Origin of the sequence: Aureibacillus halotolerans (assembly GCF_004363045.1) — a bacterium.
GTDB lineage: Bacteria > Bacillota > Bacilli > Bacillales > DSM-28697 > Aureibacillus > Aureibacillus halotolerans.
The window spans coordinates 108,649-166,319 of record NZ_SNYJ01000006.1 but is presented as its reverse complement, the minus strand read 5'-3'; the positions used below and the strand labels follow the sequence as shown (position 1 = coordinate 166,319).

Sequence of the window (57,671 nt, the reverse complement as noted above, 5' to 3'; positions counted from 1 at the left end):
CACTGTATCTGCTTGTTGATTATTGGCGTACCCACTCCATTCGGCATCAGTAAAGTAGACGCCAATTCTCTCTGCCTTCGGTAAATCCTTCCGCACTGCTCGTACATTCCGCTCATATTGATCCATTGCTGCCCATGCATGCCACGGAATATGAGTTAACGCCTCCATTTTATCGTACAACGCCCGTTCATCATCCACCGTCCATTCCGCGGCAGAAGTGATAGGGGTGTAAGCAAGTATTCCTAGACATAATGTGCTCACTAGCAATACGATTCTTCGTCCCATTGACCCCATCGTCGATCCCTCCTTTCTGAACGTACTCTTTTTCTTCCTTTACTTAGAAGAAGACCAATCCATTTCTCCATCCATCTCGCCATTCTCATTTTCGCTATCGCTTACTCGTTCCCCTTGAGGGTAGTTTGCGATCATCGTCTGAATCATGTTCGTCACTTCATTCCGCGTTTTTTCTTTTCTAGCAGGTAGTTCGCCAAGACGCTCAATCTCAGTTAACAAATCAGCATCATCAGCAACATACACATGAAACCAGCGTGGAATGACAGAAAGCGCAGATTTTTTCACTTGATCCGCAATGTCCTCTTTGTTCCCAGCACTACGATCATAAGCAATCAGTACCTCTTTATCCGTCACTAAAGTAGCGGACTCGTCCACACCTTTTATCGTTGTTACCAACCCACTGATGATGGCGGCCAAGTCTTTTTTGTTGATGCTTGGTATTGTCATTTTGTTATTAGGGATGTCCTGTTGGCGAACACGCACAGCGCCAAGACCATTATTGACCTTCTCCATGCCATGAGCGCTTGTATTGTATATGTTGTGCTCAACCTCTTGATTTGGTAGCGGTGCAGCATCATGAGAATCTCTTGAGTAGAGAGCATTTTCCTGACCAATGTTTTGGCATCCAGCAAGAATGATTGTGAGATAAGCAAGACCTAAAAAACGTTTCATTTTGAAAAACCTCCTTTTGCATAGCTTGCCTAAGAGTAGAAAACAATTAACAAGCAATTTATGGCTTTTCGTAATGCTTGTGTTCGGCAAAGAAGAAACGACACGTAAAAAGCACAAACGCCTAACACATACGAATTCTAGATCCTAGCCCTTCCTTATGAAGAAAATGTGGTAAAATGATGGGGAGAAAAGGATGTGAGCGATTGATCCAGATCCAAGGAAATCAATATGAAATCATAGAAAACTTCAGAGAAGCGTTTAAAGAAGACGTTTTTAAAGAAAGATATAGCGATATCTTGAACAAATACGATTACATCGTAGGCGATTGGGGATACAACCAGTTAAGACTAAGAGGCTTTTACGACGACGACCAAAACAAAGCCCCCTTCGACAAAAAAATAAGCACCCTACAAGATTACCTATACGAGTACTGCAACTTCGGCTGCCCCTATTTTGTGTTGGGGAGAAGAAAAGCGTAGGCGAGCATGCTTTGAAGCGCAGAGTAGAACATCACGGGGCGAAGAAATGGTTCTTCACATTTCTCTCGAACCGGGATTTCTACCTCGCAGCTTCAGCGAGCCGAAGCTAGCCAAAGAAAAGCGTAGCGCCGTTGTACAGAAGCGCAGGTCAGAACATCATTGGGCAGTGAAATGGTTCTCCACATTTCCCTAGCCCGAGGATTTCTGCGCCGCAGCTTCTACGGCGCGGAGCTAGCCAAGAAAAGCGTAGCGCCGTTGTACAGAAGCGCAGGTCAGAACATCATTGGGCAGTGAAATGGTTCTCCACATTTCCCTAGCCCGAGGATTTCTGCGCCGCAGCTTCTACGGCGCGGAGCTAGCCAAGAAAAGCGTAGCGCCGTTGTACAGAAGCGCAGGTCAGAACATCATTGGGCAGTGAAATACAATAAATCCACACCAGCTTCATCTTGGCTGATGTGGAACGAGTTATTTCGGCGCATCAGGATTTTGCTCTGTGCGATCGGGATCGTCATGGGGAGGATGGGCTCCAGGCATTTGGCGCATCGTATCTTGGTGCGCTTCTTTGTCGTTGTAATTAAATGCACTCAAGTAACGCTGCCCATCCTTCCATGGAGTGCTTTTGTTGATGACGGGTGTGTATTTATTGCGTGGAGACCCATAGGGGCCTTCTGGCAATTGTTCAGGCGTGAGCTGATTTCGCATGGCTTCTACATTTTTAAAGTCGCTATACTGCTCAGTCATCTCTTCACCTCCTTGCCATTAATGTACCCACGAGGCAAGGAGTCATGCGAGAAGGTTCGGGAAAACGGTTGGAATGGAGTTGAAGACATTGTATTTTGTGGATCGTACACTTATTGAGGAACAGCTAACCTATATAGAGCGACTTAACGACATTTACAGGACACAACGTTCATGGGTCTCAGACATTGATCAATTAGCCTTCGAACGTATGGTCCAAGGTTGGATTGAAGCCGTTGTCGATACGGGGAATTTGCTCATTGATGGCTATTTCATGCGGGACCCTGGCAGCTATGAAGATATTATTGCAATTATGGAGGACGAGCAGGTGGTCTCGAAGAAAGAAAGTCAGCAGCTCTTGAAGCTGTTAGAGCAGCGAGGCCATGTTGTGAGGCAATTTTACCGTATCGATAGTGTTACCCTCCAAGAGACGGTTAAAGCAAGCTGGGAGGCTCTTCAGTCGTTTCCAGAGGCGGTCCGAAGCTTTATGAAACAAGAAACCTCTGTTCATGCCTTCAAGGCAGAGAACAAACAGGATAAGGATAGAGAGGAACCTACATCATGAAAACCTACAAAGGCTACTTGATCGATCTAGATGGCACGATGTATAAAGGCTCAGAAGAAATAGCTGAAGCGACTAGATTTGTGTCTCGTCTGCGGGAAAAACAAATGGATTATTTATTTGTGACGAACAATTCAACAAAACGACCAGAAGAGGTTGCTGCCAAGCTACAATCATTTGGCGTTCCAGCAGAAGCGAAACACGTCATTACAACCAGTATGGCTACAGCTCATTTCATTAAGGAACGAGACAAAGGGCGTTCAGTGTACTTTATTGGGCAAGAAGGGTTAAAGGTCGCTCTTGAAAAAGAAGGCTTGTCCTATGAAGAGACCCACCCAGATTATGTCGTGGTCGGTCTCGATCAAGAAGTGACGTATGAGAAACTCGCAAAAGCATGTTTAGCTGTAAGGAACGGCGCCACATTTATTTCAACAAATTCCGATCGAGCGCTTGTGACAGAACGAGGCTTTTTGCCTGGCAATGGCGCGATCACATCGGTTGTCGAAATATCAACAGGTCAGGCACCTATTTTTATAGGAAAGCCGGAAGCCATTATTGTCGAACAAGCAATGGAACGTCTCGGGTTGCCTAAAGAAGACGTCGTTATGGTTGGTGACAATTATGATACCGACATTTTGGCAGGCATTCGTGCGGGGATCGATACTCTTCTTGTCCATACAGGCGTGACGAAGAAAGAGCACCTATTAAATGTGCAGCAAGCCCCAACCTGGGTGGTTGATACACTTGACGAAGTTCCCGTTTAGGCTTTAGGAGTTCACCTCTGCACTATGAGCAAGCCGACTGGATGCAGCAGCGGCAATGGCTCCAACAATATCATCTAAAAACGTATGGCATTCACCCGAGCTTTTGTCATTCAATCGTGCTAAAATCCCAGGTTTCACCTTATCGATATAGCCGTAATTTGTAAAGCCAATCGATCCATAGACGTTGACGATGGAAAGGGCAATCACTTCATCTATCCCATAAAGACTTTCATCGTTTTTTATCGTTTGCAATAAAGGCTCATTCAGCTGGTCATTTTCAGCTAATTCGTCCAATGCAATGCCTGTGACAATCGCATTTTGTACTTCACGTTTGCGAATGACTCGTTCAACATTGTGCAGGCATACCTGTCTTTTTAGTCCTGGATGATAAGGCTCTTGCAAAAAATAGACTAGATCGGCAATGTCGTCTAGCGTCACACCACGTCTTTGCAGTGCAGCAAAGGCCTCTTGATAAAGTAAACAGGATTCGTTCATTATTGTCTTCCTTTCCGAATCATTACGATGTAGCTTTCACAGGGAAGCGACCTACTATGCGTCATGCCGAAACCACTTCATGTCTATGAGTAAATCTCCAATGGCGGTCATATTCTCTTAGTAAAGGAGGGAGTGATCGTGACGTTTACTCAATGGACTGAACTATACGGCATTCAAGTGAAAGAAGAAAAAGATTTTTTGCTGACGTCTTCAGAGGGTACATTTTTCTTTGCCCCGCTAGACTCACTGCTGTTAAAGGAAAAGAAGGAATTGCTAGGCTGGTTGAATTATGATTTGTCTTTATTGCTACCAACTGCTGTGGCAGTAAAAAGGATAGATGGTGGATTTGTGACGCGGCATCTAAATGTGGAAGGGATCTTGTTTTTCATTAGAAATCCTGTCACGCCCTTTTCACAAACGGCAGAGGCGCTGGCACGGTTTCAAAATGCATCCTTGCAATTGAATTTGCCAGTAAAAGAATTGTCTTCGTATGGGCAATGGCCTGAGCTGTGGGCACAACGCTTAGACCAATGGAAGGAAACAGAAAGCTCGTACACGTGGTACGTCAAAGCGTTAGGTGAAAATGCCATTTCAATGGCAAAGGACGCATGGTTCGACCATGACCCAAGAGGTTCTGATGCGCCGGTTATTGCTAGACGTAGCCGTCATCAACAATCCTTTTATTATTCTCTTCCGGTTAATTGGATTTATGATCATCCAGCAAGAGATCTTGCGGAACAGCTTAGACCATTACTGTTCCGAAGAAACGGAGCGGCAGTGTCTTGGTTGAGGGACTTTTTAACCTATAGAAAGCTTTCTCGACTTGGATGGACCCTGTTGATTGCAAGGCTCCTTTTCCCACTTGACGCCATCGAGCTTGCGGAATCTGAAGGATCAGAAGAGCAACGCAATCTTAAACGTCAAAAGCTTGAAGATAAAATTTCTTTATATGAGAGCAATCTCAAGATGATCATACAGCTTGGAGGGCAACGTACGGCGGAGCTTGCTAAGCATTTGTCGTGGCTACATGAGGCAAGAAGGGTGAATAGGTGAAAAAAAGAGATGTCTGCCCCTTGTCAAACAGTGAACCGCAAGATTATAATGTCACATATGAAGTTGTTCTCCTGAAGAATACAATTGTTTATATATAAAAGACAGTGGGGTGGGACGTTTGAAGAATCATGTTTCTATTGGATTGTTAGGATTAGGCACAGTTGGCACAGGTGTGGCTGAAATCATTTATCGCCATCAAGATCAATTGATGCATAAGGTCGGCTGTCCAATACAAATTGAAAAAGTACTCGTGAAAGACGGCACTAAGGAACGTGGATGGCCAGCAAATGACATCGTCCTCACTGAAAATCCATACGACGTATTGGATGACCCTGAATTGGACCTCATTGTAGAGGTCATGGGGGGCGTAGATGAAACAAAAGAATATCTCATCCGAGCGCTTGAAAACAAAAAAAGCGTTATTACTGCAAATAAGGACTTAATGGCTGTACATGGACCTGAGCTGCATGAGATCGCACGGGCAAATGGCTGTGATCTTTACTATGAAGCAAGTGTTGCGGGAGGAATCCCAATTTTAAGAAGCTTGTCTGACGGGCTCGCGTCCGATCGGATTACGAAAATGATGGGCATTGTTAATGGAACGACCAATTACATTCTTACAAAAATGATTCAGGATTCTCGTTCCTTTGATGATGTTCTTTTTGAAGCACAAAAGCTCGGTTATGCAGAAGCAGACCCAACGTCAGACGTTGAAGGCATTGATGCGGCACGGAAAATGGCGATTTTGGCGACATTGGGTTTTTCAATGAACGTCGGTTTGCAGGATGTGGATATTAAAGGCATTTCTCAAGTGTCTGGTGAGGATTTGGCATTCAGCAAAAAAATGGGCTACGTGATGAAACTGATCGGCATTGCCGAGCGTGATGGTGATGAGATTGAGATCTCCGTTCAACCGACCCTTCTTCCAGCAACGCATCCATTAGCGGCCGTGAATGACGAATTTAATGCCGTATATGTATATGGGGAGTCTGTAGGTGAAACGATGTTTTATGGCCCTGGGGCAGGGAAATTGCCGACCGCCACTGCTGTTGTTTCAGATGTCATTGCTGTGATTAAAAACATGCGTCTAGGTGTAAGTGGCAAGACGGTTGTCACGCCTCAATATGAAAAGAAATTAAAAAGTGATGAGTCCATTCGATCAAAATACTTTTTCCGCCTGAGAGTAAAGGACGAAGTTGGCGTCTTCTCAAAAATGACACAGCTTTTTGCCGCGAATAATATAGGCTTTGAACGCATTATGCAACTGCCGTTAGAAGACGAACCAGGCATCGCTGAAATTGTTTTGATTACGCACTCGGCACAAAAGTCAGCGTACGAACGTATCGTTAATGAACTAAATGATTTAGATGTCGTTTTTCAAATTAATAGCAGCTATCGTGTGGAAGGGGAATAACAACGATGTGGAACGGACTAATTCATGAATTTAAAAATGATCTTCCAGTATCCGAAAAAACGCCAGCTCTTTCTTTACAAGAGGGAAATACCCCTCTTCTTCCGCTTCATACTCTTTCCAAAGAGCTTGGAATTGACCTGCATGTAAAGTATGAAGGCGCCAACCCAACTGGTTCATTTAAAGACCGCGGCATGGTGATGGCCGTTGCGAAAGCAAAGGAAGAGGGCAGTGAAGCGGTCATCTGTGCGTCAACCGGCAATACGTCTGCTGCCGCAGCTGCCTATGCTGCGCGAGCTGGGTTACGCTGCGTTGTTGTCATACCAGAAGGGAAAATCGCCCTTGGGAAGCTTGCGCAAGCTGTTATGTATGGCGCAGAAGTTGTCTCTATTGAAGGCAATTTTGACGAAGCGCTTAAAATGGTGCGTAAAATTTCAGAATCAGGTCGTTACACACTCGTAAACTCTGTAAATCCTTATCGAATTGAAGGCCAGAAAACAAGTGCCTTTGAAATTTGCAATCAGCTAGGGAGCGCGCCAGATGTTCTTGCAATTCCAGTCGGGAATGCGGGGAACATTACCGCTTACTGGAAAGGGTTTAAGGAATACAATGAAAAGCATGCCACAGGCTTGCCAATCGTGCACGGTTTCCAAGCAGAAGGTGCCGCATCCATTGTGTATGACAAAATAATTGAACAACCAGAAACCATTGCAACAGCGATTCGGATAGGAAACCCAGCAAGTCGTAAGCAGGCTGTAGCGGCGTTAAATGAATCGAATGGCTTTATTAGTGCAGTGACAGATGAAGAAATTCTTCATGCTTACAAAACGCTGACACGTAAAGAAGGGGTTTTCGCAGAGCCAGCGTCAAATGCATCGATTGCAGGTGTGTTTAAGCATGTGGAAGAAGGCAAGATCAAGCAAGGCTCTAGGGTGGTTGCTGTTCTAACGGGCAATGGCTTGAAAGATCCAGGTGTGGCCATTGATCATGCAGGGGTCGAAGTGAAAAAGCTACCAAATGATGAGAATGTGGTTGCCGATTATATTGAAGGATTGGTGTCAGCGACATGAATGACATGTGGATGATACGAGTTCCGGCGAGTACATCCAATCTTGGACCCGGGTTTGATTCGATAGGAATGGCGGTCGATCGGTTTCTAGAATTGACCGTTACTCCAGCAGATCAGTGGTTCTTTAAAGGATGTACACCGGAGTTGGAAAGCCTTCCGACGGGTAAAGATAATCTTCTTTACGAAGTTGCGGACAAGCTGGCTCGAGCTCAAGGGGTTTCCCTTGAGGAGTTTCCACATCACGTTGCTGTCGATAGCAATATTCCGCTCGCGCGCGGTCTCGGGAGCTCAGCTTCAGCGATTGTGGCAGCCATTGAACTGGTCAACCAGATCGGGCAACTTAATCTTTCCAAAGAAGAAAAGCTTCGTATTGCTAGCCTTGAAGAAGGTCATTTAGACAATGTGGCAGCTTCCGTTTATGGGGGTCTGATCATTGGGTCACATCGGGAAGAGTGCACAGATCTTATTCACATCGACAAGCTGGATGATATTGCATTTGTAGCGGTCATTCCTACCTATGAACTAAAGACATCCGAGTCTCGAAAGGTCCTGCAAGATCACTTTTCCAGACAAGAGGCGGTTGAAGCGAGTAGCGTTGCCAACACACTAGTGGCAGCCCTGTGCACGACAAACTGGGTGCTAGCGGGGAAAATGATGGAGCTTGATCTTTTTCATGAAAAGGCACGTTCTGCTCTTGTTCCTGAGCTTCAGCTTGTCAGAAAAGCAGCAAAAGCAGCAGGTGCGTACGGTACATTTTTGAGTGGTGCAGGACCAACGACATTAAGCATGGTCCCTGTAAAAGCAGCGCAAGACATTGCAGCTGCTTTACACGAAGTTGTTCCAAATGCAGAAGTGACCATTTTGAAGCCAGAGCTTCAAGGTGCAACAGTTTGCGATATGAAAGAAGCATCTCTTCTGAAGTAGGAGAGATGTTTTTGTTTATTACTCAACTTTCGCAGAGCAAACTTTTCATGTTGACTGTTCCTGAGCAGAAGCAATGTGAGATAGATCGATTGACATCTTGTGACGAGCGTTTCTCAAAAGCCTGAAAACGTAAAAAAGACCTGATGTGAATAACACCAGGCAGTACGTTCTTCTATGAATCTTGTCATAAAGACAGCTATTTAAAAGACTTGCTCGACTTCGCGCACGCCAGGAACCTCAGCAAGGAGAGCGCGCTCTATGCCTGCTTTTAACGTAATGGTAGAGCTCGGACATGTGCCACAAGCACCCATCAAACGTAATTTTACAATACCTTCGTCTACGTCAACGAGTTCGACATCGCCACCGTCGCGAAGCAAAAACGGACGAAGCTTATCAAGTACTTCTTGTACCTGTTCGTTCATCTAGCATCGACTCCTTTCATACTTTATATTATAAATCGTTCGCGCGAAAATTGCTATGATGTTAGACTAAAAATGCTTGAGAAAAGCAAAGAAAGGGCGATCCCTATGAAACAAAAAGCTTCGTTGCTTGTGATTGGCAGACATGCGCCATGTCCAAGCTGTGTGTCTTCTCCGTCCTCAGTTGAGACGCATGAATGGCTAAATGCTGCTATTTCTCGAAAGTTCCCAGATCAACCATTTGAGAGTCAATACATTGATGTGGATAATCAAATGGAGTTAGAAGAAGACATACAGGCTTATGTGCAGGCGGTTCTCAATGATGACTATTTTTATCCGCTGGTTGTCCTAAACAACACAATTGTTGCTGAAGGTGTCCCACGATTAAAGCCTATTATCAAAGCATTTGAAGATATTGGGTATGTCCCTCAAACCGATTTGAGAAGTTAACCGCTGTGGTTTTTGTACATCCATAACACACCGGATTTTAATAGACGAGGCACTCTACCAATTAACGGACGTTCACCAACAAGACCGAAGCCGTGCTTCTTCCCTAATGAACCAAGCACACCTTTTAATTTAAATGGTGGGAAGGATTCAGGCAACGCTTCTCCTCGCCAGCGTAACTGAAGGACTTGAGCAACTTGATCCCCTTGAGCTTCGGCAAGTTGTGCACTTGGGGCTTGTGGTAAACTGGCGCAATCGCCAACAATAAATACGTTGTCATAATCTGGCAGGTAATGGTGCTTCGTTAAAACGGCACGCCCAGCGTGGTCTTGCTCAATAGGAAGGCTACGAACGAGATGGTGTGCTTGAATACCAGCAGTCCAAACAATCACATCACAGGAAACAGGCTCCCCGTTATTATATAACGTATGTTCTTCTACCTTAGTAATATTTGAACGGTTGATCACTTTCACACCATGCTCAGTAAACCATTTCTGAACATAATTGCTAAGACGCTTAGGAAAATTGGAGAGAATGTACTCACCACGATCAAACAGCATAATCTTCAAATCAGGACGGCTTTCGCAAAGCTCACTCGCAAGCTCAACCCCGCTTAGCCCTGCGCCAACAATTCCAACAGAGCCTCCGTGACGTAGATTGTTTAATAGCTGGCTGCTTTGTCTGCTTTTTTCAATGGATTGAATGCTGCACGTATATTCTTTAGTTCCTGGGACATTATGAAATTTATCTTCACATCCCAAAGCGACAATCAACTCATCATAAGGTACAGCTTCTTTAGCCATCATAGTGACCGCTTTCGTTTCAAGATTAATCCCAGTAACTTCTCCATTTATAATCGAAAGCTGCTCATGTTCAGGGAATGGGACACGCACGTCCTGATCTGAAATCGTCCCAGCTGCAAGGGCATAATACTCCGTTTTCATGCAATGGTAGGGCACCCGATCAATGAGTGTAATATGAACCTCTTTTGGCAAATCACCGGTTAACAGTCGCTGTAAAATGCGAAGACCCCCGTATCCGCCTCCAAGTATGACAACCTGCTTCATAAAAAATCTCCTTCTTACTTTGTCTTATCGTATAAATATTGAAGTAACATTATCCTCATCATTGAGAAAAACGGTTCTTCAATATATCCGTCGAAATCCCAATAGTAGTATAACGAACGAGTTCAATTTACACAACATCTTTCCTAGACACGAGGACCTATAGAAGCAGAAAATGTTGACGAAAGACCTCTAAATTGATAGCATTAGGACGCATATGTTGAGGTGATAAATATGAATCCAATGGTTGAATTTTGTGTGAGCAATTTGGCCAATGGGTCCCAAAAAGCATTGGAACTTTTGGAAAAAGACCCGAATTTAGATGTGATCGAATATGGATGTTTAAGCTATTGCAGTGTGTGCGCAACTTCATTATATGCCTTAGTGAACGGTGAGGTTGTGACTGCAGATACACCAGAATCCTTAGTGGAACGCATTTATGAGCATATAGAAGAAAACCCGATGTTCTAATGTAAGCATTGGACTGATTTAACTAAAGTAGCATTTCGCCGGTGAAAGATGGCAATGCTGCTTTTTCTTAACGATTTTCTGCATCCTGTGATTATATTTCTAAAAAAGAGGTGCCTATGATGAAAAGAACGCTGCCTTTTGTGAAAATGGAAGCTCTTGGGAACAATTATATTTATTTGGACTGCATTGGAGAGGACCTTCCAACTCTCGTTTGGGAGGATGTTGCGGTGGACGTTTCTGATCGCAATACTGGCATTGGATCTGATGGCCTCATCTTAATGATGCCTTCAACAAAAGCAGATCTACGTATGCGTGTGTTTAATATGGATGGAAGCGAAGCGAAAAATTGTGGCAATGGTTTGCGCTGTGTGGCTAAACTCTTTTTTGATCGAGGGTACTCGAATGGAAAAAAACAATTCACGATCGAAACATTGTCCGGCGTAGTGATAGCGACTGTCATATCTACAGCTAGAAATGAAGCAAAGACCATTGAGATTAATATGGGTTATCCACAATTAGAGGCAGAACAAATTCCTTTTTTACATGAGCAAAAAAATGAGCCGCTTATTTCATATCCCTTGCACATGGACAATAACACATGGCATGCAACAATGGTGTCTATGGGCAATCCGCATGCGGTGATTTTCGTAGATAGTATTGCAAAAGCTCCTGTTGAAACCGTCGGTAAGAAGCTGGCGACGGATGTCAGATTTCCCGAAGGTGTGAATGTCGAGTTTGTTCAAAAGGTTTCTGAGAGCGAATACCATTTTGCAGTTTGGGAACGTGGGTCTGGCCGAACAAGAGCATGTGGAACTGGAGCGTGTGCAGCTGGCGTAGCAGCGGTTCTTCTCGGTCATGCCAATAGAGATGAAGATTTGCTCATCCACTTAGAAGGTGGAGAATTGCAAATTAGATGGAATGCAGAAGGAGAAGTCATCATGACAGGTGATGCACGTATAATTTGTGCGGGGGATTATTATATGTAAGTTCAACATTCAAATCGCAAAACCAACTTCACATGAAATTAGCTGCGATGAGTTTTGAGAGAGACATGGCTTATCCTGTAAAAAACGTCAACTAATCAAAAGCAGCCACTAGGAAGACTGCAACGGCAAAGAAATCACGACACGAACGCTTCGTCAAAATACTTCGCTTTCCACGGGCACGGCTTCAGCTTCCTCGGAAAGCAAAAGTGGCTTTCCGAGGGGATCTTCAGCTCGCGCTGTTCCCGTAGGAGTCTACGTATTTTGACTACGCTGATGTTTGTTTCTGCGTAATATTTTTATTTATATTGGTCTCGTATAATAGTGAAAATGGAAAAGTGAGTTTAGATGTGTGCTTTAGTAAACAAGAAAAGTAAATGCAGTGTTATATCACCTAATGTAGATTCAGACAACTTTCGCAGTGCAAAATCAACTTCCACACTAGCTGTTCTTGAGTGGAAGCAAGGTGAGATAGGTCAATTCACCTCTTCAAAACAATGCATGCTGCGGAGTTGCCAAAAGGACAATGAGCACAGAGCAAGGCAAAGCAGCGAAGAAAGCGAGCGATTCTCATCAGCCTGAATCGGTTCATTTGTTTTGACAAGCTTCAAGGTGTTATACTTTTTATATACCATATTCGAGGAATCCGTTTTAAATGGAGGGGATCTCATGATAGAAATTACAGAAGCAGCCGCCTATCAGGTGCGTGAAATGAAAACAGCAGAAGGTAATAATGAGTTGTTCTTACGTGTGTCGGTCAAAGGTGGGGGCTGTAGTGGCTTGTCCTACGGCATGGGCTTTGAAGAAGAAGCTCAATCTGATGATCTACAATATGAATTTCATGACGACATTAAAGTATTATTGAATAAACAAGACGCGCCTATTTTAAAAGGGACCGTTATTGATTATAAACAAAACATGATGGGTGGCGGATTTACGATCGAAAATCCAAATGCCGTTGCAACATGTGGGTGCGGTTCATCATTTAAAACGGCTGTAAACGAAGGAACACCAGAAAAGTGTTAATACAGATTTAGAACGCTCGTCTTACAGAAGGGCATTTTACAAGGAAACTAACGAAGAAAGCGAGCGTTTCTTCAAAGCCTGAAACCTATCTACGGATAGGTTTTCTTAATTTATGCGTATTATAGATTTAAAGAGCATATGCTTATATCAATGGAGACATTTCTTTTTTATTGTTATGTGTACAGCCATGTTACACATGGATAGGACAAGGCATTCAAGGCAAAATTACGTTTACGGATTGGTATGTCATACATGAGAATTTGTTGAGAAAATTGCTGATTTTTGTAGAAAAAAGACGATTCAATTGAAAACAGGGTTGAAATTTGACAAAAAAACGAATAATATAAGCTGTAGATTCTTAGGCATCATGAGAGATGTTTTTTTGCATTGGCATGGATGAGTTCGTGAAACAACTCACAATAAAATGATGAAGGTGGATGTGATAGGGTTGAATAGACCAAAAATTGTTATCTTGGGAGCAGGTTATGGGGGCATTATGACTGCGGTTCGTTTACAAAAGGATCTTAAAGTGGACGAAGCCGATGTTGTATTGGTGAACAAGCACAATTATCATTATCAAACCACGTGGCTTCACGAAAATGCGGCTGGTACGCTACACCACGACAAAACAAGAATCCCAATTGCGGATTGTATTTCTAAAAGCAAAACAACATTTGTACAAGATACCGTTGTTAAAGTCGTTCCAGACGAAAAAAGAGTCATTCTTGCAAACGGCGAGCTGACTTACGATTATCTAGTGGTAGGACTTGGGTTCGAATCAGAAACGTTCGGCATTAAAGGCTTGAAGGAGCATGCATTCAGCATCTCAAGCATTAACGCTGCACGGATGATCCGTGAGCATATTGAATACCAATTTGCTGTGTATAACAACGAGAAGGAACGCCGCGATGAGCGCCTTACCCTTATTGTTGGTGGGGCCGGATTTACAGGCATTGAATTTGTCGGTGAATTGGCGAATCGAGTTCCACAACTTTGCAAAGAGTATGATATTCCGAGAGAAAAAGTACGTATTATCAATGTTGAGGCAGCACCGACAGCACTTCCAGGCTTTGATCCAGAGCTTGTTGAATATGCGATGAATTTGCTTGAAAGCAAAGGTGTTGAATTCAAAATTGGTACAATGATTAAGGAATGTACACCTGAAGGCATCGTTGTTGAAAAAGACGAGAAGGTAGAAGAAATTAAAGCCTCTACAGTGGTATGGGCAGCTGGTGTCCGTGGTAGCGACATCGTTGATGAATCTGGATTTGAAACAATGAGAGGTCGTGTCAAGGTTCGTAAAGATATGCGTGACCCGAACCGTGATGAGGTCTTTATCGTAGGTGATTGTGCGCTTATCATCAATGAAGAAACAAATCGACCATATCCACCGACGGCACAAATTGCGATTCAACAGGCGTCTACCGTTTCGCACAACCTCACTTCCCTTATTCGTGGCAAGCAAGAGCTTGAAACATTTACACCTGACTTAAAAGGAACTGTTGCCTCTTTAGGTGAAGGGGAAGCCATTGGTGTCATCTTTGGAAACAAAAAGATCTTTGGCAGAACAGCGTCAATGATGAAGAAAGTCATCGACAATCGTTATCTAATGATGCTTGGCGGCATCCCAATGGTCTTGAAAAAAGGCAAACTAAAAATGTTTTAATGCACGCAGTTATCCTTTCTTAAAAAACCCTTCTCTAAGGGTTTTTTTTACGGAAATTTTGTGATGTTTCACATAGATTGGATTGACCTAACCATTGCATCAAGCTACACTTATACATAGCGAGGTGAACGAATTATGGCTTTACCAGTGGTCGTTATATCAGTCGTTTTATTTTTTGTGCTGTTTTTTGGCATTGGTTTCTTATTGAATATGATCTTGCGAAAAACATGGGTCATGGCTTTTGTCTATCCAGTCGTGATCGTATGGATTGTTGGTGAACTCCCGTTAACAAGCTATCTTACTGACGCATCCACGAGTTTTTCCACAGTGTACGAAAACATTCTGTTAATGAAATCTGTTGATATCATTATTTTATCAATGGGGTTTGTCGGTGCGCTTGGATCAGGGGTCGTCATTCGTATGCTGCGAAGTCGAGGGTATCAGATGTTTTAAACCGTTTTCTAAAAGGTAGACCATATCTCTAACGAATAAGAGTATGAAACAAAGACGGAGTGATCAAACGCTCTGTCTTTGTTTTGTTCTAAAAGAAGGCATATTAATTGATGATATTTTCTGTAAAGTCACTCTTTTTTCCTGGAACTTGAATAATTTCTTTTCATTATGGAAAGGAATAGGTTCAGAAAGGAGTGACGGTCTTTTTGAAAAATGTGAGACCTTTCATTCGGAGAATGGGCATCATGCTATTTTTTATCGCTGCCCTGTTGACAACGTATTCGTCTGTATCCAACGTAAAAGCAAAGGATTTAATGCAGTGGGCCTATCCGGGAGATCATGTTCAGCAAGGCAACTATGCACATCATCACTCCACAAGCCTACAGCAAAAAACAATCCCGAAAACAACTCGACATGAAGTGAGAGCTTCCAGCATTGTTGAAGCATTGCCTGTATTTGAAGAAGGTGGTGATTCCTATGAACAATTCCCATCATACAACGTAACGGCAACTGGATATACAGCTGGTGTTGAATCGACGGGAAAAGCACCTGGGCATCCTTTATACGGGATTACGTATTCAGGTGTCAAGGTTCAACGCGATCTGTATTCAACGATTGCCGCCGACCCCAATGTGTTTCCTATTGGAACCATTTTGTATATCCCCAATTACGGGTACGGTGTTGTTGCTGATACGGGGAACGCGATCAAAGGATCAAAAATAGACCTTTACTATGAAACGGTTGACGATGTATACGAGCAATGGGGAAAACAAAACGTCAATGTGTATGTAGTGAAAAAAGGCGATGGATCTTTAACACAACAACAGTTTTCGGCATTAAATGAACAGAAAGCTGTACAAGTGTTACGACAACAATTCCATCAAAAAGAAAACATCTCCTAAGCGTGGCTTATGCAGGTTTAAGTCCAAAGTAATAAAGGCAAAGGGTCAAGACGATGCCTGTTATGCCACCAAAAAAGACTTCAATCGGTTGATGTCCTAACAATTCCTTAAGCTCTTTAATTTTTTCTTTCTCTTTCTTGTCAGGCCATTGCTTTGCTTCGTGGACGAAGTGGTTAAAATCAGAAACGAGCTTATTAAGAACAGTGGCCTGCTCTCCTGCGTGACGTCGAACACCAGTGGCGTCAAACATGACAATCACAGCAAACACACAAGAAATGGCGAAATACGTCGAGCCAAAACCTTCAACGAGACCGACTCCTGTTGCTAAAGCGGTCACTGCCGCTGAGTGTGAGCTTGGCATTCCTCCCGTACTTGTCACAAGAGCGATTGATATTTTTCGTGACGTTACGAATTCAATCGGTACTTTAACAACTTGAGCAAATAAAATTGAAAACAGTGATGCCCACAACGGGAAATTCGAGAAAATATCCAAAGCTTTCATCCTTTCCACCGACAAGTGCAATATCTTAGAGTGTAGTATATCATATTTTACCCGTTACTTAATGTAAAGCCCTTGTAAACCTCGTCAGTCAGATCATAAACATCCCTTTGTCTGGTGTGCATTGCTTTTATGGAATCTTCGCACCTTGGAAGGCGCTTAAGCAAACAACCATTTGATTTCTAGTGCTAACAAATATTGAATTGATTTACTGAAGAAACCTCATTTTTGCGAGGTTTCTTCTCTTTTTGTATACTTAACTGTAGAGTAACAAGATCGTTCATTCATTACTCAATTCATTTTACAAAGAGAGAAGAGAGGGGCAAATCACTGTGAATGTTCAAATTGAAAAGAAACCATTATCGATAGACTTACAAATGGATGTCCTGGCGATTGGCACAGAGGAATCCGAAAGGTTGACTGCACAATCACCGCTTCATAAAGCGTATGCGGCTTTATTCACGGAGGAGTCTCTAGAACGCTGGAGAAAAACCAAAGCGATTGAGAAGGTCCACACGTTTGCCAACACAGGCGTAAAATCGCTGTATTTTACGATGCCTTCTTCCAAACAACAAACGAGATTGGCTTTAAAGAAAGCTTTCGGAAAACTGATAAAGCTATGGGTCACAGAGGAACGCAGCTCTGTAGGAATTGCTTTAGATACATATGCAACAACTTCCCGCTCAATAGTTGAAGTAGCTGATATTTTTGCAGAGGCGTTGGAGCTTGCTTCTTACAAGCTCCCTAGCTATAAAGCAAGCTCTAGTGTCTACAAGGGGATCGAAAATGTGATGATTATCACAGATGCTCCTAAGGAAGATGTTCAGAAAGCAATCCAAAAAGGCAAAGCCTATGGCGCAGGGACTTGTTTTGCGCGACAACTTGTCAATTTACCAGCGAATGAATTAACTGCCACTGCCCTTGCAGAACAGGCGTTAACTTTGGCAGATACCTATTCATTTGAAGCAACCATCTTAGAAAAAGCGGACATGGAGCGTTTAGGGATGGGTGCACTGTTGGCTGTGAATCAAGGGTCAGTTGAACCGCCTAAAATGATCGTCTTGTCCTATAAAGGAGATCCATCGAGCGATGACACCGTTGCGCTCATTGGCAAAGGCATTACCTTTGATACAGGTGGCTACTCCATCAAAACAAAGGACGGTCTAGTTGGAATGAAGGCTGATATGGGTGGTGCAGGGGCTGTGCTTGGAGCGATGCAAGTGATTGGTGAGCTTCAGCCTAAGAAAAACGTCCTTTGTGTGATTCCATCGACAGACAACATGATTAGTGCCAGTGCATTCAAACCAGATGATGTGGTGCGGGCAATGAATGGGATGACCATTGAGATCAAAAATACGGACGCAGAGGGACGCCTCGCCCTTGCAGACGCAGTGGCGTATAGTGTGTCAAAGGGAGCGACAGAAATTATTGATGTGGCCACACTCACTGGTGGTGTGACCGTTGCTCTTGGAGATACGACAACTGGAGCGATGACAAACAACGAAGAGCTCTACAAAGAGGTTGAACAAGCAGCAAAGACTTGTGATGAGCCAATTTGGTTATTGCCTTCCTTTGACACCTATAAGGAGCGGGTTCGTAGCAGTGATATAGCTGACTTGAATAATTCACCTGGGCGACTGGCACACCCGATTATGGGAGGATTATTTGTAGGGGAATTTACTTCAGGGAAACCGTGGGTCCATCTAGATATTGCAGGCACAGCGACAACGTCAAGTGCGCATGCTCTTGGACCAAAAGGAGCCACTGGCGTTATGGTGCGTACGTTAGCGAACTTTATTTGCAACGCATAATGTTTAAATGGTATTTACAAGCGTCCTTCTCTACTTTTTGAGAATGGACGCTTGTTTTTCGTCATAGAATGCATTTGATGCTTCTGTCTGGGAGCAACGATTCAATGCTTTCGCTATAAAATAAAGGCTCTAGCAATAGGGCATCTCTAACCTAAGGACTGTTGCCAATAGAAGTTGACTTAGGCAATAGATGTGGGATAGCTTTATACACTCTTAAAGCAATCGACGCTGCAACAATGCTTAAAATAATATCTTTAGGCAATGGGGGAAGCATCCAAAGCCAAGCCATCCAATAACTAAATTGAGGAGGAGCTTCGGCGATAGTGATCAGAGACAGATACATTAAATTCGTTCCAACGAAATAATTTATCGCACAGCCAAGTAAAGCACCGGTTACGTAATGCTTCATTTTTGGCGCATGCTTTTCACACCAATAACCTGTTACCCAAGCAGCTATGGGGAACGAAAGCAAAAAACCAAATGTTGGATCAACAACAATGCTCGGTCCACTTCTAAATTGAGAAAATACCGGCAACCCGCAAAAGCCAATCGCCAAATAAAGAAGAATGGCTGCACTGCCTTTCTTTTTCCCAAGCAGCGCCCCTGACAGTATGGCAATGAATGTTTGAAGGGTAATTGGAACCTCTCCAACCTTAAAAAAAGGAAACCATGACGTAATGTTTGAACCTATTGCCATTAATGCAGCGAATAAAGCGATGAGCGTTAGTGTGTATGTTGGACGATTCGCTTGTTGCAATGAGAACGCCTCCTATAGGATTTTCTATAGTGTAAAACCGGGATGCGTTTAATGTCAACTTATTTTTATTTAGGTTTACATTAAGGGCTCCCGATCGTGAAGAAGCTCTCTAGTGTCCGTTCAGGTAACGTAGATCTTATTACATAGAATGAAGTGTGGTTCTTGTTTTTGCACAAGTTAACAGCTGGAAAACACTCTCTATAGGCAAACGGCTATACGTTCGCTTTCACCTTAAAGGGTACAAGTGCATCATCGACTCAAAAATACTTCGTCGTGATTTCTTTGCCGCAGGAGTCTCACTAGTAGCCGTTTTTGGTTTATCAAAAGGACGAATGAAATGAGAAAGGTCTTTTGAAGTTTCAGTTTCAACTGTTATCAAACTAAATTCGTGGAAAGGGCATTAGCTGAAAAACATCCAAGAGTCTCTCTATCCACGGTCTTGTGAATTCGTTTTGTTCCTGCAATATCATTTCTTTAGCTATTAACTCCTTTCCCACCTTGAATTTTGGAGATACACAAAGATACAACTGATCTGCAATCCATAATTGTGGTTGCTTTTCATGATTCACTTGTTTTTTATAATGTGACATGAATTATAAGGGACTCATCTCGTTATTTAGACTAGAGATTCGCTTAGTTACTAAAAAGGGATCAATTAGAAAATGAGTATTTCTGAACATTGTCACTTTTATATTTTCTAAATACAGCAGGCGTTGTCTTGAAGAGGTTCATTGTTCTATGCCACCTCGCCTCCACTCAAGCATAGCCAGCGTTGATGTTGATTTTGAACTACGCAAGTTATCTAAACATAAGTCCACCGCTGCATCAATACTGCAATAGGTGATCCAACTTGCTGAAACGATACACTTACTTGTCTTGTTTGGGTGCAACACGCCTTAACACGTTTCTTACTCGTTATAAGAGACCGGGATAAAATAAAAACAATATACGCAGAAACAAACATCAGCGTAGTCAAAATACGTAGACTCCTGCGGGAACAGCGCGAGCTGAAGATCCCGGAGGAAAGCTTACTTTCCGAGGAAGTTGAAGCCGTGCCCGCGGAAAGCGAAGTATTTTGACGAAGCAGCCGGAAGTACCTCATCGTGTTTTCTTTGCACTGCGAAAGTTGAGTTTACCTATTTAATCCCTCTAGGACAAAGGGGGACACCTCAAAAACCATCCACGGCTCCTCCACAGTATACATTTCTGTCGAGAGAGGAATGCTTTCTGATAGAGGCCATTCAGCATCGAAACGGAGGACGCGAGAATGATCTTTAGCAAGCTGCATTGCCAGTGTCCATAGATCTGGATCCTGGAGAACGGAAGGGCAAGGCGTGTTCATCAGGAGAAAGGAATCATCCTTTTCATCGAAGCTGAAAAAAACGTATTTACCTGAGGGTGTATGTGTATAACACAGAGCCTCAGCAAGATAGTGATTGATGACATGTGAATCATTGTAAGGGTATGGATAATAAGCTTCCGTTGTTAATGTAGTACTAGCTTCCGTAAAGTTTAGAAAAGGGGTGCCGCTTTTTGTCCATGTCATCTGTTGTTGTAACAACGGAATACGATCTGGTCGGATAAGATGTGTTGACAACGTTACTAAAGGTTGTAAGCCGATCGAATTCAGTACAGCTTGTGAAGCGACGTTGTTTTTAGCAGTGTAGGCGCCAACCCAGCGAACATCAGGGTGAGCCAGAGCCCCTTCAAGAGCAAAACGAAGGATAGTCTTTGCGTACCCTTTGCCTCTGGCAGGGACGGCTGTTCGTAAACGGCCAATCATTGCATGATCCTTATGAAGCGTATACCCAGCTGTAGCCAAAAGTGTGTGGTTATCTTGAAAAAGACCGTAAAGCTCTCCTGTTTTCGATGAAACCAGATCACTAAAAATAGACAACATATAATCATGCGCAAGTCCATTATCCATCGCTTGATAAGCAATCTCGTCTGACGTTGTTAATGAACGGATCGTTAAGTCGGTCAAGGCTTTGCAACTCCTCAAATTTGTAGGTCTTTAACGAATGTGTCCTTCATTTGTCGAAAACAGCAGGAAAAAGCATATGTTCTGATGAAAATATTGATTTTCAGCGGTAAACGTTTTATGATGATAGGTGGCGGTAGAGTGAACTATGATGCCATAGTTGCAGAATCGTTCTGATTTAGCAAAGGTACATAGGTAAGCAAATTCTCACCTTCTGCTACTACTTGTAAAGGAGTCAATACAATGATTGAAAAAACATTTGCGATTACGAATGACACAGGTTTGCATGCACGTCCTGCAACACAGTTAGTGAACAAAGCAGGTCAATACCAAGCAGACATCAATATCTCATACAATGACAAGTCAGTAAACCTGAAGTCGATTATGGGTGTCATGTCCCTTGGTGTACCTAAAGGCGCGACAGTGAAGTTAAGTGCAGATGGCCGAGATGAGCAAGAGGCTATCGAAGGACTCACAGAAGCCATCACTGCAGAGCTTGGCGAAGAGGCGTAAGCTTTGTTTCAAGCTTGTCCTACGGCTTTGTCATGTTGAGGGTCGCCTTTTAGGCCACCCTTTACTTTTGTTTCCTCAACTTCAACTCGATTCGATGCCATAATCGCTTTTTAAACTGTTTAATGCGGTGAGCGACCGATCACGAAACAATGCATCAGTATGTTCTAACAGTTGGTTTTCCAACCTGCTTAAGGCATTCTTTAAAGATGTTTTATAATCCGGCACGTCCTCGTGAAAGGGCTGGATGGTATGTATCGCCATATTGGCTTGCTCATTTTTTGCAAGGGCTTTGCGCTCTTGAAAGAAGGGGACATTTCCTGTGTTTGGTTGATGGAGATCGCCTTGTGTAGGGTGTGTTCGCACAGCCAAAACGCGGACGACCACGGTTCCTTGTTTAACCGCAGTTATTTCCCCTACATAGCTCCCCGTTTTATATCGCCCTTTAACGATGGACCCTATTGTATACTCTGACATACTACCCACTCCCTAATAGAATAAGTTCTAGCTCATTGCAAGCGTAAGGATTGTGCCAGCGGCTGTCAAGCCTATTGAACGAATGACAAAGACAAAAAATTGGAGTGATCGCAAATGATGGATTTTCTTTATTTTCCTCAGGACAAGACAGAATACATTCCGTCCTTTATCATTCTATTTGTTTTTCTGATTGGTGCTTTTCTGACATTCAGGGCTTTCATCCGTTCGTCAAAAAAAGAAGAGCAACGCACGAATGACCGTTTTGGATTGCATGATGGAAAAGGACATACCGCAAGCAAGGAATCACAAAAAGAAAAATAAAAAGAGTAAAACAAGACCTGCTAGTAAAAGCTGAAGAAAAAGGCAGCTCGTTCGATAGTGCCTTATCTCTGGAGGCTTACGATTGAAGAAAATAACGATCGGCATTATTTGTAGTCTTGGCCTATGCGCAGCAGGGTGTGGAACCGACAATGTAACAGCGAAAGACGTCACTTTCTTCAATGCAGATGGCGATAAAATTGGTATAGCCAATGTATCAAAAGCAGCAAAAGGTGTAAAAATCCATATTGATGTGCGTGGATTAGCTACGGGTCCACACGGATTGCATATACACGAATATGGGTCTTGTGAGGGGCCGGATTTTAAATCAGCCGGGAGTCATTTTAATCCTGACGAAAAGGAGCATGGCTTGTTAAACGCCAAAGGAGCTCATGCGGGAGATTTGCCTAATATTGAAGCAGACAACGATGGGCGCATTGCCATCGATCTTGAGGCACAAAATGTGACGCTAGATAAAGAGAAAAAGAATTCATTAATTCGACCAGACGGTACGTCGTTCATCATTCAGGAAGAAGCCGACGATGGCATGACCCAGCCTGCTGGGGATGGCGGTGCCAGGGTAGCATGTGGGCTAATCAGTGAAAAAGTAAAACAAAAGTGAATAAAATGTCCTAGACGGTCGAGAACAATAGAATCCTATAGAATAACTAGTATACGACAAGGGTTCGCCGGAGGTGCTCGACGAATGATGAAGCAGTTAAAAGAGGAACCAACAGAAGACGCACGAAAACCAGTCACCAAAGAGGATGTAGACAACCTTCTCGTTCGCATTGACAAAGAACTTAGCAAATCCAAACATACGCGTGAGCTCACAGGGAAGATCGGCAACTGCTAATTAGGGCGTGTCTTAAAACTCGCTCAGCGGCATCTGTCCCCACCTTTTCGTCCCCACCTGCGTTCCTTTTTCTTGACGTACGCTTGGTACGACTGCGAAAAAGCGCCTTGCTAGGAACGAAAATTCGGCAACATCTGCTCCCTTCTGAATTCTCAGACACACCTTAAATATGAACGCCAAAAATGACGCCATTCTTATCTTGAGATAAGGGAGACGTCTTTTTTTATGCATAAAACCAGCCTACAAAGGATTTTTGCATTCGTTTGAAGAAGATGCGTAGCGAATGACCAGTGTCACGAATTTTAGCGCTTGAAAAGAGAAGCTGAATGGCACTAAGGGGACGAACCGACAGAGAATAGATGGAGGGGAGATTATATGCACTTTTCGTTGGAAAATAATACTGAAATACCTATAGAGAATAAGGTTGATCAGATCCACACTTGTATTCAAAAGATCTTTAGAAACGCAGCTGTCAAACTTGTATCAATTACTTGTGACGACATCGGTTATAAACAACCAAACTTTACGACATTTGGGATATTCCGCTTGCATGGTTATGTAAAGCTACATGACGAATGTAAACCGTGGTGCGTTGTTTTAAAAATCATTAAACCAGAGTCAGCCGAGAAAGATAACGTTGCACATCACAACTACTGGCGCAGAGAAGCACTTGTTTTTGAAACAGGGGTTTTGAAAGAACTCCCGAATTCCATTAGCGCTACTGAAAGCTATTTGGTTGAAGAACAACAAGATGGTACCATTTGGCTCTGGATGGAATATGTAAAAGGCGAATACGCAAATACAGTTGAGGAGTTTTCTTATATTGCTCGACAGCTAGGTCGTTTTAATGGGGCATATCTTAAGGGCATTAATACCGTGCCTGATCATCAATGGATATGCAAAAATTGGCTCAAGTCATGGACAACCTCATGCCGCTTGTATGCGCCTAATATAGAGGCGTATGCAAGCCGAATATCGACGGACAATGAACAAAGAATATGGACCTGGAACCAAGAACTTCTCGAAAACATTGATTCTTCATTAGAAACGCTCAAACAGCTTCCACATGTACTAGCACATCAAGATTTAAGTCAAATGAATATGCTACTCGTAAAAAAAGAGTTGAGCGAGTTACAGTTAGTGCTCATCGACTGGCAGTTCATGAGTAGTTCAGGAGTAGGAGAAGACGTAGGCAAGTTATTTGGCGTAAACATGAGTCTTGGAATTATTCCGCCTGATCAATATTCAAGGTTTCAAACCTCTCTATATATTGCATACTTAGAAGGGCTGCGAGATATGGGTTGGGCGGGAAATGAAGACTTAGTGAGATATGGCTTTTGTTTAAGCATCGCTTTGAGGAGTGTGTGGGAAGTCCCACAGTTCTTTTATCTATTAGCACAAGCAGAGGATGAACCAAACAACCATGAATTCAAAGAGAGACTTAAGCGGCTTGACACGATTATTACTGGACAAAAGCAAATGGCGTTGGAAGCTGATTCTCTTAGACTTAAATTGAAGTCATGAATAAAGACGCCGATGTGCCAGAGCGAAGCAATATTGCACTAAGTGAAATAACTTTGCATGAAACGATACGCTTACTTTTCTTAAATAAAACCAATTTACGAAGAAACAAACATCAGCGTAGTCAACATACGTAGACTCCAGCTGCAAAGAAAACACGACGAGGTCTTCTCGAGTCGATGTTGCACTTGTACCCTTAGGGTGAAAAGAAAACACGATGAGGTACTCTCGAATCGATGTTGACCTTATACCCTTTAGGGTGGAACAGCGCGAGCTGAAGATCCCGCAGGAAAGGCTTTCCGAGGAAGCTGAAGCCGTGCCCGCGGAACGCGAAGTATTTTGACGTAGCGGTCGTGTTTTCTTTTCACCATACAAAATCAAATGAATTGTTGGATGTTCATAAAAAACAAAAGCAGGACAAGGCGCCATTCCACCTTGTCCTGTTTTCTCCATACTCTTATGCTAGTGAAGTCACTGCTTTTTTAATCCGTTCCATACCTTCCCTAACAACAGCGGATGGACATGCGATGTTCAAGCGCATGAAACCACTGCCTTCAGAGCCAAAAGATGTTCCTGCGTTCATGGCAATGCCACCTTTTGAGAGTAATAGTTGATTTAGCTCGTCATCGGAAAGCTCTAAAGAAGAGAAGTCAAGCCACAGCAAATAAGTCGCTTCTGGCTTAATCAGCTTCACATTAGGAAGCTCTTCTTCAATAAATTGCTCAACGATACGCACGTTTTCTGCCAAATAGGTGAGTAATTCATCGAGCCAATCAGCCCCTTGACCATAGGCTGTAGCCATAGCAGTCATCCCTAACGTATTTAATTGGGAAAGACCAAAGCGACTGTAGTACTTGTTAAAGGCGGCCCGATGGCGTTTGTTTGGTATTGCAACGACCGACGCCTGTAGCCCAGCTAAATTAAACGTTTTGCTTGGGGAAAGACAGCAAATGATATGATCATGGTAGCGTTCATCCAATTGCAATGCCATCGTATGCTTGTTTGGTGAAAAGACGAGGTCTGCATGAATTTCATCGGAAATCAGCAGGACGTCATATGTCAAACAAAGGTCAAGAATCCTTAATAATTCTTCTTGTGACCAAACCCGTGCTACAGGATTATGAGGGCTGCATAGGATCATCAGCTTTGGTTTTTGAGCCAATTTAACCTCTAAATCCTCAAAGTCGATTCCATACCTGTCGTTTTCGAGCTTTAACGGATTGGTTATTAGCTCACGATCATTGTTTTTCACGACATCGAAAAATGGTGGATAAACGGGTGTTTGTATCAGACAAGAGTCTCCAGGTTCAGAGTATGCGTTGACTGCAATCGCAAGTGAAGCGACGACACTTGGGCTATACGTTAGCCATTCGCGTTGGAGCGTTGTCTCGTGACGTGTTTCGTACCATTGCAAAATGGCATCCACGGCTTCGGTGGATACATCGGTATACCCAAAGATGCCGTGGCTAATTCTATCTTGTATGGCATGAAGAACAGGTTCAGGCGCTTTAAAGTCCATATCGGCAATCCACATTGGCAACAGATTGTCATGACCGAACCGTTTTTTCGTGTTGTCCCATTTTAGAGAAGATGAATTGATGCGATTAATTTGATCGTCGAAGTTAAGCAATGCTGTTATGCCTCCTTGAATATTCCATTGTGAATGCTTATTATATCATAGGAATTCCGTTGGCACGAAGGATGCCCGTTGCGTGATTTTACGATACCTTCTAATATAGAGGTATGAGAAAAAAGGTAGGTGGGAAAAATGTTTCAAGAACTAGTGATTGAAAAGCTTAAACAATGGGACCCGTTCCTCCTTGGTGAGGACTTTTACGAGACAGAACCTGTCGACGTATTACAGGAACTAATGAGTTCAGCAAACGAAAAAATGCTCGCCAATAAGATTCAATTTATTTATGCCCAATCGTTCGATGAGGATATCCCCCTCGAGAAATGCCAAATGATCGCATCTGAACTGATCGTTTTAAAAGAAGCATCAAGCTGTGAAAGGATGTAGAAGGTGACAGCAGTCATTTTCTTAGCCTTTCTTGCTCTGGTCGTTCCATTAACGATTGTCATTCATGAAATGGCCCATGCCATTAGTGCACGAATTATGGGAGCTTCAGAAGCAACCATCGTCATAGGTGGGGGTAAAATACTGCTTCAATTACAATGCTTTCAGGTCCTCTTTCAGCTACGACTGTTTTGGTTTTTAGGGGCCTATTCAAAGACCAATGCTGATCAGTTATCGAGCGTCGCAAAAATCACGATCTCCTTTGCTGGACCTGCCGTCAACTTGCTTATTGCGCTCCTTCTTTTTGACGGCGAGCATAGTGATACCTTCCTTAATCTCACGGCGGCGTTTAATCTGTGGATAGGAATTGTCAACTTGGTTCCGTTTAAAGTGGGCTCACGTTCAAGTGATGGGTGGCAAATGGTATCTCAGGTAATTCAATTGATGAGAAGAGGGGCGTAGTCGTATGTATTCTAAAAAAATGCCAGCGAATGATGTGCACATTTCAGCCTCCGATCGGGTCCATCTAAGATTGACACGCATGTCTGATGTGCCTGCGCTCTACAAGCTCATTACCGCCCACAGAAGTCAATTGCGTGAGTGGTTAGGGTGGGTGGATTATGCCACAGGACCTGATTATGTGACAAAGTTTGTTCAACGCTCGATCGATCAGTTCCGTCGAAATGATGGGTTTCAAGCCTGCATTCTCTACGATGACATCATTGTAGGCAGTATTGGCTTTCACTCAATTGATTGGTTTAATCGCAATGCCAGTCTAGGGTATTGGCTTGCAGGTTCTTACACGGGCAATGGGATTATGACAACGGCAACGAAAGCGATGATAGATTATGCATTTTCTGCGTACGGACTTCATCGTGTGGAAATACGCTGTGCAACTAAAAATGAGAAAAGTATCCGCATCCCAGAACGTTTTGGGTTCCAACAAGAAGGTCTCCTTCATGAAGTTGAGTGGCTGCCATCGGGATATGTGGATCATATTGTCTATGGACTATTAAAAAAGAATTGGAAGAACGCACGCACAACGTTCTGAATAAAAACCTCACGCATAAAGTGTATCGTTGGAAAACGTATGCGGAGGGATAACGAATGAAGCGAATTGAGAAAAGCATTCTTGTGGAGCGACAATTTGACCAAAAAACAACCGTGGATTTTTGTCAATTGACGAGCGGCTTTTCCGCCGATATCAAGTTGTTGAAAGGAACTTTTGTAATCGATGCAAAAAGCATGATGGGCCTTTTAGCGCTTCCAATTCGCAAAGGTGCAGAGTTCAACGTCCAAGTAGAAGGCGCCGATGCAGAGGATGCAGCAAAAGCTGTTGAAGGGTATTTAACGGGAACCGACAAGTAACCGCTGGTGCTTTGAACTCCAAAATGTCGATTCGCTTCATACAAGTGAACAATGTTGTCATTGAAACTGCATTGCGCTGATTGCAAAGCAGTTTTTTCTATGAAGGAGAAAGGGGTATCGTTTATGTACTACCGTTATGTTCTTTTTGATTTTGACGGAACTCTTGTTGATTCTGTGCCTTTAGCGGTTCGCATTTTTAACGAACTGGCTTCCACCCATGGGTTTAAACATATTCACGCAAAGGATATGCGTCCCTTGAAAGAGGCATCAATCAAACAGAAATGTGAGCTCCTTGGTGTTCCAATCTATAAAATTCCACAGCTTCTTCATGTGTTTAGATCGAGGTACCGAGAGCAGCTGGATTCTTTAGACTTTATTGATGGCATCGAAGGGGTGATCCGAACAGCTGCTGAGAAAAGCTATCAGATGGGGGTCCTGTCTTCCAATGATGAGAGAGTAATTCAATCATTTTTACATAAAAACAACGCTGAAATGTTCCATGAAATTATTGGAAGAAGCTCGCTTTATGGGAAGGCTTCTTTCCTGAGAAAATTCCTGCGACAGAAGCAGCTCTCCCCTAAAGAAGTGCTTTATATTGGAGATGAGGAGAGAGATATTTTTGCATGCAAGGAAACAGGCATTGATATTGCAGCCGTCACATGGGGTTTTGAAGGCTATGAGCAACTTTATCAACATAAGCCAAGATACCTCTTTACTTCCCCATCGGAGCTTGGTAGACTTTTGAATACTATAGACTACTCGACATGAGCTTAAAGATGCTCCGCCATCATACAAGCATTCTTAAATCAACTCACATACTGTAAAGAAAAAGGAGGGGCAAAACATGAGCTTTGTTAAAGAAACGGTGAGCAGAGTCACCATGACACAGCCGAATATCCAAAGTTTTATCTGGATGGTTCACCAATATGAGGCTGACGTATTTATCCATAAAAATGAGCGGAAAATAAATGGCAAGAGCCTACTTGGTTTGGTTGCAGCGTTCATAAATTCAGGGGATCCAATTACGATCATTACGACAGGCACGGATGAAAGAGAGCTGCTAGAAGCTGTATCCGCATTTTTTATGGGGAAAACGCCTTCTGTGTGAATGTCCTTAGCAGCATTACGATAGGACAAGTGATAAAATCGAATACCAGTCATTAATGACAAGCGGCTATAGCTCGCTTTGTTATGAAATTTACTCATTCCAGCTAATTCAAATCTCCGTTTTTTGAAACCGGGTCAAAATAAAAAAACTACGCAGAAACAAACGTCAGCGTAGTCAAAATACGTAGACTCCTGCGAGAACAGCGCGAGCTGAAGATCCCCTCGGAAAGCTTTTGCTTTCCGAGGAAGCTGAAGCCGTGCCCGCGGAATGCGAAGTATTTTGACGAAGCGGTCGTGTTTTTTTACACCATAGTGCAACATCGACTCGAGAAGACCTCGTCGTGTTTTCTTTGTCGCTGCAGTCTCGTTGGTGGATGCTTTTAATGGTGCACTCATCTTTTATGATGTGACGAAAGAGATCCATCTAGTAATTTAGAGCGTAGAGATCCACTTAGTTTTTAAAAGCGATGTTTTAGAAAATACAGGATTATGAGATTGGCAACTTTAAATTTCACGAATACAGAAGATGTCATTTAATTTATCTGACCTTGCTTTCACTAAGGCACAGCCAACGTTGAAGGTGATTTTTGCACTGCGAAAGTTGGGTGATGTAGAAGTACTTTTCACACCAAATGACTTCTACACTGTTTAATTGTCAGCTTTTTCTGTACAATAATAGAAAAGCAGAAAAGGCGGAAAAAGATGAGATTTGAAATGTACCAGGATTCGCTTCCCGGCTTTGTGCTTAATCAGCTCTTGCAATTATACAGTCATGTCTTTGGAAGCAATCCAAATGTGTTGTATCGAAAAATGAAGCAAAACTCGCCGCTCCTCATCTTTGCAGCGTTTGAAAATGACACATTGGCAGGCTTTAAAATGGGGTATGACCGCGAACCAGGTCACCATTATAGCTGGATGGGATGTGTCGACCCCGCTTTTCGAAGAAAGAAAGTCGCAAGCACATTAATGAGGCTTCAGCATTCTTGGCTTCGAAATCAACAGTATAAAGTCGTTGAAACGCATACGTACAACAAATGGAGAGAAATGCTGCTCCTTAATGTGCAATCAGGCTTTTCGGTCGCTAGTGTCGATATGGATCAAAGTGGACAAGCCAAAATTATTATGACGAAAAGTCTTCTCCCGCCACATAAGGATCGGAAGCAATTGGCTCCTCGGTTGTTAAACGTCATACATTTAGCAACAGACGATATGATTGAAGGGGAGTTGCTTACTTCATCAGACTTCTTGAAGGCAAGCTTTACTTGTCTAGAAGAGGATAAATGGCTCATGGGTTTAGTTATGCCATATGGACCGTTTGACAAAGAAGCGTCTACAGGGACAGCGATGACGTTTTCCTACGGATCTGTCCATTTTCCAGCCATGACGAAGGAGCTCTATGATATTTTCCATCAGGCATTGTTCGAGATGGAGAAGACAGGGAATGACATTCTCGACCTTTTTCACGTCATTCGCGCATTCCATCACAATCAACCGCCAAGCTGGCAAAATGCTCTAGAAAAGATGGGGGAAGAAGAAGTGAAGCAGCAGCTGCTTCAACCTCGAGACATGATCATTGATTTAACAATGCTTCCGGAAAACGAGGATCACTCATTGACAGAAGTCAGCATCAAAGATGAAAGTGATGACCAAGTGGTTGCGTTAAAAGACATGGCGGAGCAACAAGCTGGTATTACATATCCAAATCATAGCGATGGCATGTATTATGTGATTAAAGAAGCCGGAGAGCCTCTTGGCTTGGCCTACAGATATATGACACCACCAGGTCAAATTGGTCATGTCTTTGTCCGGAGTGGGTTCAGGCAGAAGCATTTAGGCACGACGCTGTTGACGTCAATTCTTGAGGACATGCAGAATGAGGGCTATCGTTATAGTATTATTTATCGTTCGTATGTACACGCTTTTTTTGAGAAAACCTTTCATGCGATGCCGGTGCCAGTCCCATTCTTTAAACGTACGCTTTCATTCAGCAGGCCATGGCCAGTGCTTGACGAAAAAAAGGACCTTTCCCATGAGTAGGAAGGTCCACAAAAGAGAAGGAATGCATTCGGCAGGTCATGACAGAGAGGCAAGGACAAAAGCGAGTAATTCCGTCTTTTGTATCGCGTTCTCTGTCCTTTATACTATGAAGATACAGACTTTGGTGGACTAGACATCCAAACCATTCATTAAAAAATCCGCAGACATACAAATCACACGGACTTCACTGGAGGATACAGCGAATGATTAATGCAAAGAAAGCCGTTGGAGAGAGAGCAGCAGCTTATGTAGAAGAAGGGATGACCGTAGGGCTTGGCACAGGATCAACAGCTTATTGGATGATCGAAAAGCTGGGTGAGATGGTGCAAGCCGGACTGAATATTAAGGGACTGCCAACATCAAAGGCAACGGAAGAACAAGCCAATCGACTTGGCATTCCTTTGGTCACCTTTAGCGATGTGAAGCAGCTCGATATTACAATCGATGGAGCAGACGAAATCGATCCGCAGTTTCAGCTTATTAAAGGTGGAGGCGGGGCTCTTCTTCGAGAAAAGATTGTAGCTAAGGCGTCGCGTCGCATGATCGTCGTGGCGGATGAATCAAAGCTCGTTGACGTCCTCGGAACTTTTAAGCTGCCGGTTGAAGTTGTGCCTTATGGCTGGGAAAAGACGGCGTTTGATATTCAGTTAATGGAAGGCACGCCTCACCTTCGAAAAGATGGAGACAACACGTATATGACCGACAATGGAAATTACATTTTAGATGTCGATTTCTACCCGATTCGTGAGCCGCGCAAGCTATCTGAAGCATTGAACCAGCTCCCAGGAGTTGTGGAGAATGGGTTATTCATTGATCTCGCCGAGACGATTCTAGTCGGAACCTCCGACGGGCGTGTTTTGATTAAATAACCTCGTAGAGACTTCTGTAATGAATGCGTCCACTTGGCGGTAAATGTCCGCTGGTTTTTCTTCTGGAAGCAAATGAGCCGCATCCTCATAGACGTGAAGACATGCCTGGGGCAAATCCTGCTCGAGGCGTTTTCCTGTTTTTAAAGGGACGACTTTATCGTGGGCTCCCCAAAGCAATTGTATTGGCAAAGAGATGGTGTTTAAACATTCCGTTGATAGATCTCCTTCACGATGGCGGATAAATCTGACAAGCGCAGGAAATATCTTTGGGTGCTTAAAAGGCTCTGCATACCCTTGAATCATCTCGGGAGTGACAGAATGCTTTTCGTAAACGACGTTGTATAGGTTTCCTTTCACCCCAGTTTTTGCAAGGATATATTTAAGGTAATGAGAGAAAAATGGAACATACGTTGATAGGACGAGCTTTCGAACTGGTTTTAAATAGCCGGAGCAGCCAAGGAGGACTAAACCAGAGAATCGGTGGCTCTGATTGCATGCGGCATTTAATAACACTTGACCACCCATTGAATGACCAATGCCAAACACATTGGTCCAGTTCAGCTCTTTAAGCAAGGCATTCACGATGGCACCATAATTTTCATACGAATAAGTAAATCGTTTTGATTTACCAGAACGCCCAAATGGTGGAAGATCAAGCGTTAAGACATGAAAGGACTGTGTTAACAGCGGTTCTAAGCGTCTAAAGCTAAACATAGAAGATAAAAAACCATGAACTAAAACAAGACAAGGTGCGTTTCTATCTTCATGTGGCGTCAGTTCGTAATACACCTTTGTGTTTTGGTAGGGAAAAAATTGTCGTATTGCTTCCATAGAGACACCTCATTACTCGTGGAATCATTCTTCTCCTACTATGCTACAGTATTGATGTAAATAATACATTACGCAACACTCATTCTTTGTTATACTAGGGTCAATTATTCTTAAGAAATCGCAGGTGAGAGGCATGAATGAAAAAGAGGTTGAAGTCTTAGAAATTATTGAGCATAATGGCAGACTTGCGGTTGACACGATTGCAAAAATGATCGACATGTCAGTAGAAGCGACGGGTGCGTTGATTCGATCACTTGAAGAGAAAAAGGTGATCATTGAATACGCGACGGTGATTGATTGGGCGAAGGTCGATAATGATGATACGATCAAAGCCATGATTGACGTGAAGGTAACGCCTAAAAGAGATGTTGGCTTTGATGAGATTGCTCGTCGGATTTATAGATATGATGAAGTGAAATCAGTGTACCTCATGTCGGGTGCCTACGATCTCTCCGTGCAGGTCGAAGGTAGAACGATGACTGATGTTGCGAGGTTTGTTTCAGATAAATTATCAACCCTGGATTCCGTCATTTCCACGACAACACACTTTATTATGAAGAAATACAAGCATGACGGAACGATTTTTGATGAAGGAGACGCTGACAAAAGGATCGTGGTGTCTCCATGAGCAACCGCTTCTTATCCTCCACAGCAAAGAACTTGCAGCCCTCTGGCATCCGTCGTTTTTTTGATCTGGCGGCAGGCATGGAAGGCGTCATCTCCCTTGGCGTAGGAGAACCAGATTTTGTGACCTCCTGGAAAATACGTGAAGCGAGTATTCTTTCACTGGAGGAAGGCTACACGTCATATACAGCAAATCCGGGCATCCTGTCTTTGCGAAAAGAGATTTCAAAATATTACCGCACGAAATACAGCCTTTCCTATGATCCGAACTCAGAAGTATTAGTCACTGTAGGAGCGAGCCAAGGAATCGATTTGGCCATTCGTGCTGTAGTGAATCCGGGGGAAGAAGTCATTGTCATTCGCCCGAGCTTCGTTTCGTACCTTCCGACAATAGAGTTGGCAGGCGGCATTCCCGTGCCGATTGAAACGACAGCAGAAACAGACTTTCGCCCAACGGCAGACGCTATACGACATGCAGTGACAGATCGAACGAAGGCAGTCATGATATGCTCACCTAGCAATCCAACAGGAACCGTGTTAAATCAGTCTTCCCTACAAGAGATTGCTGACGTGTGTATCGAAAAAGATTTGCTTGTCATCACCGATGAAATTTATGCAGAGCTTTCTTATGACGAGGCCCACGTATCAATCGCCTCCCTTTCAAAAATGAGAGAACGGACGATTGTCATCAATGGGTTTTCAAAAGGGTTCGCCATGACGGGCTGGCGACTGGGGTTTGCCCTTGGACCTGATGATATCTTGCAAGCCATGCTAAAGATCCATCAGTATACAACGATGTGTGCATCAACAACGGCACAGCATGGTGCGCTTGAAGCATTACGGAATGGGTGGGAGGATGTCGCCCATATGCGAAAACATTACCAGCGACGTCGTAACTACATCGTTCGTTCCTTTCAAGAAATGGGATTAAGCTGTCATATGCCGGGTGGTGCCTTTTACGCTTTTCCTTCGATTAAGTCCACGGGTTTTTCAAGTGAAGAATTTGCTGAGAAGCTGCTTCACGAAGAAAAAGTCGCCGTCGTTCCAGGGAATGTGTTTGGCCCAAGTGGTGAGGGGCACATACGTTGCTCCTATGCCTCCTCAATGGAGCAACTTCAGGAGGCTGTTCGCCGAATGGAGCAGTTCATTGCTCGACATTCGACGCAAGAACCATTCCTTGTAGATCAAAAGACCATGCAAACATAGCAACGGTTGGAAGCAGAGACAGCACTGATGTCTTTGCTTCTTTTTTGTTCGTTTTCAATCGACTCCTGAAACATTATGCCGTCATGATTCGTTTAATGAGTAAGAAGAAGAGGAGGATCAACACATGGACGAAGAAGAATTGATCCGCCGAGCGAAAAAAGGAAACATGGCTGCATTTCAAAAGCTTATGGAGACCTATTACCCTATTGTAGAACGTTTTGCATATCAGCTCGGCAATCGGCCACATGAAGTAGAAGATATTACGCAAGAGGTTTTTTTACGTGTCTATCGATTTATTGATCAATATAAACAATCGAAGTTTTCAACCTGGCTCTATAAAATCACACTTAATGCGACTAGAGATTGGGCACGAAAGAAAACTCAGGACTCTCGCAAGGTGATAAAGCTAGGCCAAGAGCCTTTACAAACGGTCGATTCAGTAACGGCAGAGGACTCGTTACTTAAATCAGAAGAAGATGCGCTTTTACATAGCTGTATACAATCGCTCGACGAAAAATATCGTGTGCCACTCATTTTGTATTATTTTCATGACGAAAAATACGATGATATCGCAGACATTATGCAGCTGCCACTTTCCACTGTGAAAACGAGATTGTCCAGAGCGAAGGAACAGTTAAAATCTGAAGTGAAAAAAAGACAGGAGGAGGGAATGCATCTTGGATAATCAGAAGCTAGAAGAGCGACTCGAAAAACTCAAAGCCTCATATGACCAAATGCCGACCTTCTCTGATTCCGAGCGCATGATGAAGGCGATAAAGGCAGAACGAAAACAGACGTTGAAAAGGATGGGGCGTTTCAGAAAACTACCCATTATTGCGAGTATCGCAGGGATCGTCATTGCAGGAGGGATTATTGGCCAAGGGCTGATTATGCCAACTGCACCAAGTGAATCATCGTCTGATCAACCAGTGAAGAACAACGAAGACTTGAGCGAGGTTTTAACAAAGGATTTTACACGCTTAACGGAGACATTGTTTTTAGATGATCTAGGACTTCCAAACATTCCAGATAACATTGCCTTTATAGAAGAGGCTAGAGCCTACATGCTTGAGCGAAAGGAGCACCTGGAACAGATGAATGGCGAGAAGGCAGAAGCTTTTTATAAGCTTAGCCTTTCCGAACTTGAGAAGAAATTGGAGGCACCAGCGAAAACCATTGCACGTCTACAAGTTGAACAAGACATCCCGGTGAATATTCGTTCTGATGAAGTCGTTCGCCTCATCTTAAAGTTAAAGCAGCTCCAACCGATTTTAGAGGCAGCCTTGAATGAGCAAACATTTACCAATGAACAATTACAAACTCAAGGGTATGAACTGACGAAAGATGGCGTAACAATTAACTGGCGCTTTCTAGAAGATCAGTACGTCTTGATTACAAATGACTCAGTGAGTCAATATTTGCAAATTCAAGCATTCATTGCGCAACAAGCCTCTCCTTCCTGGAATGACCTTGCGCGCCAGGTGGTTCGTTTGGAACACTTTCTACAATCGTTCCCACAAGTGAACACAGATTTTATTACTGATGTACATGCGTTGTACAGGGATAGGCTTATGGCCTATTTAGGGAAAAGTGATGTGCGTACTGCTTTCTTGCCTAATGGGTATTTACGTGGTGAGGTTCAGGCTAGCTATGAACAGTTTTTGACAAACTATCCGAACACACAAACCTTTTTTACGATCCAGACCTATTATGAGCTACTCCGTCAGCATAGCTTTCAACAATCAGCGGATACAGAAGCATTTACCGTAGGTGGGTTAGCAATGAATATCGCTGTGGAAAGAGATGCGCAACCTGTCACTGGACCGCTTCTTCCACTTTCTGAAGCACAGCAGCAGATGTACGATCGTCTGCTTGCATCGGGCGAAACCCAATCAGATGCAACACCGCTTGATATCCTGCAATTGTTTGCGAGAGCTGTTGAAGACGATCAATTTGAAGTAGCATCAATGCTTGTCGCCAGGAACAAAGGGACGATGCCAATTGAGGCTGACGTGCTCAGGGATACAATGGACTTTATATCGCCTTTTTGGCTGAGTCTGCAAGAAGGCAGGATAAAAACGTTACCAGGTGCCCTTGGCAGTATCCTCGTTTGGACACCCGAAAATGAATGGGCGTACGAGTCACACTTTGTTCGCTTTTACAATCAATCTGAAGGGTGGGTCATTGATTGGGACGGATTGCGTGCACAAAACGAGCGAATAGGTGAACAAACAAGCGAGTAAAGAGGAAAACAGATGCTCGCTTCCTATTCAAGTTAAAATGACATACATTTACGCAAAGTAAAAAGAGGCCATGACGGCCTCTTTTTTAGGAATAGCGTTTCTCAGGTTCAGTTTCAACTTCTTCTGAGGGTTTGAAAAGCAGGGACAGTGCGATAAGGCCACTGATGCCTACTAGCCCGTAGATAATACGTGCAACAGCTGCATCCTGACCGCCAAACAATGCTGCCACGAGGTCAAATTGGAAGAATCCGATAAGTCCCCAGTTGATGGCACCAATGATGATTAGCAGCAATGCGATACGTTGAAGTGTGCTCACATCATTTCCTCCTTATGGTGATCTCATTCTTTACTAATGTGCGCTTGTTCCAGACAGACTATACAACATAGGAGCAAATTGCTTTCAAAATGCATTCTTTTTCATGCATAATGATAATTGTGCACGTCATTCTTAAGAAAAAGGAGCTTTCCTCTCATGAATTCTTTTGCATACCATAATGCCACCAAACTTATTTTCGGTTCAGATGCTTTAGATAGATTAGCATCAGAAGCTCAAGCACTAGGCAAAAAAGCGCTCCTTGTATATGGCGGAGGAAGTATAAAGAAAAATGGTCTCTATGATAAAGTGATGTCTATTCTTAAAGCTGCGTCTGTTGATGTTGTCGAGCTCGCTGGCGTTGAACCAAACCCACGAGTGGACACTGTTCGAAAAGGTGTAGAACTTTGCAAAACACACGATGTCGACTTTATTTTAGCCGTCGGCGGTGGAAGCGTCATTGATTGCACGAAAGCTATTGCAGCAGGCGCAAAAACGGATGCTGACGCATGGGATATTGTCACAAAAAAAGTCCCAGTAGAAGCCGCTCTTCCGTTTGGCACAGTTCTAACACTCGCTGCAACTGGTTCAGAGATGAATGCGGGCTCTGTAATTACCAACTGGGAAACAAAAGAAAAGCACGGCTGGGGAAGTCCACTTGTAGCTCCAGTCTTCTCATTGCTTGACCCAGCGAATACGGTGTCGGTGCCAGAAGATCAAACGGTATATGGCCTCGTGGATATGATGTCTCACTGTCTTGAACAGTACTTCCATCATGATGCCAATAGCCCTGTACAGGATCGTTTCAATGAAGGCATTTTGAGAACTGTCATTGAAACAGGACCAGAGCTATTAAAGGATTTAAGCAATATTGAACACCGTGCAACGATTCTCTACGCTGGAACGATGTCTCTTAACGGCACATTGTCCATGGGAATTCGCGGAGACTGGGCATCGCATAATCTCGAGCATGCTGCGTCTGCGGTGTATGACATTCCTCATGCTGGCGGCTTGGCTATATTGTTCCCACAATGGATGCTGCACGTGATGCATGAAAACATTGCCCGTTTCAAACAGCTTGCTATCCGTGTCTTTGATGTTCATCCACTTGGGAAATCTGACGAGGACATTGCGCTTGAAGGCATTGAAAAATTACGTGTGTTTTGGTCTTCATTAGGCGCACCAAACCGGTTTGCCGATTATGATATTGATGATGCGCACATTGAGGATATGGTGAACAAAGCGATGGTCAATGGGCCGTTTGGTCACTTTAAAAAGCTACAAGCGAGCGATTGTGAAGCTATCTATCGCGCTGCACTGTAAGGTTTCTTACGCACAGCTCTTGGTTCTGAATCAAGAGCTGTCGTTTTCTAATGGTGTAAAATAGCACTATGTATTGATGGTTTAACGTGTTAAAATAACAGAAAATCATTAAGGAGGACAACAATGACACAGCCGTTAACTTTTTCTTATAAAGACGCATTGCCTTTTTTACAGCAGCATGAAGTGGACTATTTGTCCCAAACAGTTGCAACTTTACATAAAAGCATTCATGAAAAAACAGGTGCAGGCGCAGATTATCTAGGGTGGGTTGACCTTCCTGAAGACTATGACAAAGAAGAGTTTGCACGCATCGAAAAAGCAGCTGAACGAATTCAGCAACAATCGGACGTTTTAATTGTCATCGGCATTGGTGGCTCCTATCTTGGTGCGAAGGCAGCTTTGGAAATGTTAAGCCATAGTTTCTACAATGTGATAGACAAGGAAGACCGCAAGACACCACAAATCATTTTCCTTGGACATCATATCTCTGCACAGTATTCAAAGGATTTGCAGGATGTTTTAAAAGACAAGGATTTCTCCGTAAACGTGATCTCGAAGTCAGGAACAACGACTGAACCAGCCATTGCCTTCAGACAGTGCAAGCGCCTGCTTGAAGAAAAATATGGAAAAGATGGTGCGAAAGAGCGTATTTTTGCAACGACGGACAAAGCAAGAGGCGCATTAAAAACGTTGTCTGATGAGGAAGGATATGAAACGTTTGTCATTCCTGATGATGTCGGTGGACGTTATTCTGTTCTCACCGCTGTAGGGCTGCTTCCTATTGCTGTGAGTGGCATTAGCATCCAAGACATGATGCGTGGCGCCCAGGATGCGCGAAATGCGTATAGCTCACCAAACCTTGACGAAAATGAAGCCTATCAGTATGCGGTTGTTCGCAATGCGTTGTACAACAAAGGCTATACAATTGAAATGCTTATTAACTTTGAGCCTTCCCTACAGTACTTTTCTGAGTGGTGGAAACAATTGTTTGGCGAAAGCGAAGGGAAAGACCAAAAAGGCATTTACCCATCGTCTGCAAACTTTTCAACTGATTTGCACTCCCTTGGTCAGTATGTACAAGAAGGTCGACGTGACTTGTTCGAAACCGTGCTTTCGGTTGAAGAACCTGGCGCAGAAGTTCTAATTGAGGAAGACGATAAAAACCTTGATGGCTTAAACTACCTTGCTGGGCAAAGCCTTGATTTTGTAAACAAAAAAGCAATGGAAGGTACTAAAATTGCGCATGTGGATGGTGGCGTTCCGAACCTATCCGTGCACATTGCTGAGCGTTCTGCGTACCATTTTGGTTATTTGGCCTTCTTCTTTGAAAAAGCATGTGCCTTGAGCGGATACTTGCTAGGGGTGAATCCATTTGATCAACCCGGCGTTGAAGCTTACAAACAAAACATGTTCGCCCTGTTAGGCAAAGAAGGCTATGAAGATCGATTGGAAGAGCTTCGCAAGCGTCTCTAATTTAAACACGATAAAACGTTCTCTCTTTCATAACGAAAGGGAGAATTTTTTTCTATAAATTTACGGGGAGGAACATATAATTCCAACTCAATAGGTTGTACAAAGTTGTATAATTATTATGCATTTGTTTAAAAAAGGTTTGACATGACTTTTGTGACAATGCTACGATAAGTAACAATAAAACAAACTCTCTTATAAAGAGCGGTGGAGGGACTGGCCCTGTGAAGCCCGGCAACCATTCAGTTTACTGAAAAAGGTGCCAATTCCTGCAAAGCAGAACGCTTTGGGAGATGAGAGCACTGGATCGCATCTGTGCATGTTCACCTCTCCGCTCTGCTGGAGAGGTTTTTGTTTTTTATGACATTGAGCATCTATCTAAGGAGGATCACGATGAAAACAGCAACAATTGGCTACCCAAGGATTGGCGCACACCGAGAATGGAAAAAAGCACTAGAGGCTTACTGGAAAAAAGACATTACAGAGGAAACACTACTCTCTGATCTGAAGCAAATTCGTACAGAAAACCTTAAAAAGCAGCAAGGGAAAGGAATTGACTTTATTCCTTCTGCTGATGCGTCTTGGTACGACCATATGCTTGATACAGCGTTAAGTTTAAATATTATCCCTAAACGCTTCCGTGACTTAGAGAAAACGCCTGGACTTGAAACGTATTTTGCGATTGCTCGAGGCAATGCCGGTGCGGTTGCTAGTGAAATGACAAAATGGTTCAACACGAACTATCATTACATCGTGCCTGAGTTTGACAGCGGCACACTGCCTGCCCTTGTGAACAATCGTTGGAGTCAAGCTTACTTAGAAGCGAAGGCAGAAGGCATAGAAACAACACCTGTGCTTGTCGGACCCTATACGTTTGTGTCCTTGTCAAAAGGTGTTGATTCAATAAGTGAGCAAGTGGAGACATTAAAACCACTTTATATTGAAGTGCTACAGAAGCTTGAAAAGGACGGCGCACAATGGGTGCAAATCGATGAACCCATCGTGTCGACAGAACTAGATCAAGCGCAGATGAAGTCGATTGTTGCCTTGTACAATGACATCAAAGCAGCTGTGCCTGGTCTCAAATTGAAACTCCAGACGTATTTCTCGAGCGTTGCTCAGTGGTCGATCTTAAAAGAAGCAAAAGTGGATGGGTTTGGTCTTGATTTTGTTCATGATGGTGAAGTTCAGCTTAAGGAACTGAAGGACGCTGGATTTCCTGAAGGGAAAACGTTATTTGCCGGCGTATTAAACGGACGTAACATTTGGAAAACAGATCTGTATGAAGCGAAAGAACTCGTCAGTGCACTGTCTTCCATAAGCAGTGACGTTGTCCTACAACCTTCTTGTAGCTTGCTTCATGTGCCTGTGACATTACAAACAGAGGACAAGCTGCCTGATTGGCTTCGCAATGGCCTTTCGTTTGCCGATCAAAAGCTAGAGGAATTGATTGCATTAAAAGAGCTTATCAATGGAGATGCAACGAAAGCAGATCAGCAACAAAGTGCTATAAAACAGCTTCAAGAGGCTCCAGGTCGTCAAAGTACCGCTGTTAGAGAAGCGGTGGCAGCTTTAAGCGATTTTGACCGTTCAACACCTTTCGAAGCGAGGAAGCTTGCACAGAAGGACGCTTTCAATTTGCCTTTGCTTCCGACAACAACAATTGGCTCTATGCCACAAACAAAGGAAGTTCGCCAGGAAAGACTTCAATGGCGTAAAAAGGAAAAAAGCGACCAGGAATATGAGCAATTCATTCAAGCTGAAACAAAACGCTGGATCGAGATTCAGGAAGAGCTTGATCTCGATGTTCTCGTTCATGGTGAATTTGAGCGTACTGACATGGTCGAGTATTTTGGTGAGAAGCTCAATGGGTTTGCCTTTACACGCTTCGGTTGGGTGCAATCATATGGCTCACGTTGTGTGAAGCCACCAGTCATTTATGGCGACGTAGCCTTCGATGAACCAATGACGGTGAAAGAAAGTGTGTATGCTCAATCTATGACGAGCCGTCCTGTGAAAGGCATGCTTACGGGTCCAATTACGATCATCAACTGGTCGTTTGTACGCACGGATGTGCCTCGACGTGACGTCGCGTTGCAAATTGCTCTTGCACTTCGTGAAGAGGTAGAGCAGTTGGAGGCGAACGGCATTACGATGATCCAAGTAGATGAGCCAGCATTGCGTGAAGGCTTGCCATTGAAAGCATCTGCGCATGAAGCGTATCTCAAAGACGCGGTCGAAGCCTTTAAAGCGGCAACGAGCACTGTGAAAGAAACGACGCAAATTCATACGCATATGTGCTACAGCGATTTTGACGCGATTATTTCATCCATAGACGCTCTTGATGCTGATGTCATTTCCATCGAAACGTCCAGAAGTCACGGAGAGCTTGTGTCTGCGTTTGAAAAATACAATTACGACAAAGGCATTGGCCTAGGGGTCTACGATATTCATTCCCCACGCGTGCCATCAACAGACGAAATGGTCGCAAACATTGAGCGCGCATTGACTGTGCTCGATCCAGAGCAATTCTGGGTGAACCCAGACTGCGGCTTAAAAACACGCGGAGAAACAGAAACCGTACAGGCACTTGAAAAGATGGTAGAGGCGGCAGTGAAGGTTCGTACAGCCTTGCAAGCAACAGCATCAAAATAATTGACGAAACACCTGGCAAAGTAGGAGAACGTCCTACAGAGTCAGGTGTTTTTTACTGTCATCCTATTTCTCTTTCATACGTGATGTGAGGCATGTAGCACTGATTTTGAGATTGAGACGTATTTTGTAGTCAAATCTTATTTTTAGGGCAAGATAACGCAAATCCTCTTGAAAAGGAGATGCGTGTGATGGAACAGTTATCATCTGCCTTAGATGGTCTCCAGATGAAGCTAAGTCAATTGGCGGAACGACTTGAAGCGAGCGGCTTTACACTAGGAAGCAATTGGGAATACGACCATGGGTATTATGATTATAATTTGCCTGCTGATGGGACGTACTATTTTTTGCGAATTCCAGTTAAAACAACGGGGATAGGGGAGATCGATGATCCAGATGCCTTGGTATCGGTTGGCACACCACTTGTGTTAGGACATCAATACCAGCGTTCTTTAGATGACCATGCCAACATCGGCAATTTGTCTGCCTCCTTTAATCAGTTTCAGGAACCTGAAGACAAGGACACAACGATTCCAGACGACATCATAGAGGCAGCCAAACAAAAGCTGGCGGAAGCCGAAGTCCTTTTTGTCCGAAGCTAATTGAAGTGGAATGAACCCCTTAGAAAAAAAGCGGCCAAGCATGACAGGTCTTTCTTATGACGCGGGCTCATACCTTACGATGCACGTATAAGTGAGCCATCGTAGAACAAAAGGTAGTCGCAAGTGTTTGAAGGTGAGATTAAGTATGAGGGTCCATATGGATAAATAGGCAGTCCCCAAAATTCATTCAGCGTCTTGGGGGACTGTCTCATTTGTTATTTTACGTAAAAAACATCAATAAGCTATTGCAACTGCTGTCGAATTTTCATATAATAGTTCTTGTCGGACAAAGACTTGGGGCCTTAGCTCAGCTGGGAGAGCGCTACGCTGGCAGCGTAGAGGTCAGGGGTTCGAGCCCCCTAGGCTCCACCATACATATGATACCAACGCGCTATCTCGCAGTCGAGGTGGCGCGTTTTTTGCGTTTTTTGGGAGAATATTTTTAATAAAGTAGGTGACAATGCATGCATGTGTTTTGCTTGGATGAGGTTGATGTCATTAGATATCGAAATGACCAAAATTTTTTACATGGTATGGACTGGCTGATAGTCGTTAGAGATGAAAACAAAATCAACTTGAGTTTATTTCGGAAATAATGATATCTAAGAAATACAGATCTTTGTTCACCGGTCTGTACTGGGTCAGAACCGCGTGTTATTCGTGATATTTTCTTTACGGTACAAAACTTGATTATTGGAATTTAATTACCTGTAATAAGAGTTGCGCAGAATTAATTGAAGATTGATTAAAGATTGAACAAATATTAAACGAGCGATGGTATAGTTTTAGTGAAATATAAAATTGAAAGAAACGAAAGATAGTTGAAGAAGAGTTATCGCATAGTGTGCAGGATGACTCTTAATGATACTTGTCATCGTTTTTAGTATTCATCCCGAATAAATTAGACTCCCTGTCAGCTTTCGCTATATCTGGTAATGAAAGTATTTAATATGTAGCCAATGGAATACGAATTAATAGGTTCGAACACTAAGACAAATTAAATTATTTAAATAATTTTAATTATAAATTTATTTACTGATGCCACTTCGGAACGGAACAGCATGGTCAAACTTCAAGAAGTGTAAAATACAGCCAAACTGAATTTAACCATACAAAGGCCAGCAACTCTCCACGTAATGGAGAAGCACAATTAATTTGCTTACTACCTGCGAAATAGAGCTGATACTAGGGGAAAGAAGTTTGGATACGCCAGCTCCACCTTTGTTCGCGAAGTCTGGGATCGTGGGTGACAGTCCACATCGTTTATGGACCATACATATCGTTTGCAGAAGGGCATGTCGAAACAATTATTTCGTCAATTGCTGTTGCTTTATAACAATTGTATTCAATCCTTACTCCAAAAGCTCTTTTTCTTGCGGAATTTTTTGTCTTAATGTCATTACTGAATTATTGTCATTCCTGAGGTGCATTAAATTATTGGCAAGGTTGAGCCATGAATCGAACTACAAGGCGAAATTCTGCACTTGTGTTAATTGAGGAATTACTTATCTAGAATGGAGGAAAAATGTTGAAAAAAGGATGGATAATGGGATTATGTGTTTTCGTGCTTGCTAATTCTTTTCCTGTGTATCAAGGAAAAGCTATTGACTTTGAATATGTCACCGCACCTGCAATTGCTCATGGCTACTACCATAGTTTGAGTGTAGCCAGCGATGGGTCGGTCTGGGCGTGGGGAAACAACCAAAATGGACAGCTGGGCAATAACTCAACGGCCAGCCGCACCATCCCAGTCCGCGTAGAAGCTTTGGAGGAAGTAGAATCCGTCGGAAGCATGGTGTATTCCAGCCTGGCACTCAAGGATGATGGCACCGTATGGGCCTGGGGGCAAAACGAAGATGGGCAGCTGGGGGACGGCACATTTGAGGAACGTCGGATCCCCGTCCAAGTTAAGGGTTTGAAGGATATCATCGAAATTACCGACGGCTTGGGTTTTCATGCCTTGGCTTTGAGAGAAGATGGTACAGTTTGGGCCTGGGGGGATAATGAAAATGGACAATTAGGGGACGGGACAACAGATCTCAGTCTGCAAGCTGTTCAAGTTCAGGGACTTGAAGATGTTATTGCCGTGGCAGCCGGAGGCTACTTCAGCCTAGCCTTAAAGCAAGACGGGTCGGTCTGGTCGTGGGGAAGCAATGACCAAGGACAATTGGGCGACGGTACGACCACACGAAGGTTCTCTCCAGAGCCTGTACCTGGGATAAGTGATGTAATTGCTATCGCAGCGGGCGGCACTCATAGTCTGGCGCTTACGTCGGATGGGACGCTTTGGGGATGGGGGGAAAACAGTTGGGGAGCGGTGGGAGCTGGCGTCGATAACTCTCACGTATCTGCTCCTACTCAAGTTGCACTTTTGAATGATGTTGTAAAGGTGGCTGCTGGTGGATTCCATAGTGCGGCGATCAGAAAAGATGGAACCTTATGGACATGGGGCTTGAACAATTTCAGCCAGCTTGGCGACGGGACGTACACAAGTAGAAATTCGCCTGTCCAGGTTTTAGATCAAGCGATTGATGTGTCAGCTGGCGGGTACTCGACAATCGCCATAAAACAAGACGCCAATGTATGGGCTTGGGGGTTGAATTCCTCCGGTCAGTTGGGTGACAGTACGGCTACTTTAAGAGCAGAACCAGTCCAGAGTCGCGCGTCACTGGATTTCTCGGCGCCTATTCCGCTCAGTGCCCAGATAACACCAGAATACACCGGCTATAGTGAATTGACGCTTCACTGGGACAAAGCGACTGATAATATCAGTCCGCAAGAACAGTTGGAATACATGGTGTATCAGTCGGACTCGGCCAATCTAAATACGGTTGCAGCCATGGAGATAAATGGAACTCCGTTACATACGTACACTTCGGATATCGACACAATGGTGATTGGCGATTTGACAGCAGGCGAATCGTATTATTTCAATATTATTGTTCGAGATGCCCGAGGAAATAAACGAGCTTACACGATGCAGCAGGCGATGTTGTCTGAACCAGAAAAGTACACCGTCACGTATGACGGCAATGGCCATACTGGAGGGACACCACCTGAGGATGAACAAATTTACGAAACAGGGGACGAGGCGCTCGTGCTTGACAATGCCAATGAGCTTGTCCTGCTGGGACATTCGTTCGTTGGCTGGAATACCGCTGCGGACGGGTCCGGGACGTCTTATACGCCGGGAAATCTTCTGAGCATCACTTCTTCCGTGACCTTGTATGCGAACTGGTTGCCTGACTCCAGCAATGTCAATAGCCTGAGTGAGCTTCGAGTATACGCTGCCGAGGAAGAGCTGGAGCTGAGTCCGGCTTTTGCCGAAGAGCAGTTGTCGTATACCGTGGAAGTAGAGAATACTATCGAATCCGTTACGATAACAACGGTAACTGCAGACGCGTCAGCCAAGGCTAGCGTCGAGCTGTTAGACGAGCAAGAAGAGTTGATCTGGGGACCGGTCGATATAACTAGTGGAGAGATGAGCGATGCACTACTGTTACCTTCAGCTAGCCAGACTGTCCGCCTCATTGTGACTGCAAAAAATGGAGAGACACGGTTATATATGATTACCATCGTAAAAGAAGCAGAGCAGCCAGAGGAACCGACAGAACCGGAGGAACCGACAGAGCCGGAGGAACCGACAGAGCCGGAGGAACCGACAGAACCGGAGGAACCGACAGAGCCGGAGGAACCGACAGAGCCGGAGGAACCGACAGAGCCAGAGGAACCGACAGAGCAAGAGGAATCCAAAGAGCCAGAGGAGCCCACGGAGCCTGATAAATTTGAAGGGCCTGTCATTAGAGAAATTGCAATTCGTCCTGACTCCTCATACCAGGTAGAATACCGCGTTGGTGATGCGTTAAATGTTGCAGGGATGAAGCTTGAGGTGCGCCGGGCTGATGGCAGTAAGACTTCCGTATCAGTAACGGCAGATATGGTCAGCGGTTTCGACAGCAGTCAAGTGGATGCCCATCAGACGTTGACAGTTGCATATCAAGGATTCGAGGTTACCTATACCGTGTCTGTAGCGAAGCGAGTGCCTACTGATCTGGCTGATCCTCACGAGCCAGAGGACCTCGAATCAAAGCCGATTGATTTTGTCGACGTTCCAGTAGCGCATTGGGCCAAACTGGAGATTGACCGTCTGACAGCGTCTGGCGTTGTCTTAGGGTATCCGGATGGCAGCTTTAAACCAAACCAAAGGATAACAAGAGCGGAATTTGCACAGTTAGTTGTTCAGGCGCTTGGATTGCAAGCTGCGGGCGACGATGTCATATTTGAAGATACGAAAACCCATTGGGCGCGAGACCCGATTGCCATAGTACAGCTTTCCGGCATTGTCACTGGAATGAGCGATCATACCTTCGCTCCAGACCAAGAGATAACCCGTCAAGAGATGGCGGTCATCTTGATGCGCACTCTGGGGTTGGAAGGAAGTAACGACTTTACCCGTTTTAAGGATGAGGCTGCTTTTGCAGCCTGGTCAAGAGAAGCGGTTGGGGCCGCTGCTTCCAGTGGTGTGATGCTCGGTTATCCAGATGGCAGCTTCGGTCCCGATCGCCATGTGACGAGAGCGGAAGCCGCGGTGATCGTCACACGTTTGTTATCGCTCCGATAAGTCATAGTTGGATCGTCGTATGAGCATGCGAGTCACCATCCGTGGGATTATTCGTGGGACCGAAAAGAACCAATTTGAACCAAACCTAAACATGACTCGTGCGGAATTTATCACGATTCTCGTTCGTGCTTTAGGTTGCAAGCACCAAACGAAACAAGATCATTTAAGGGTGTTAAGGAACCATCCTGGTATAGCGAGAGCATTAAGGCTGCTCTTGTTAATGGGTTGATCCAAGGGTTAGATAACAGGTCCTTTCGCCAGGCGGAATCCAGTACCCGTGAACATGCCATGATGATCACGAATGCTATGGCAGTCATAGGTATCGTAGATAATAAATTATCGGAACCGGTACAGGAAAATGCGATGTTTGTTTAGTACGGATCGCAGAAGCATCCAACGGTGTGGAAGCGCTTGGACTGGTGGATGCTTACAAGTCTTACCTTTGACGGCGCAGAAATGATAAAGAAATCTTAGCATTTGTTCACATGAATTTTCGGCAGGGGCGTTCATCAAGCGTTAACGATCGGTCTATTCTGGATTGGCAGTCAATCATAATGATGTTTCAAATATGGGTTTGTTTAGGAAAGCTTATACGCAGAAAGCACATCAAATCGTCATCATGAACGTAACGACAATCATGAAAGGGTAAAGCTTGTCTTTAGCTTCCACCATACATTTGTGTACCAGCGCGCTATCTCGCAGTCGAGGTGGCGCGTTTTTTTGTCAAAACAACAGAGTTCGATTCATGTAATCTTCACCAAAGCAAAGGAGCTGTCTCCCTCACCTTGGCAGTGCCTTTTTATTTATTAAGCAAAAATTGACGGTGTGTTAAACGAACGTTAATCTTCAGAACGTGAGAATCAGATAGTATTAACATAGAAGTAACTGTTTTTCTTGCAATGTTTTAAATGTGAAGTCATCTATCCCATCCTAATCTTAGGAAGTGTTAATGACTATAGTAAGAGTTTATATGACTTACTTTTGTTCTAAAATTTATTTGGAAGTGATGTGAAAGAGTGATGAAACAAAGATGGGGTAGAAGGCAATTGTGGTTCTTGGCAAGTCTTCTTTTTTTGACAACGATCGTATCTCCCGAAGCAGCATTAATGGCCCAAGATGCGGTTACTCCGATCAGTGGGGACTATGAAATTGTGACCGATGGTATGTATGAAATAATAGACACAGAAAGGACCCCGATGGAAATCGAAATTGCTGATGGGGTTACAGAAGTCTCTTTGCAACAAAACAATTCGGACACAGTGAATGCAGTAATTGTCACGAACAATTCAACATCCCTTCAATTGACCATTGAGGGTTTGCAGCTTACATCACATAGTCCGATCCAGTTGCTTGGCTCCGGTGAAGTGAGGTTAATCCTTGTCGAGGAGAATATCCTGATCGCGGATGCAAGTACAGCTGGTGTTGCTGTAGAAGGGGATGCCAAATTGGTCATCTCCGGAGAAGGCTCGTTGGTCGCACAAGGTGGCATTGGTGCAGCTGGCATCGGCGGCTCTCCATACGGAAATACAGGAACGATTGAAATTGAAGAGGGAACAATTACAGCGCTTGGTGGCGGTGATAGCGGGGTCTTTTCAGGAGGGGCTGGGATTGGCAGTGGACGTTTGGGGTCTACCAGCGAAATTACGCTTCATGGTGGCTTCATTCGTGCCGAGGGAGCGAGCGGCGGCGCTGGGATTGGTGGCGGTGCCCTTGGAGATAATGCGATGATCACCATTAATGAAGGAGTGATTCATGCAATAGGGTCTAATGGTGGTGCTGGCATCGGTGGTGGCGGAGGTGCAGAAAGCGATACGATTAATATTCATGGAGGTAGAATCACAGCAATCGGCGGATACCTAGAATACAATGGTCAGCTAAGTGGTGCAGGGATTGGTGGAGGTTATAACAGTTCAGGTGGTGACATCACCATTACGGGTGGTCAAGTTTCGGCTGAAGGTGGGCAAGCAATTGCTGCTGGAATTGGAGGGGGGGCTATCTATATTGAAGGCAACTATTCTACTCAATCTGCAGACATTCAATTGCAAGGGGGGATTGTCTTTAGTACCCCAGGGTATAACGGCGAGCGATTTAGTGGATTGTTTCCAGAAGGCGAAGGCCCCTCGCTGCTTACTTTAGAATTTATCGAGACCATTAATGGAGAATCATCACCCGTTGCAGAGACAGATATAAGTGTAAAAAAGAACATCGTTCGCACCGATGCCAATGGAATGTTGTATTTGTATGTCCCAGAAGACAACTATACACTGGAAGATTTTGAGTTCACTGGATCAGACGGTTATCGTGCGCTATCTATGATTCCCGAGACGATTCAAGTAGCTTCTCAACAGTCAAACCAAGGGGTTATTGAATGGTCGGATCGACATCAGGTGAACTGGCATTTGGCAGGAGGAACGATGGATGACACTGCCGCGGTAACGGACGCCGAGGACGGAGCGTCTATTGATGCACCTTCGCCTTCGCCTCTCCGTAATGGGTACACGTTTTCAGGCTGGTATATCGATGAAATGTATACTACAAAAGCCCAGTTCCCATTCGTTGTAGAGCAAAACACGGATTTTTATGCCGCTTGGACTTCTAGTTCTTTGTACTTGCCTGAGGCTGAAATGGTGACTGGCATTTATAACGAGCCCTACAACGCATCCATCCCTGCTGCAACAGACGGAACGGGCAATTACACTTATGAACTGTCCAGAGGTAGTTTGCCAGATGGATTCACCCTGAACGAGAGGACCATTGAAGGGATGGCTGAGAAAGCTGGTCGATATGAATTTGAAGTGAAAGCAACCGACCTTGGTTCTGGGAACATAATTGAGCAAGGGTATGTAATTGAAGTGAAGCAAGCAGTTCCTGTTCCTATTCATGAAGTGAAGGCAGATCGACTTCAAAGAAGAGAGCCACTAAGGCAGGCAACGCTGACGGGCGAATTTCAGCATACGACGACAGGTGAGTTGGTGCCTGGTTCGTTAGCTTGGGTAGAGCCTACGTTTGTTCCAACTCAAAATAGATCGAATCAAGACTGGGTTTTCACGCCAACCGATCAGTTTAACTATTCAGAAGTGAAAGGCAATGCAATTGTCACATTCTCAGCACGCTCAGCCAGTAGTAGTGATGAAGACTCATCTTTATCTAGCAACGCAAACCTGGCAGAGCTGCAACTATTGGCAGACGGTCAAGAGCTCGAGCTCAGCCCGTCATTTGCATCTGGTACGACAGAATATACTGCTCGAACAAACGTTGGAAAAATTGAAATTGCAGTAAAAACAGCTGATCCTTCCGCAAAAGTCTACCTAGGTGATGAAGAGGAGGATGATCAGTTCATAATCGATTTGGATGAAGGCATAAATAGAATCACTTTGACTGTGCAGGCAGAGAACGATAGGAAGAAAAATTACAAAGTGACGATTACCCGAGATATGTCTAAACAACAGGAGTCAGATGTCAATGCTCCTGAACTGGATGAGCCTTCGCGAGGTCCAGCCAATCCTGTAGCTGGGTTTACCGATATTTCCGGACATTGGGCAGAAAACGCCATTCATCAAGCGGCATTTAGTGGAATGATCAATGGCTACCTAGATGGTTCGTTTAGGCCGAATGAGTCGATTACGCGAGCCGAATTTACTGTTATGTTGATGAAATCAGGCAACATGAAGAGAGAAGCAACCGCACATGAACGCCTTTTTGCGGACCAGAATCAAATTGAACCATGGGCTAAAGAAGCCGTCTCGCGAGCGGTGCAGAATGGAATTGTTTACGGGTATGAAGATAACAGCTTCCGTCCGAACGCACCTCTAACTAGAGCGGAGATCGCAGTCATGATTGCCCGTGCGCTAAAATTACAGGCTGATACCAAATTATTAAATCCTTTCACAGACAATAATGAAATTCCAGAATGGGCATCCGATGAAGTCGAAGGAATTCGCAATCTTGGCGTTATCGATGGACGAAGTGGGAACCGTTTCGTACCAAACGGTATAACATCCCGTGCAGAAGCGACCGTTATGCTGCAAAGAGCGTTGGAACTGGAGTTTAACGAAAGATAGAAAAGCAGTAACAGCGTCTATTTAACGCTAAATGAAATAGAATCAACTACTCCACTTGGAGACAAAGTCTTATGAGCAGAAGAATTATACAACCGCAAAACGACTGGTTCACAGTCTACAGAGAAAAAAGTGGGAGAAGGGACATTTTAACATGCGTCAAAATTGGAAATTTCTCAACAATGTATTGCTCATTTCAGCGACTGTCATCGCTTTAAGCCTCATGACATTTTCCATGGCTTGGGCAAAGGAAGAAAGTGAAGCCAGTCCGTTCAATGCTCAAAATACTGCTTCTTTTGACAGGCCAGTTGCAGTAGCCATTAATGATCAAGGACACGTCCATGTCGCTGATAGTGGCAGCAATCGAATCATTGTTCTAGCACCTGACGGGAAATACGTGACGGAGTGGGGCGGCTTAGGAAGCGGTGATGGACAGTTTTCCTATCCTAGTGGAATTGCGTTTGACTCGGATGGACATGTTTATGTCGTGGACCGCGATAATCATCGCATTCAAAAATTTGATACAAGTGGGTCGTACCTTGCCGAGTGGGGATCACCTGGCAACGAGGAAGGAGAGTTCAGAAACCCATCAGGGATTACAGTATCACACAATGGTATCGTCTATGTGACGGATCGTGATAACCATCGCATCCAAAGCTTTGATTCGGATGGGAATTTTCTAGGTCAATGGGGAAGCTATGGAGATGGAGATGGGGAGTTTAATAGACCGTACGGTGTTGCCGTCGACGATGACGGGAATGTCTATACGACTGAAAGTGAAAATCACCGTGTTCAAAAATTTAGTGCTGATGGTTCGTACGTTAGCCAATGGGGAAGCCAAGGGGATGGAGACAGTCAGTTTCAATATCCTTTTAGTATTGCGATAGAGAATGTGAACAGTTATATCTATGTACCAGATGCTCAGAACCATCGTATTCAAAAGTTTGATTTAGAAGGGAACTTTTTAGCTGAATGGGGGCAGTCAGGGGACGGTAATGGTCAATTTAATTTTCCAAATGGTGTTGCCATTGATAGCGACGGCAACGTCTATGTGTCGGAAGCCAGTAACCACCAGATCCAAAAGTTCGATTCAGATGGGAATTTTCTAAACAGGTGGTCTGGAGCGGTTTCAGTGCCGGAATCGCCGCGCAATGTTACAGCAGAGCCAGGAAACGGCCAAGCGACGGTTACGTTCGATCCGCCTTTATTTGATGGTAACCAACCGATCACAAGCTACGAGGTCACGACGTATCCAGGAGAACACACGACAGTAGGAACGGAAAGCCCGATGACGGTTGGTGGTCTCACTAACGGCGAAAGCTATACGTTTACCGTAAGAGCGAGCAATTCAGCGGGGAGCAGTGCAGAGTCCTCTGCCTCTGACAGCACCATACCTTTCGCTGAAACGATGACGGTGACGCTAGATGCACAAGGTGGCTCGGTGGACTATGATGAGCTAACAAAGCAGTATGGAGCGACTTACGGGCAAGGCTCGGATGGCGTGACAGTGGAAGCTTTGCCTAATCCAAAGCGCGAAGGGTATGCGTTTAAAGGCTGGTATACTGAGCCAAATGGAGCGGGAACTGTGGTGACGAATTCCACGAAAGTAACGAGTGAGGAAGATCATACGTTGTTTGCTGATTGGACACTGCTTCACTCGGAGCCCCCGTTTCCAGATGATGAGAAAGAAGAAGGGACTGAGAAGAAAGAAAGGAAAGAACGCAAAAAGAAAGAAGAGCAGAAGGAGCAAGAAGGACCAGAAGAACCAGAGAAGTATGTGGACATTTACTTCAATGGAACGGTGGTCGACGCAGGGATTTTCTCAACTAAGGAGATGAAGGGACAACAGCAAAGCATCTTGATCATTGATGCGGGGAAGTTGGATGATTTGCTTGTAACGGCGGGGCCAGCTCCTGTTTTAGAACTATCGCTGGAGGGTTCCTTTGATACGTTTATAGGGAAATTAAACGGACACACTCTTCATCAACTAGCTACGAAACAAGGGCGCATTGAGATCCAAACCAATCATTTCACCTATGTAGTGCCGGCGGCAGCGATCAATGTCGAAGCGTTGACCTCATCACTGGAAAATTCAGCGTCACTCAATGAGGTGTCTGTGGAGATTGAAATTTCGTCGCCTTCCTCAGAAGTAATTGAAGCAATGACTAGGAGGAACGAGAAAGAAAGTCTTGAATGGATCACGCCTCCTCTGGAATACTCTGTTAGAGGAATCTACGAAAACCAAAGCCGTTTAATTACGAACTTTGACGCATATGTCGAGCATTGGGTGAACATTTCACCTCCAAAGGAAACAGGAAAATTTCTCACGGGAGCATTGATCAACGCAGATGGCAATATTCATCATGTCCCCACGAAAATAGTCTATCAAAACGGTGAGTCTTATGCTGTGCTGAGTAGCACATATGGAGGTATGTTTGCAGTTGTGTCCAGAGAGGTTGCCTTAAATGATATAGCAGGACATTGGTCAGAAGCAGCGGTTCAAGATATGGCCAATCGTGGAATCATTAGCGGTATTGGAAAGGACCAATTTGAGCCAAACAGGAATATTACCCGTGCGGAATTTGCCTCGATTCTCGTTCGAGCCTTAGGCCTGCAAGCGTCGATCGAAACAAGTTCATTTCATGATGTGAAGGAATCGTCCTGGTATAGCCAAGCCATTAAGACTGCTTATGATAATGGGTTGATCCAAGGATTTGAGGACGGGACTTTCCGACCGGCGGAGGCAATAACTCGTGAACAAGCAATGGTGATAATCGCGAAAGGCATGGAAATAACGGGTATGGAAGAATACGTATCGGAACCAATACATGAGAATGTACTTGAGCCGTTCGAAGACCAGAGAGAAGTCGCAGCGTGGGCAAGAAGAAGTGCAGCGACCAGTATACAAGCGGAATTGCTTGAGGGAAGAAGTGCGGCAATACTCGCACCGAAAGAAACGATCACAAGAGCGGAGGTTGCCGTCATGATCCAACGGTTATTAAAGAAATCTAATCTGATCTAAATGTAACATCGCAGAAGAACGTCTTTTCTGCGATGTTTGTTTCGTATGTCCAGGGCTTAACCTAAACAACGGTTAATTAACACCTTTTTATAAAGGCTTATATCTAATAAATTGCGATCGGCCCATAAGGACCAGCGATAATTTCAATCTTCGTCTCAAAAATATCTGTTAAAATGTATGGGTGCATCACTTCTTCTACTGTTCCAAGAGCGGCAATTTGTCCATGTTTCATTGCACATATTCGATCCGAATATTTGGCTGCAAAATTAATGTCATGCATTACGGTCAAAATGGTTCTTTCGAATTCATAAGCGGCATGCCTTAGATGCTCCAACATTTGAACAGAACGAGCTACATCAAGGTTGTTCAGAGGCTCGTCCAAAAGTACGTATTCCGTCTCTTGAGTACGATCTTTCTACGTCTTCCTTTATATGATTAGAAAATTTTTTTCGTTCCCATTGTCACAAATCAGTGCCTTACTATGTCATATATACAAAACATAGAATGGGGCTGAGAAAAGATGCACGATTAGACATGCGCATTTTTGGAGGCGGCCAGCAAAGACTTATTACGTTCAAAGTAATAATGGAAACATCTCCGGGCATGGCAAATTAAAAAATTGATCAGATGATTCAAAGACAATGAGGAGGAAATTGAATGACGATATTAGTTACCGGGGCAACGGGAACCGTAGGGCGGCACGTCGTGAACCAACTTATTCAAAGGGGGCAAAAGGTACGTGCCTTGACACGTAACCCGTTGAAAGCCAAACTTCCTAAAGGTGTAGAGGTTGTCAAGGGTGATTTAAGTGATCCAAGTACGTTAGCTTCTGCGCTGGCGGACGTAAGCGGCATGCATTTGATTACAACAGGCGCAGAGTATACTCCGTTACAGACGGGACCTGAAATCATTGAACTTGCCGAGAGAGCCGGGGTGCGAAGGATTAGCGTGCTATGGAATGGAGAGAAAGGCCCTTTTGAACGGGCAGTTGAGGCAAGCGGTCTGGGGTGGACGCAGCTTCAAGCCTTTGAGTTTATGGCAAATACACGAAAATGGGCGGACACTATACGTTCTGAAGGGGTCGTGAGAGATCTGTTCGGCGGATCACCAATTGCTCCTGTTCATGAGGCGGATATTGGCAGAGTCGTAGCGGTTGCGTTAACCGCGGAAGGCCATGCAGGTAAAATATACACGTTAACAGGGCCAGAAAGTTTGTCGGTTCAAGAGAAGATTCGGATCATCGGCGAGGTGATCGGACGAGACATTCAGTTTATCGAAAGCTCCGAAGAAGAAGAACGCGAACAGATGAGAAAAATGGGTGTACAGGAGGAAGCCATTGATTACGTGATCAAATGGCACCTGAATCCGCCTGCATTGGCCAGTACAGTTTTTCCGACCGTTCAGGAAGTAACGGGGCTCCCACCTTATACATTCACAGCATGGGTCGAGGAAAATGCAAATGTATTTATAAAACAATGAGCGTAGCATGCCAAGCTGCTGACTAATCTAACGCCACAATATCTGGTGGGTTACCCGATATTGCGGCGGTTTCCGAATTTGTTTTAAAAAATGACGAAAGTAACTTCTTTCCATTGACATAATGACCAAAGACAGTGGTGACACTGTTCTTTTTTTTGTACATTTAATGGGTCAGGAGGATTTTTGAAGACTTAAGTTAAGCGAGGGTTATTTATAAAACAGAATGACCAAGTACGAACGATGGTACCTATCTAGTAAAATTGGACTTCTTGTTGAATACACATCCGGAAGATGCGTTAGTGATTACCAAAGTAGAGGCACGTTCAGATGATGAAGTGATCATCCGCTTGTGTTGCTGTTTTTTATTGGGGTGATCTATTGCGAGGTAGGCGTTAATTTGGTTGAACAGAGGAAAGGTTAATGAGAGGAGATTTAAGACATGTACAATAGGAAAGAGTCGACGCTACCGACTGTCCGTGGTGACAGGATTGTGGAACTGGACATCATTCGCGGGGTCGCATTGCTAGGGATTTTGTTGGCAAATATGCCCTTGTTTTCTTACCCGTATCCTTATTTTGAACTGTTGCATGTATCTCTTTGGAACGATAGTTGGAATCGCTTCATCATGTTATTTTTGAATGTTGCCGTAGTAAACAAATTTATTACGATTTTCTCTTTTCTGTTCGGGTTAGGCTTTATCATCTTCATGGAACGGCTTAAACTGCGCGGAGAAAGACCGGTGGTGCGATATGTCAGGCGGCTGTTGTTTCTTATGCTGCTGGGCGTTCTCCACAGCACTTATATTTGGTACGGGGACATTCTACTGATCTATAGTGTATTTGGCTTTATATTGTTGTTGTTCCGCAATCGTTCTCCCAAAGTGCTTCTCAACTGTGGAGTAGCTCTACTACTCGTTTCTGCTTTACTGCTAGCCTTGCAAACATTTGCTTTCGACAACAGGTTGGCCATTGAGTTGGCACCTGCAGAGCAATTGGAGCAAGCGGCAGACCAATCAATTACCGTATACCAAACGGGTAGCTTCGCTGAGATGATCAACCAACGCTCGACGGACTCCGATATCATCTCGGTCAGCATGTTTTATACCGCTATCTTGTCTCTCGGCATGTTCTTCATTGGTGCTTATGCAGGCAAACGAGGCTACTTCCGTGAGCTCGACAAGCATAGGCAAACGGTTAAGTCAGCATGG

At 44.1% G+C, this 57,671-nt stretch carries 55 protein-coding genes, 1 tRNA gene, 1 pseudogene and 1 riboswitch (2 of these 58 only partly in view); of the genes and pseudogenes, 43 read left to right on the top strand and 14 right to left on the bottom strand.

From position 1 onward, the window contains the following. Together EV213_RS09330 and EV213_RS09325 are read right to left on the bottom strand one after the other, a co-directional pair. On the bottom strand, positions 1-294 hold the 5' portion of the coding sequence (locus EV213_RS09330; RefSeq protein WP_341770331.1) for a M23 family metallopeptidase. 696 nt of this gene lie to the left of the window's left edge; 294 of the gene's 990 nt are visible here — the first part of the coding sequence; the start codon lies at positions 292-294; its stop codon lies off the left edge, out of view. A gap of 39 nt (positions 295-333) precedes the next feature. Further along, positions 334-966, bottom strand: coding sequence for a YhcN/YlaJ family sporulation lipoprotein (locus EV213_RS09325; protein ID WP_133580253.1), 633 nt, complete (start codon positions 964-966; stop codon positions 334-336). Positions 967-1,169: 203 nt separating this feature from the next. Between EV213_RS09325 and EV213_RS09320 the strand changes: the two genes are divergently transcribed. Beyond that, a complete protein-coding gene (locus EV213_RS09320; protein ID WP_133580252.1) occupies positions 1,170-1,445 on the top strand; it encodes a YutD family protein in 276 nt (91 codons plus the stop codon). Between the two features lie 465 nt (positions 1,446-1,910). Here the strand turns inward: EV213_RS09320 and EV213_RS09315 are convergent, their stop codons facing one another. Continuing rightward, positions 1,911-2,186 (bottom strand): cytosolic protein, encoded by a 276-nt coding sequence (locus EV213_RS09315; protein ID WP_133580251.1) that lies wholly within the window; start codon positions 2,184-2,186, stop codon positions 1,911-1,913. Positions 2,187-2,259: 73 nt separating this feature from the next. On the opposite strand from EV213_RS09315, the gene EV213_RS09310 reads away from it, so the two are divergent. Next, complete coding sequence (locus EV213_RS09310) at positions 2,260-2,748, top strand: DUF86 domain-containing protein (RefSeq protein WP_133580250.1); 489 nt, start codon at positions 2,260-2,262, stop codon at positions 2,746-2,748. Next, on the top strand, positions 2,745-3,509 hold the full coding sequence (locus tag EV213_RS09305; protein ID WP_133580249.1) for a TIGR01457 family HAD-type hydrolase: 765 nt from the start codon (positions 2,745-2,747) through the stop codon (positions 3,507-3,509). The genes EV213_RS09310 and EV213_RS09305 overlap by 4 nt, the downstream gene beginning before the upstream one ends. Positions 3,510-3,512: 3 nt before the next feature. Here the strand turns inward: EV213_RS09305 and EV213_RS09300 are convergent, their stop codons facing one another. Further along, positions 3,513-4,004, bottom strand: coding sequence for a phosphatidylglycerophosphatase A family protein (locus EV213_RS09300; protein ID WP_133580248.1), 492 nt, complete (start codon positions 4,002-4,004; stop codon positions 3,513-3,515). 138 nt (positions 4,005-4,142) lie between these two features. Here EV213_RS09300 and EV213_RS09295 point away from each other — a divergent pair, with 138 nt between their 5' ends. The 4 genes from EV213_RS09295 (at position 4,143) to thrB (ending at position 8,461) form a co-directional block, all read left to right on the top strand. Next, positions 4,143-5,057 carry a protein kinase family protein gene (locus tag EV213_RS09295; protein ID WP_133580247.1) on the top strand — a complete coding sequence of 305 codons (915 nt, stop codon included), beginning with the start codon at positions 4,143-4,145 and terminating at the stop codon, positions 5,055-5,057. A gap of 118 nt (positions 5,058-5,175) precedes the next feature. Then, positions 5,176-6,471, top strand: coding sequence for a homoserine dehydrogenase (locus EV213_RS09290; RefSeq protein ID WP_133580246.1), 1,296 nt, complete (start codon positions 5,176-5,178; stop codon positions 6,469-6,471). Positions 6,472-6,476: 5 nt separating this feature from the next. Then, positions 6,477-7,538 carry a threonine synthase gene (thrC, locus tag EV213_RS09285; protein WP_133580245.1) on the top strand — a complete coding sequence of 354 codons (1,062 nt, stop codon included), beginning with the start codon at positions 6,477-6,479 and terminating at the stop codon, positions 7,536-7,538. Next, positions 7,535-8,461: a homoserine kinase gene (gene thrB, locus EV213_RS09280; protein WP_133580244.1), complete on the top strand. Its 927-nt coding sequence runs from the start codon at positions 7,535-7,537 to the stop codon at positions 8,459-8,461. The genes thrC and thrB overlap by 4 nt, the downstream gene beginning before the upstream one ends. Before the next feature lie 200 nt (positions 8,462-8,661). Here the strand turns inward: thrB and EV213_RS09275 are convergent, their stop codons facing one another. After that, a complete protein-coding gene (locus EV213_RS09275; RefSeq protein WP_133580243.1) occupies positions 8,662-8,883 on the bottom strand; it encodes a NifU family protein in 222 nt (73 codons plus the stop codon). A 105-nt stretch (positions 8,884-8,988) separates the two neighbouring features. Between EV213_RS09275 and EV213_RS09270 the strand changes: the two genes are divergently transcribed. Next, positions 8,989-9,330 (top strand): DUF1462 family protein, encoded by a 342-nt coding sequence (locus tag EV213_RS09270; protein ID WP_133580242.1) that lies wholly within the window; start codon positions 8,989-8,991, stop codon positions 9,328-9,330. Here EV213_RS09270 and EV213_RS09265 read toward each other — a convergent pair. After that, on the bottom strand, positions 9,327-10,394 hold the full coding sequence (locus EV213_RS09265; protein WP_133580241.1) for an NAD(P)/FAD-dependent oxidoreductase: 1,068 nt from the start codon (positions 10,392-10,394) through the stop codon (positions 9,327-9,329). The two genes, EV213_RS09270 and EV213_RS09265, sit on opposite strands and share 4 nt — an antisense overlap. A 231-nt stretch (positions 10,395-10,625) precedes the next feature. Between EV213_RS09265 and EV213_RS09260 the strand changes: the two genes are divergently transcribed. The 6 genes from EV213_RS09260 to EV213_RS09235 all read left to right on the top strand — a co-directional run bounded on the left by EV213_RS09260 (position 10,626) and on the right by EV213_RS09235 (position 15,892). Then, positions 10,626-10,862: a YuzB family protein gene (locus EV213_RS09260; protein ID WP_133580240.1), complete on the top strand. Its 237-nt coding sequence runs from the start codon at positions 10,626-10,628 to the stop codon at positions 10,860-10,862. 119 nt (positions 10,863-10,981) lie between these two features. Further along, positions 10,982-11,848, top strand: a complete 867-nt coding sequence (dapF, locus tag EV213_RS09255) for a diaminopimelate epimerase (RefSeq protein WP_133580310.1) — start codon at positions 10,982-10,984, stop codon at positions 11,846-11,848. Positions 11,849-12,514: 666 nt separating this feature from the next. Continuing rightward, positions 12,515-12,871, top strand: a complete 357-nt coding sequence (locus EV213_RS09250) for a HesB/IscA family protein (RefSeq protein WP_133580239.1) — start codon at positions 12,515-12,517, stop codon at positions 12,869-12,871. A gap of 427 nt (positions 12,872-13,298) precedes the next feature. Next, positions 13,299-14,537 carry an NAD(P)/FAD-dependent oxidoreductase gene (locus EV213_RS09245; RefSeq protein ID WP_208112742.1) on the top strand — a complete coding sequence of 413 codons (1,239 nt, stop codon included), beginning with the start codon at positions 13,299-13,301 and terminating at the stop codon, positions 14,535-14,537. A 132-nt stretch (positions 14,538-14,669) separates the two neighbouring features. Next, on the top strand, positions 14,670-14,990 hold the full coding sequence (locus EV213_RS09240) for a YuiB family protein (RefSeq protein WP_243740056.1): 321 nt from the start codon (positions 14,670-14,672) through the stop codon (positions 14,988-14,990). A 206-nt stretch (positions 14,991-15,196) separates the two neighbouring features. Further along, positions 15,197-15,892, top strand: a complete 696-nt coding sequence (locus EV213_RS09235; protein ID WP_424923038.1) for a 3D domain-containing protein — start codon at positions 15,197-15,199, stop codon at positions 15,890-15,892. A 7-nt stretch (positions 15,893-15,899) separates the two neighbouring features. Here EV213_RS09235 and EV213_RS09230 read toward each other — a convergent pair whose 3' ends face one another. Beyond that, positions 15,900-16,394 carry a divergent PAP2 family protein gene (locus EV213_RS09230; RefSeq protein ID WP_424923037.1) on the bottom strand — a complete coding sequence of 165 codons (495 nt, stop codon included), beginning with the start codon at positions 16,392-16,394 and terminating at the stop codon, positions 15,900-15,902. Positions 16,395-16,723: 329 nt separating this feature from the next. Here EV213_RS09230 and EV213_RS09225 point away from each other — a divergent pair, with 329 nt between their 5' ends. After that, positions 16,724-18,202, top strand: coding sequence for a leucyl aminopeptidase (locus EV213_RS09225; RefSeq protein ID WP_243740046.1), 1,479 nt, complete (start codon positions 16,724-16,726; stop codon positions 18,200-18,202). A gap of 151 nt (positions 18,203-18,353) precedes the next feature. On the opposite strand, the gene EV213_RS09220 is transcribed toward EV213_RS09225, so the two are convergent. Next, positions 18,354-18,959: a biotin transporter BioY gene (locus tag EV213_RS09220; protein ID WP_279512758.1), complete on the bottom strand. Its 606-nt coding sequence runs from the start codon at positions 18,957-18,959 to the stop codon at positions 18,354-18,356. Between the two features lie 1,132 nt (positions 18,960-20,091). Continuing rightward, the gene (locus tag EV213_RS09215; RefSeq protein ID WP_133580236.1) at positions 20,092-20,943 is read right to left on the bottom strand and encodes a GNAT family N-acetyltransferase; all 852 of its coding nucleotides are present in this window, start codon (positions 20,941-20,943) and stop codon (positions 20,092-20,094) included. A 240-nt stretch (positions 20,944-21,183) separates the two neighbouring features. Here EV213_RS09215 and EV213_RS09210 point away from each other — a divergent pair, with 240 nt between their 5' ends. After that, on the top strand, positions 21,184-21,453 hold the full coding sequence (locus tag EV213_RS09210) for a phosphocarrier protein HPr (protein WP_133580235.1): 270 nt from the start codon (positions 21,184-21,186) through the stop codon (positions 21,451-21,453). Between the two features lie 81 nt (positions 21,454-21,534). Here the strand turns inward: EV213_RS09210 and kapB are convergent, their stop codons facing one another. Then, positions 21,535-21,927, bottom strand: a complete 393-nt coding sequence (gene kapB, locus EV213_RS09205; protein ID WP_133580234.1) for a kinase-associated lipoprotein KapB — start codon at positions 21,925-21,927, stop codon at positions 21,535-21,537. Between the two features lie 114 nt (positions 21,928-22,041). Here kapB and EV213_RS09200 point away from each other — a divergent pair, with 114 nt between their 5' ends. From EV213_RS09200 to EV213_RS09190, 4 genes are all read left to right on the top strand, one after another. Then, positions 22,042-22,248: a hypothetical protein gene (locus tag EV213_RS09200; protein WP_133580233.1), complete on the top strand. Its 207-nt coding sequence runs from the start codon at positions 22,042-22,044 to the stop codon at positions 22,246-22,248. Positions 22,249-22,330: 82 nt separating this feature from the next. Beyond that, the gene (locus tag EV213_RS09195; protein ID WP_133580232.1) at positions 22,331-22,867 is read left to right on the top strand and encodes a superoxide dismutase family protein; all 537 of its coding nucleotides are present in this window, start codon (positions 22,331-22,333) and stop codon (positions 22,865-22,867) included. 84 nt (positions 22,868-22,951) lie between these two features. Then, positions 22,952-23,101: a hypothetical protein gene (locus EV213_RS20700; RefSeq protein ID WP_166639230.1), complete on the top strand. Its 150-nt coding sequence runs from the start codon at positions 22,952-22,954 to the stop codon at positions 23,099-23,101. A gap of 375 nt (positions 23,102-23,476) precedes the next feature. Next, positions 23,477-24,625, top strand: a complete 1,149-nt coding sequence (locus tag EV213_RS09190) for a phosphotransferase (protein WP_133580231.1) — start codon at positions 23,477-23,479, stop codon at positions 24,623-24,625. Positions 24,626-25,079: 454 nt separating this feature from the next. Here the strand turns inward: EV213_RS09190 and EV213_RS09185 are convergent, their stop codons facing one another. Continuing rightward, positions 25,080-26,252 (bottom strand): MalY/PatB family protein, encoded by a 1,173-nt coding sequence (locus tag EV213_RS09185; RefSeq protein ID WP_133580230.1) that lies wholly within the window; start codon positions 26,250-26,252, stop codon positions 25,080-25,082. Between the two features lie 138 nt (positions 26,253-26,390). On the opposite strand from EV213_RS09185, the gene EV213_RS09180 reads away from it, so the two are divergent. The 8 genes from EV213_RS09180 to rpiA all read left to right on the top strand — a co-directional run bounded on the left by EV213_RS09180 (position 26,391) and on the right by rpiA (position 32,020). Then, positions 26,391-26,642 carry a DUF1871 family protein gene (locus EV213_RS09180; RefSeq protein ID WP_133580229.1) on the top strand — a complete coding sequence of 84 codons (252 nt, stop codon included), beginning with the start codon at positions 26,391-26,393 and terminating at the stop codon, positions 26,640-26,642. Positions 26,643-26,645: 3 nt separating this feature from the next. Then, positions 26,646-27,101 (top strand): M50 family metallopeptidase, encoded by a 456-nt coding sequence (locus EV213_RS09175; RefSeq protein WP_133580228.1) that lies wholly within the window; start codon positions 26,646-26,648, stop codon positions 27,099-27,101. A gap of 4 nt (positions 27,102-27,105) precedes the next feature. Beyond that, a complete protein-coding gene (locus EV213_RS09170; protein WP_208112735.1) occupies positions 27,106-27,690 on the top strand; it encodes a GNAT family N-acetyltransferase in 585 nt (194 codons plus the stop codon). A 56-nt stretch (positions 27,691-27,746) separates the two neighbouring features. Further along, on the top strand, positions 27,747-28,007 hold the full coding sequence (locus EV213_RS09165) for an HPr family phosphocarrier protein (protein ID WP_133580227.1): 261 nt from the start codon (positions 27,747-27,749) through the stop codon (positions 28,005-28,007). Between the two features lie 123 nt (positions 28,008-28,130). Continuing rightward, positions 28,131-28,775 carry an HAD-IA family hydrolase gene (locus EV213_RS09160; RefSeq protein WP_166639229.1) on the top strand — a complete coding sequence of 215 codons (645 nt, stop codon included), beginning with the start codon at positions 28,131-28,133 and terminating at the stop codon, positions 28,773-28,775. A 76-nt stretch (positions 28,776-28,851) separates the two neighbouring features. Continuing rightward, positions 28,852-29,115, top strand: a complete 264-nt coding sequence (locus tag EV213_RS09155; protein ID WP_133580225.1) for an HPr family phosphocarrier protein — start codon at positions 28,852-28,854, stop codon at positions 29,113-29,115. Positions 29,116-29,816: 701 nt separating this feature from the next. Next, positions 29,817-31,151 carry a GNAT family N-acetyltransferase gene (locus EV213_RS09150; RefSeq protein WP_133580224.1) on the top strand — a complete coding sequence of 445 codons (1,335 nt, stop codon included), beginning with the start codon at positions 29,817-29,819 and terminating at the stop codon, positions 31,149-31,151. 206 nt (positions 31,152-31,357) lie between these two features. Next, positions 31,358-32,020 carry a ribose-5-phosphate isomerase RpiA gene (gene rpiA / locus EV213_RS09145; RefSeq protein WP_133580304.1) on the top strand — a complete coding sequence of 221 codons (663 nt, stop codon included), beginning with the start codon at positions 31,358-31,360 and terminating at the stop codon, positions 32,018-32,020. Here rpiA and EV213_RS09140 read toward each other — a convergent pair. Next, a complete protein-coding gene (locus EV213_RS09140) occupies positions 31,982-32,851 on the bottom strand; it encodes an alpha/beta fold hydrolase (protein ID WP_133580223.1) in 870 nt (289 codons plus the stop codon). The two genes, rpiA and EV213_RS09140, sit on opposite strands and share 39 nt — an antisense overlap. A gap of 133 nt (positions 32,852-32,984) precedes the next feature. Between EV213_RS09140 and EV213_RS09135 the strand changes: the two genes are divergently transcribed. From EV213_RS09135 to EV213_RS09120, 4 genes are all read left to right on the top strand, one after another. Further along, a complete protein-coding gene (locus EV213_RS09135; protein ID WP_133580222.1) occupies positions 32,985-33,479 on the top strand; it encodes an Lrp/AsnC family transcriptional regulator in 495 nt (164 codons plus the stop codon). Further along, a complete protein-coding gene (locus EV213_RS09130; RefSeq protein WP_133580221.1) occupies positions 33,476-34,681 on the top strand; it encodes an aminotransferase in 1,206 nt (401 codons plus the stop codon). Before EV213_RS09135 ends, EV213_RS09130 begins: the two co-directional genes overlap by 4 nt. A gap of 124 nt (positions 34,682-34,805) precedes the next feature. After that, a complete protein-coding gene (locus tag EV213_RS09125) occupies positions 34,806-35,366 on the top strand; it encodes an RNA polymerase sigma factor (protein ID WP_133580220.1) in 561 nt (186 codons plus the stop codon). Then, positions 35,359-36,924, top strand: coding sequence for a hypothetical protein (locus EV213_RS09120; RefSeq protein ID WP_133580219.1), 1,566 nt, complete (start codon positions 35,359-35,361; stop codon positions 36,922-36,924). Before EV213_RS09125 ends, EV213_RS09120 begins: the two co-directional genes overlap by 8 nt. 85 nt (positions 36,925-37,009) lie before the next feature. Here EV213_RS09120 and EV213_RS09115 read toward each other — a convergent pair whose 3' ends face one another. Further along, complete coding sequence (locus tag EV213_RS09115; RefSeq protein ID WP_133580218.1) at positions 37,010-37,240, bottom strand: DUF378 domain-containing protein; 231 nt, start codon at positions 37,238-37,240, stop codon at positions 37,010-37,012. 156 nt (positions 37,241-37,396) lie between these two features. On the opposite strand from EV213_RS09115, the gene EV213_RS09110 reads away from it, so the two are divergent. The 9 genes from EV213_RS09110 to EV213_RS09070 all read left to right on the top strand — a co-directional run bounded on the left by EV213_RS09110 (position 37,397) and on the right by EV213_RS09070 (position 54,985). Beyond that, positions 37,397-38,560, top strand: a complete 1,164-nt coding sequence (locus EV213_RS09110; protein ID WP_133580217.1) for an iron-containing alcohol dehydrogenase — start codon at positions 37,397-37,399, stop codon at positions 38,558-38,560. 123 nt (positions 38,561-38,683) lie between these two features. Beyond that, the gene (locus EV213_RS09105) at positions 38,684-40,033 is read left to right on the top strand and encodes a glucose-6-phosphate isomerase (protein WP_133580216.1); all 1,350 of its coding nucleotides are present in this window, start codon (positions 38,684-38,686) and stop codon (positions 40,031-40,033) included. Positions 40,034-40,222: 189 nt separating this feature from the next. Then, positions 40,223-40,330, top strand: a riboswitch (SAM riboswitch). A gap of 93 nt (positions 40,331-40,423) precedes the next feature. Further along, positions 40,424-42,685, top strand: a complete 2,262-nt coding sequence (gene metE / locus EV213_RS09100; protein ID WP_133580215.1) for a 5-methyltetrahydropteroyltriglutamate--homocysteine S-methyltransferase — start codon at positions 40,424-40,426, stop codon at positions 42,683-42,685. Positions 42,686-42,873: 188 nt separating this feature from the next. Then, positions 42,874-43,284: a YugN family protein gene (locus EV213_RS09095; protein WP_133580214.1), complete on the top strand. Its 411-nt coding sequence runs from the start codon at positions 42,874-42,876 to the stop codon at positions 43,282-43,284. Positions 43,285-43,580: 296 nt separating this feature from the next. Further along, positions 43,581-43,656 (top strand) — tRNA-Ala (locus EV213_RS09090). 1,174 nt (positions 43,657-44,830) lie between these two features. Further along, on the top strand, positions 44,831-47,905 hold the full coding sequence (locus EV213_RS09085; protein WP_208112734.1) for an RCC1 domain-containing protein: 3,075 nt from the start codon (positions 44,831-44,833) through the stop codon (positions 47,903-47,905). A 19-nt stretch (positions 47,906-47,924) separates the two neighbouring features. Then, on the top strand, positions 47,925-48,134 hold the full coding sequence (locus EV213_RS21315; protein ID WP_133580212.1) for an S-layer homology domain-containing protein: 210 nt from the start codon (positions 47,925-47,927) through the stop codon (positions 48,132-48,134). A gap of 790 nt (positions 48,135-48,924) precedes the next feature. Beyond that, the gene (locus EV213_RS09075; RefSeq protein WP_133580211.1) at positions 48,925-51,966 is read left to right on the top strand and encodes an S-layer homology domain-containing protein; all 3,042 of its coding nucleotides are present in this window, start codon (positions 48,925-48,927) and stop codon (positions 51,964-51,966) included. Between the two features lie 151 nt (positions 51,967-52,117). Beyond that, complete coding sequence (locus tag EV213_RS09070; RefSeq protein WP_133580210.1) at positions 52,118-54,985, top strand: S-layer homology domain-containing protein; 2,868 nt, start codon at positions 52,118-52,120, stop codon at positions 54,983-54,985. Positions 54,986-55,088: 103 nt separating this feature from the next. Here the strand turns inward: EV213_RS09070 and EV213_RS09065 are convergent. After that, positions 55,089-55,388, bottom strand: a pseudogene (locus EV213_RS09065) (ATP-binding cassette domain-containing protein); the annotation flags it as partial. Positions 55,389-55,642: 254 nt separating this feature from the next. Between EV213_RS09065 and EV213_RS09060 the strand changes: the two are divergent. Together EV213_RS09060 and EV213_RS09055 are read left to right on the top strand one after the other, a co-directional pair. After that, a complete protein-coding gene (locus tag EV213_RS09060) occupies positions 55,643-56,464 on the top strand; it encodes an NmrA family NAD(P)-binding protein (RefSeq protein ID WP_133580209.1) in 822 nt (273 codons plus the stop codon). A 439-nt stretch (positions 56,465-56,903) separates the two neighbouring features. Then, on the top strand, positions 56,904-57,671 hold the 5' portion of the coding sequence (locus tag EV213_RS09055) for a DUF418 domain-containing protein (protein WP_133580208.1). The gene runs 453 nt beyond the window's last position; 768 of the gene's 1,221 nt are visible here — the first part of the coding sequence; it begins with the start codon at positions 56,904-56,906; its stop codon lies off the right edge, out of view.

Coding starts and splice junctions, on each gene's coding strand:
- EV213_RS09325 (WP_133580253.1), bottom strand. CDS start 966: ATGAAACGTTTTTTAGGTCTTGCTTATCTCACAATCATTCTTGCTGGA.
- EV213_RS09315 (WP_133580251.1), bottom strand. CDS start 2,186: ATGACTGAGCAGTATAGCGACTTTAAAAATGTAGAAGCCATGCGAAAT.
- EV213_RS09310 (WP_133580250.1), top strand. CDS start 2,260: ATGGAGTTGAAGACATTGTATTTTGTGGATCGTACACTTATTGAGGAA.
- EV213_RS09305 (WP_133580249.1), top strand. CDS start 2,745: ATGAAAACCTACAAAGGCTACTTGATCGATCTAGATGGCACGATGTAT.
- EV213_RS09300 (WP_133580248.1), bottom strand. CDS start 4,004: ATGAACGAATCCTGTTTACTTTATCAAGAGGCCTTTGCTGCACTGCAA.
- thrC (WP_133580245.1), top strand. CDS start 6,477: ATGTGGAACGGACTAATTCATGAATTTAAAAATGATCTTCCAGTATCC.
- thrB (WP_133580244.1), top strand. CDS start 7,535: ATGAATGACATGTGGATGATACGAGTTCCGGCGAGTACATCCAATCTT.
- EV213_RS09275 (WP_133580243.1), bottom strand. CDS start 8,883: ATGAACGAACAGGTACAAGAAGTACTTGATAAGCTTCGTCCGTTTTTG.
- EV213_RS09270 (WP_133580242.1), top strand. CDS start 8,989: ATGAAACAAAAAGCTTCGTTGCTTGTGATTGGCAGACATGCGCCATGT.
- EV213_RS09265 (WP_133580241.1), bottom strand. CDS start 10,394: ATGAAGCAGGTTGTCATACTTGGAGGCGGATACGGGGGTCTTCGCATT.
- EV213_RS09260 (WP_133580240.1), top strand. CDS start 10,626: ATGAATCCAATGGTTGAATTTTGTGTGAGCAATTTGGCCAATGGGTCC.
- dapF (WP_133580310.1), top strand. CDS start 10,982: ATGAAAAGAACGCTGCCTTTTGTGAAAATGGAAGCTCTTGGGAACAAT.
- EV213_RS09250 (WP_133580239.1), top strand. CDS start 12,515: ATGATAGAAATTACAGAAGCAGCCGCCTATCAGGTGCGTGAAATGAAA.
- EV213_RS09245 (WP_208112742.1), top strand. CDS start 13,299: ATGAAGGTGGATGTGATAGGGTTGAATAGACCAAAAATTGTTATCTTG.
- EV213_RS09230 (WP_424923037.1), bottom strand. CDS start 16,394: ATGAAAGCTTTGGATATTTTCTCGAATTTCCCGTTGTGGGCATCACTG.
- EV213_RS09210 (WP_133580235.1), top strand. CDS start 21,184: ATGATTGAAAAAACATTTGCGATTACGAATGACACAGGTTTGCATGCA.
- kapB (WP_133580234.1), bottom strand. CDS start 21,927: ATGTCAGAGTATACAATAGGGTCCATCGTTAAAGGGCGATATAAAACG.
- EV213_RS09200 (WP_133580233.1), top strand. CDS start 22,042: ATGATGGATTTTCTTTATTTTCCTCAGGACAAGACAGAATACATTCCG.
- EV213_RS20700 (WP_166639230.1), top strand. CDS start 22,952: ATGATGAAGCAGTTAAAAGAGGAACCAACAGAAGACGCACGAAAACCA.
- EV213_RS09190 (WP_133580231.1), top strand. CDS start 23,477: ATGCACTTTTCGTTGGAAAATAATACTGAAATACCTATAGAGAATAAG.
- EV213_RS09180 (WP_133580229.1), top strand. CDS start 26,391: ATGTTTCAAGAACTAGTGATTGAAAAGCTTAAACAATGGGACCCGTTC.
- EV213_RS09170 (WP_208112735.1), top strand. CDS start 27,106: ATGTATTCTAAAAAAATGCCAGCGAATGATGTGCACATTTCAGCCTCC.
- EV213_RS09165 (WP_133580227.1), top strand. CDS start 27,747: ATGAAGCGAATTGAGAAAAGCATTCTTGTGGAGCGACAATTTGACCAA.
- EV213_RS09160 (WP_166639229.1), top strand. CDS start 28,131: ATGTACTACCGTTATGTTCTTTTTGATTTTGACGGAACTCTTGTTGAT.
- EV213_RS09155 (WP_133580225.1), top strand. CDS start 28,852: ATGAGCTTTGTTAAAGAAACGGTGAGCAGAGTCACCATGACACAGCCG.
- EV213_RS09150 (WP_133580224.1), top strand. CDS start 29,817: ATGAGATTTGAAATGTACCAGGATTCGCTTCCCGGCTTTGTGCTTAAT.
- EV213_RS09140 (WP_133580223.1), bottom strand. CDS start 32,851: ATGGAAGCAATACGACAATTTTTTCCCTACCAAAACACAAAGGTGTAT.
- EV213_RS09135 (WP_133580222.1), top strand. CDS start 32,985: ATGAATGAAAAAGAGGTTGAAGTCTTAGAAATTATTGAGCATAATGGC.
- EV213_RS09130 (WP_133580221.1), top strand. CDS start 33,476: ATGAGCAACCGCTTCTTATCCTCCACAGCAAAGAACTTGCAGCCCTCT.
- EV213_RS09125 (WP_133580220.1), top strand. CDS start 34,806: ATGGACGAAGAAGAATTGATCCGCCGAGCGAAAAAAGGAAACATGGCT.
- EV213_RS09110 (WP_133580217.1), top strand. CDS start 37,397: ATGAATTCTTTTGCATACCATAATGCCACCAAACTTATTTTCGGTTCA.
- EV213_RS09105 (WP_133580216.1), top strand. CDS start 38,684: ATGACACAGCCGTTAACTTTTTCTTATAAAGACGCATTGCCTTTTTTA.
- metE (WP_133580215.1), top strand. CDS start 40,424: ATGAAAACAGCAACAATTGGCTACCCAAGGATTGGCGCACACCGAGAA.
- EV213_RS09095 (WP_133580214.1), top strand. CDS start 42,874: ATGGAACAGTTATCATCTGCCTTAGATGGTCTCCAGATGAAGCTAAGT.
- EV213_RS09085 (WP_208112734.1), top strand. CDS start 44,831: ATGGGATTATGTGTTTTCGTGCTTGCTAATTCTTTTCCTGTGTATCAA.
- EV213_RS21315 (WP_133580212.1), top strand. CDS start 47,925: ATGAGCATGCGAGTCACCATCCGTGGGATTATTCGTGGGACCGAAAAG.
- EV213_RS09075 (WP_133580211.1), top strand. CDS start 48,925: ATGAAACAAAGATGGGGTAGAAGGCAATTGTGGTTCTTGGCAAGTCTT.
- EV213_RS09070 (WP_133580210.1), top strand. CDS start 52,118: ATGCGTCAAAATTGGAAATTTCTCAACAATGTATTGCTCATTTCAGCG.
- EV213_RS09060 (WP_133580209.1), top strand. CDS start 55,643: ATGACGATATTAGTTACCGGGGCAACGGGAACCGTAGGGCGGCACGTC.